The sequence below is a fragment of the Streptomyces sp. NPDC037301 genome (genome assembly GCF_055602785.1).
The window spans coordinates 27,652-84,141 of the sequence record NZ_JBVJWD010000034.1 but is presented as its reverse complement, the minus strand read 5'-3'; the positions used below and the strand labels follow the sequence as shown (position 1 = coordinate 84,141).

Annotated in this window: 50 protein-coding genes and 3 pseudogenes; 33 read left to right on the top strand and 20 right to left on the bottom strand. The window is 68.5% G+C overall.

Features of this window, described 5'->3' with window-relative positions; genetic code table 11:
• The 5 genes and pseudogenes from ACZ7IB_RS35790 to ACZ7IB_RS35770 form a co-directional block, all read left to right on the top strand.
• Positions 1-369 (top strand): ISAzo13-like element transposase-related protein (locus ACZ7IB_RS35790; protein ID WP_470918411.1); only part of this gene is annotated, 369 nt, incomplete at its 5' end.
• Positions 370-405: 36 nt separating this feature from the next.
• Complete coding sequence (locus tag ACZ7IB_RS35785; protein WP_470918409.1) at positions 406-816, top strand: hypothetical protein; 411 nt, start codon at positions 406-408, stop codon at positions 814-816.
• Positions 817-849: 33 nt separating this feature from the next.
• Positions 850-2,886, top strand: a pseudogene (locus tag ACZ7IB_RS35780) (bifunctional aldolase/short-chain dehydrogenase); the annotation flags it as partial.
• 16 nt (positions 2,887-2,902) lie between these two features.
• Positions 2,903-4,381, top strand: coding sequence for a rhamnulokinase (locus ACZ7IB_RS35775; protein ID WP_470918408.1), 1,479 nt, complete (start codon positions 2,903-2,905; stop codon positions 4,379-4,381).
• Positions 4,382-4,462: 81 nt separating this feature from the next.
• A pseudogene (locus ACZ7IB_RS35770) lies at positions 4,463-5,905 on the top strand (arabinose isomerase); the annotation flags it as partial.
• Between the two features lie 76 nt (positions 5,906-5,981).
• Here ACZ7IB_RS35770 and ACZ7IB_RS35765 read toward each other — a convergent pair.
• The gene (locus ACZ7IB_RS35765; RefSeq protein WP_470918406.1) at positions 5,982-7,055 is read right to left on the bottom strand and encodes an enoyl-CoA hydratase/isomerase family protein; all 1,074 of its coding nucleotides are present in this window, start codon (positions 7,053-7,055) and stop codon (positions 5,982-5,984) included.
• A gap of 243 nt (positions 7,056-7,298) precedes the next feature.
• On the opposite strand from ACZ7IB_RS35765, the gene ACZ7IB_RS35760 reads away from it, so the two are divergent.
• The gene (locus tag ACZ7IB_RS35760; RefSeq protein ID WP_470918404.1) at positions 7,299-9,446 is read left to right on the top strand and encodes a SpoIIE family protein phosphatase; all 2,148 of its coding nucleotides are present in this window, start codon (positions 7,299-7,301) and stop codon (positions 9,444-9,446) included.
• 96 nt (positions 9,447-9,542) lie between these two features.
• Here ACZ7IB_RS35760 and ACZ7IB_RS35755 read toward each other — a convergent pair whose 3' ends face one another.
• From ACZ7IB_RS35755 to ACZ7IB_RS35735, 5 genes are all read right to left on the bottom strand, one after another.
• Complete coding sequence (locus tag ACZ7IB_RS35755; protein WP_470918403.1) at positions 9,543-10,163, bottom strand: LAETG motif-containing sortase-dependent surface protein; 621 nt, start codon at positions 10,161-10,163, stop codon at positions 9,543-9,545.
• 161 nt (positions 10,164-10,324) lie between these two features.
• Complete coding sequence (locus tag ACZ7IB_RS35750) at positions 10,325-10,813, bottom strand: GNAT family N-acetyltransferase (protein WP_470918401.1); 489 nt, start codon at positions 10,811-10,813, stop codon at positions 10,325-10,327.
• Positions 10,814-10,854: 41 nt separating this feature from the next.
• Positions 10,855-11,907, bottom strand: coding sequence for a DUF6397 family protein (locus ACZ7IB_RS35745; RefSeq protein ID WP_470918400.1), 1,053 nt, complete (start codon positions 11,905-11,907; stop codon positions 10,855-10,857).
• Between the two features lie 140 nt (positions 11,908-12,047).
• Positions 12,048-12,461 carry a roadblock/LC7 domain-containing protein gene (locus ACZ7IB_RS35740; protein WP_470918398.1) on the bottom strand — a complete coding sequence of 138 codons (414 nt, stop codon included), beginning with the start codon at positions 12,459-12,461 and terminating at the stop codon, positions 12,048-12,050.
• Positions 12,462-12,604: 143 nt separating this feature from the next.
• Complete coding sequence (locus tag ACZ7IB_RS35735) at positions 12,605-13,231, bottom strand: GTP-binding protein (protein ID WP_470918396.1); 627 nt, start codon at positions 13,229-13,231, stop codon at positions 12,605-12,607.
• A gap of 346 nt (positions 13,232-13,577) precedes the next feature.
• On the opposite strand from ACZ7IB_RS35735, the gene ACZ7IB_RS35730 reads away from it, so the two are divergent.
• On the top strand, positions 13,578-13,943 hold the full coding sequence (locus tag ACZ7IB_RS35730) for an ArsR/SmtB family transcription factor (RefSeq protein ID WP_114248576.1): 366 nt from the start codon (positions 13,578-13,580) through the stop codon (positions 13,941-13,943).
• Complete coding sequence (mgtA, locus tag ACZ7IB_RS35725; RefSeq protein ID WP_470918395.1) at positions 13,936-16,635, top strand: magnesium-translocating P-type ATPase; 2,700 nt, start codon at positions 13,936-13,938, stop codon at positions 16,633-16,635. Before ACZ7IB_RS35730 ends, mgtA begins: the two co-directional genes overlap by 8 nt.
• A gap of 17 nt (positions 16,636-16,652) precedes the next feature.
• Here the strand turns inward: mgtA and ACZ7IB_RS35720 are convergent, their stop codons facing one another.
• Both ACZ7IB_RS35720 and ACZ7IB_RS35715 read right to left on the bottom strand, forming a co-directional pair.
• Positions 16,653-16,940: a hypothetical protein gene (locus tag ACZ7IB_RS35720; RefSeq protein ID WP_470918394.1), complete on the bottom strand. Its 288-nt coding sequence runs from the start codon at positions 16,938-16,940 to the stop codon at positions 16,653-16,655.
• Positions 16,941-17,219: 279 nt separating this feature from the next.
• The gene (locus ACZ7IB_RS35715) at positions 17,220-18,710 is read right to left on the bottom strand and encodes an LCP family protein (RefSeq protein WP_470918393.1); all 1,491 of its coding nucleotides are present in this window, start codon (positions 18,708-18,710) and stop codon (positions 17,220-17,222) included.
• A 191-nt stretch (positions 18,711-18,901) separates the two neighbouring features.
• Between ACZ7IB_RS35715 and tatA the strand changes: the two genes are divergently transcribed.
• Complete coding sequence (gene tatA / locus ACZ7IB_RS35710; protein ID WP_470918421.1) at positions 18,902-19,087, top strand: Sec-independent protein translocase subunit TatA; 186 nt, start codon at positions 18,902-18,904, stop codon at positions 19,085-19,087.
• A 167-nt stretch (positions 19,088-19,254) separates the two neighbouring features.
• On the top strand, positions 19,255-19,830 hold the full coding sequence (locus tag ACZ7IB_RS35705; RefSeq protein ID WP_470918391.1) for a TerD family protein: 576 nt from the start codon (positions 19,255-19,257) through the stop codon (positions 19,828-19,830).
• A gap of 112 nt (positions 19,831-19,942) precedes the next feature.
• Here ACZ7IB_RS35705 and ACZ7IB_RS35700 read toward each other — a convergent pair whose 3' ends face one another.
• The 4 genes from ACZ7IB_RS35700 to ACZ7IB_RS35685 all read right to left on the bottom strand — a co-directional run bounded on the left by ACZ7IB_RS35700 (position 19,943) and on the right by ACZ7IB_RS35685 (position 24,339).
• Complete coding sequence (locus tag ACZ7IB_RS35700) at positions 19,943-20,377, bottom strand: DUF742 domain-containing protein (RefSeq protein WP_470918420.1); 435 nt, start codon at positions 20,375-20,377, stop codon at positions 19,943-19,945.
• A gap of 22 nt (positions 20,378-20,399) precedes the next feature.
• Complete coding sequence (locus ACZ7IB_RS35695; RefSeq protein WP_470918390.1) at positions 20,400-20,837, bottom strand: roadblock/LC7 domain-containing protein; 438 nt, start codon at positions 20,835-20,837, stop codon at positions 20,400-20,402.
• On the bottom strand, positions 20,834-23,398 hold the full coding sequence (locus tag ACZ7IB_RS35690; RefSeq protein ID WP_470918388.1) for a sensor histidine kinase: 2,565 nt from the start codon (positions 23,396-23,398) through the stop codon (positions 20,834-20,836). Before ACZ7IB_RS35690 ends, ACZ7IB_RS35695 begins: the two co-directional genes overlap by 4 nt.
• 65 nt (positions 23,399-23,463) lie before the next feature.
• A complete protein-coding gene (locus ACZ7IB_RS35685; protein WP_470918387.1) occupies positions 23,464-24,339 on the bottom strand; it encodes an MHYT domain-containing protein in 876 nt (291 codons plus the stop codon).
• Between the two features lie 106 nt (positions 24,340-24,445).
• On the opposite strand from ACZ7IB_RS35685, the pseudogene ACZ7IB_RS35680 reads away from it, so the two are divergent.
• Positions 24,446-25,033, top strand: a pseudogene (locus tag ACZ7IB_RS35680) (class I SAM-dependent methyltransferase); the annotation flags it as partial.
• Positions 25,034-25,075: 42 nt separating this feature from the next.
• Here the strand turns inward: ACZ7IB_RS35680 and ACZ7IB_RS35675 are convergent.
• Positions 25,076-25,978: an oxygenase MpaB family protein gene (locus tag ACZ7IB_RS35675; RefSeq protein WP_470918386.1), complete on the bottom strand. Its 903-nt coding sequence runs from the start codon at positions 25,976-25,978 to the stop codon at positions 25,076-25,078.
• A gap of 110 nt (positions 25,979-26,088) precedes the next feature.
• Here ACZ7IB_RS35675 and ACZ7IB_RS35670 point away from each other — a divergent pair, with 110 nt between their 5' ends.
• The gene (locus ACZ7IB_RS35670; RefSeq protein ID WP_470918384.1) at positions 26,089-26,397 is read left to right on the top strand and encodes a hypothetical protein; all 309 of its coding nucleotides are present in this window, start codon (positions 26,089-26,091) and stop codon (positions 26,395-26,397) included.
• Positions 26,398-26,515: 118 nt separating this feature from the next.
• Complete coding sequence (locus ACZ7IB_RS35665) at positions 26,516-27,577, top strand: hypothetical protein (RefSeq protein ID WP_470918382.1); 1,062 nt, start codon at positions 26,516-26,518, stop codon at positions 27,575-27,577.
• A 93-nt stretch (positions 27,578-27,670) separates the two neighbouring features.
• Here ACZ7IB_RS35665 and ACZ7IB_RS35660 read toward each other — a convergent pair whose 3' ends face one another.
• The 3 genes from ACZ7IB_RS35660 to ACZ7IB_RS35650 form a co-directional block, all read right to left on the bottom strand.
• On the bottom strand, positions 27,671-28,201 hold the full coding sequence (locus ACZ7IB_RS35660; RefSeq protein WP_470918418.1) for an MOSC domain-containing protein: 531 nt from the start codon (positions 28,199-28,201) through the stop codon (positions 27,671-27,673).
• Between the two features lie 39 nt (positions 28,202-28,240).
• The gene (locus ACZ7IB_RS35655) at positions 28,241-28,423 is read right to left on the bottom strand and encodes a hypothetical protein (RefSeq protein ID WP_114248565.1); all 183 of its coding nucleotides are present in this window, start codon (positions 28,421-28,423) and stop codon (positions 28,241-28,243) included.
• Positions 28,424-28,507: 84 nt separating this feature from the next.
• Entirely contained in the window at positions 28,508-29,587 is a 1,080-nt protein-coding gene (locus tag ACZ7IB_RS35650; protein ID WP_470918380.1) for a fatty acid desaturase family protein, read from the bottom strand.
• A 293-nt stretch (positions 29,588-29,880) separates the two neighbouring features.
• Between ACZ7IB_RS35650 and ACZ7IB_RS35645 the strand changes: the two genes are divergently transcribed.
• From ACZ7IB_RS35645 to exaC, 7 genes are all read left to right on the top strand, one after another.
• Positions 29,881-32,775, top strand: coding sequence for a DEAD/DEAH box helicase (locus tag ACZ7IB_RS35645; RefSeq protein WP_470918378.1), 2,895 nt, complete (start codon positions 29,881-29,883; stop codon positions 32,773-32,775).
• Positions 32,772-34,142, top strand: coding sequence for an SWIM zinc finger family protein (locus ACZ7IB_RS35640; RefSeq protein WP_470918376.1), 1,371 nt, complete (start codon positions 32,772-32,774; stop codon positions 34,140-34,142). Before ACZ7IB_RS35645 ends, ACZ7IB_RS35640 begins: the two co-directional genes overlap by 4 nt.
• A 552-nt stretch (positions 34,143-34,694) precedes the next feature.
• Positions 34,695-36,182, top strand: a complete 1,488-nt coding sequence (locus tag ACZ7IB_RS35635; protein ID WP_470918375.1) for an APC family permease — start codon at positions 34,695-34,697, stop codon at positions 36,180-36,182.
• Positions 36,179-37,195, top strand: coding sequence for an acetamidase/formamidase family protein (locus ACZ7IB_RS35630; protein WP_399434777.1), 1,017 nt, complete (start codon positions 36,179-36,181; stop codon positions 37,193-37,195). The genes ACZ7IB_RS35635 and ACZ7IB_RS35630 overlap by 4 nt, the downstream gene beginning before the upstream one ends.
• 24 nt (positions 37,196-37,219) lie before the next feature.
• A complete protein-coding gene (locus ACZ7IB_RS35625; protein ID WP_470918373.1) occupies positions 37,220-37,813 on the top strand; it encodes an N-acetylmuramoyl-L-alanine amidase in 594 nt (197 codons plus the stop codon).
• A 105-nt stretch (positions 37,814-37,918) separates the two neighbouring features.
• Positions 37,919-39,169, top strand: a complete 1,251-nt coding sequence (locus ACZ7IB_RS35620) for a winged helix-turn-helix domain-containing protein (protein ID WP_470918371.1) — start codon at positions 37,919-37,921, stop codon at positions 39,167-39,169.
• Positions 39,170-39,273: 104 nt separating this feature from the next.
• The gene (gene exaC / locus ACZ7IB_RS35615) at positions 39,274-40,797 is read left to right on the top strand and encodes an acetaldehyde dehydrogenase ExaC (protein WP_470918369.1); all 1,524 of its coding nucleotides are present in this window, start codon (positions 39,274-39,276) and stop codon (positions 40,795-40,797) included.
• Positions 40,798-40,968: 171 nt separating this feature from the next.
• On the opposite strand, the gene ACZ7IB_RS35610 is transcribed toward exaC, so the two are convergent.
• Both ACZ7IB_RS35610 and ACZ7IB_RS35605 read right to left on the bottom strand, forming a co-directional pair.
• The gene (locus ACZ7IB_RS35610) at positions 40,969-42,363 is read right to left on the bottom strand and encodes a site-specific integrase (protein WP_470918367.1); all 1,395 of its coding nucleotides are present in this window, start codon (positions 42,361-42,363) and stop codon (positions 40,969-40,971) included.
• Complete coding sequence (locus tag ACZ7IB_RS35605; protein WP_351082864.1) at positions 42,354-42,551, bottom strand: helix-turn-helix transcriptional regulator; 198 nt, start codon at positions 42,549-42,551, stop codon at positions 42,354-42,356. The genes ACZ7IB_RS35610 and ACZ7IB_RS35605 overlap by 10 nt, the downstream gene beginning before the upstream one ends.
• A 1,001-nt stretch (positions 42,552-43,552) precedes the next feature.
• On the opposite strand from ACZ7IB_RS35605, the gene ACZ7IB_RS35600 reads away from it, so the two are divergent.
• Positions 43,553-43,846 (top strand): toxin Doc, encoded by a 294-nt coding sequence (locus tag ACZ7IB_RS35600; RefSeq protein WP_470918365.1) that lies wholly within the window; start codon positions 43,553-43,555, stop codon positions 43,844-43,846.
• A gap of 187 nt (positions 43,847-44,033) precedes the next feature.
• Positions 44,034-45,050, top strand: coding sequence for an NAD-dependent epimerase/dehydratase family protein (locus ACZ7IB_RS35595; protein WP_470918364.1), 1,017 nt, complete (start codon positions 44,034-44,036; stop codon positions 45,048-45,050).
• Here the strand turns inward: ACZ7IB_RS35595 and ACZ7IB_RS35590 are convergent, their stop codons facing one another.
• The gene (locus tag ACZ7IB_RS35590; protein WP_470918362.1) at positions 45,051-46,406 is read right to left on the bottom strand and encodes a DNA-binding protein; all 1,356 of its coding nucleotides are present in this window, start codon (positions 46,404-46,406) and stop codon (positions 45,051-45,053) included.
• Positions 46,407-46,642: 236 nt separating this feature from the next.
• Here ACZ7IB_RS35590 and ACZ7IB_RS35585 point away from each other — a divergent pair, with 236 nt between their 5' ends.
• The 5 genes from ACZ7IB_RS35585 (at position 46,643) to ACZ7IB_RS35565 (ending at position 50,654) form a co-directional block, all read left to right on the top strand.
• Positions 46,643-47,110, top strand: coding sequence for an ATP-binding protein (locus ACZ7IB_RS35585; protein ID WP_470918361.1), 468 nt, complete (start codon positions 46,643-46,645; stop codon positions 47,108-47,110).
• Positions 47,107-47,565 (top strand): hypothetical protein, encoded by a 459-nt coding sequence (locus tag ACZ7IB_RS35580; protein WP_470918359.1) that lies wholly within the window; start codon positions 47,107-47,109, stop codon positions 47,563-47,565. The genes ACZ7IB_RS35585 and ACZ7IB_RS35580 overlap by 4 nt, the downstream gene beginning before the upstream one ends.
• A 358-nt stretch (positions 47,566-47,923) precedes the next feature.
• Positions 47,924-48,124, top strand: a complete 201-nt coding sequence (locus tag ACZ7IB_RS35575; protein ID WP_470918357.1) for a DUF5999 family protein — start codon at positions 47,924-47,926, stop codon at positions 48,122-48,124.
• Positions 48,121-48,777 carry a hypothetical protein gene (locus ACZ7IB_RS35570; RefSeq protein WP_470918355.1) on the top strand — a complete coding sequence of 219 codons (657 nt, stop codon included), beginning with the start codon at positions 48,121-48,123 and terminating at the stop codon, positions 48,775-48,777. Before ACZ7IB_RS35575 ends, ACZ7IB_RS35570 begins: the two co-directional genes overlap by 4 nt.
• A 344-nt stretch (positions 48,778-49,121) precedes the next feature.
• Positions 49,122-50,654 carry an SUMF1/EgtB/PvdO family nonheme iron enzyme gene (locus ACZ7IB_RS35565; RefSeq protein WP_470918353.1) on the top strand — a complete coding sequence of 511 codons (1,533 nt, stop codon included), beginning with the start codon at positions 49,122-49,124 and terminating at the stop codon, positions 50,652-50,654.
• Here the strand turns inward: ACZ7IB_RS35565 and ACZ7IB_RS35560 are convergent.
• Positions 50,649-51,080, bottom strand: a complete 432-nt coding sequence (locus ACZ7IB_RS35560) for an NUDIX hydrolase (protein ID WP_470918351.1) — start codon at positions 51,078-51,080, stop codon at positions 50,649-50,651. The genes ACZ7IB_RS35565 and ACZ7IB_RS35560 overlap by 6 nt on opposite strands.
• A 44-nt stretch (positions 51,081-51,124) precedes the next feature.
• Between ACZ7IB_RS35560 and ACZ7IB_RS35555 the strand changes: the two genes are divergently transcribed.
• The 6 genes from ACZ7IB_RS35555 to ACZ7IB_RS35530 all read left to right on the top strand — a co-directional run bounded on the left by ACZ7IB_RS35555 (position 51,125) and on the right by ACZ7IB_RS35530 (position 55,866).
• On the top strand, positions 51,125-51,949 hold the full coding sequence (locus tag ACZ7IB_RS35555; protein WP_470918349.1) for a sugar phosphate nucleotidyltransferase: 825 nt from the start codon (positions 51,125-51,127) through the stop codon (positions 51,947-51,949).
• Positions 51,950-52,062: 113 nt separating this feature from the next.
• Positions 52,063-52,863: a DNA glycosylase family protein gene (locus tag ACZ7IB_RS35550; protein ID WP_470918347.1), complete on the top strand. Its 801-nt coding sequence runs from the start codon at positions 52,063-52,065 to the stop codon at positions 52,861-52,863.
• 12 nt (positions 52,864-52,875) lie between these two features.
• Positions 52,876-54,417, top strand: coding sequence for a B12-binding domain-containing radical SAM protein (locus ACZ7IB_RS35545; RefSeq protein WP_470918345.1), 1,542 nt, complete (start codon positions 52,876-52,878; stop codon positions 54,415-54,417).
• The gene (gene tmk / locus ACZ7IB_RS35540; protein WP_470918344.1) at positions 54,414-55,067 is read left to right on the top strand and encodes a dTMP kinase; all 654 of its coding nucleotides are present in this window, start codon (positions 54,414-54,416) and stop codon (positions 55,065-55,067) included. Before ACZ7IB_RS35545 ends, tmk begins: the two co-directional genes overlap by 4 nt.
• Positions 55,064-55,510, top strand: a complete 447-nt coding sequence (locus ACZ7IB_RS35535) for an NUDIX hydrolase (protein WP_189279000.1) — start codon at positions 55,064-55,066, stop codon at positions 55,508-55,510. The genes tmk and ACZ7IB_RS35535 overlap by 4 nt, the downstream gene beginning before the upstream one ends.
• A gap of 113 nt (positions 55,511-55,623) precedes the next feature.
• Positions 55,624-55,866: an NUDIX hydrolase gene (locus ACZ7IB_RS35530; RefSeq protein WP_470918342.1), complete on the top strand. Its 243-nt coding sequence runs from the start codon at positions 55,624-55,626 to the stop codon at positions 55,864-55,866.
• Positions 55,867-56,490: the final 624 nt, after the last annotated feature.

Here is a 56,490-nt window from a genome sequence, read left to right as displayed (position 1 = left end):
GCACACAGACTCCTGATCACCGCGGACGGCGGGGGCTCGAACAGCTCCCGCGCCCGCGCCTGGAAGGCCAACCTCGCCGCCCTGGCCACCGAGACAGGTCTGGAGATCAGCGTGTGCCACCTGCCCCCAGGCACATCGAAATGGAACAAGGTCGAACATCGCCTGTTCTCCTTCATCTCCATAAACTGGCGCGCCCGCCCGCTGACCAGCTACGAAGTCGCTCTCAACCTGATCGCCTCCACCACGACCACGACCGGCCTGCGTGTCAGCGCCCGCCTGGACGAGGGCGCCTATCCCACCGGTATCGAGATTGACGCCCAGCACCTTGCGGCGCTGCGTATCGACCCCGACGACTTCCACGGCGAGTGAAACTACACCATTCCGCCGCAGCCCGGCGTCCCGGCCGTGCCGCTGCAGCCGCAAGGGCGCCGAGCCCATCCCCGCCAGGCCCACACCTTCGACGCGGCGCTGGCCACCCACCCGGTGCTGACCGGTCTCACCCGGCAAGCCCTCGACCAACTCGTCAGCAGAGTTCGTGAGTTGATCGACCAACTCGCACCGGGCCAGCGACCCCGCCACCGCAAACTCGCGGTCGAAAACATCATCTGGGCCTCCGTCCTGGACCAGCGCGGGCTGCCCGCCTCGCTGATCGCCCACCTCTTCCGCGTCGGCGAGAACCAGATGCGCACCCTCCTCCAGCAGACCCGCCCCCTGCTACAGCGACACGGCCACCACAGCGACCCGCTCCCGGTCCGTCTTATCGACCCCAGCGAACTCGCCCGCTACGTCATACACGCAACGACAACAGACGATTGACCCGACATGCACCAGTAATTTCTCGACGGACCCGCGACCCACAGCGAAGTCGCCGCGCTCCTGGAGCGTGCCCACCGGATCGGCTCCGACGCCCGCAACACCAACTACGCAGGTGGCAATACATCGGTCAAGGCCACCGCCACCGACCCGGTCACCGGCGGCGAGACCGAGCTGCTGTGGGTCAAGGGGTCCGGTGGTGATCTCGGCACGCTGACCGAGGCCGGTCTCGCCGTGCTGCGCCTGGACCGGGTGCGCGCGCTCAAGAACGTGTATCCGGGGATAAAGCGCGAGGACGAGATGGTGTCGGCGTTCGACTACTGCCTGCACGGCAAGGGCGGCGCCGCTCCGTCCATCGACACGGCGATGCACGCACTGGTCGAGGCCGCGCATGTCGATCATCTGCATCCGGACTCGGGGATCGCGCTGGCGTGCTCCGCCGACGGTGAGAAACTCACGGCGGAGTGTTTCGGCGACAGGGTGGCCTGGGTGGGCTGGCGCAGGCCCGGGTTCCAACTCGGTCTGGACATCGCCGCGGTCAAGGAGGCCAACCCACAGGCCGTCGGTGTGATTCTCGGCGGCCATGGCATCACGGCCTGGGGCGAGACGTCCGAGGAGTGCGAGCACCACGCGCTATGGATGATCCGCACCGCTGAGGCATTCTTTCAGGAGCAGGGCAAGGCGGAGCCGTTCGGCCCCGTGTGGGCCGGCCGGGAGGCGCTCTCCGAGGAGCGGCGCCGGGAGCGAGCCGCCGCGCTCGCCCCGCTGATCCGCGGTCTGGCGTCAACCGACCGTCCGCTGGTGGGCCACTTCACCGACACGGAGCCCGTGCTGGACTTCCTCTCCCGCACCGAACACCCGCGGCTCGCCTCGCTCGGTACCTCGTGCCCCGACCATTTCCTCCGTACGAAGGTCAGCCCACTGGTCCTCGACCTGCCCGCGGACTCCCCGCTGGACGAGGCTGCGACACGCCTGAAGGAACTGCACAGGGAATACCGGGAGGCGTATCGCGCCTACTACGAGCGTCACGCAAGCCCCGACTCCCCCGCGATGCGCGGCGCGGACCCGGCAATCGTGCTGGTGCCCGGAGTCGGCATGTTCTCCTTCGGCAAGGACAAGCAGACTGCCCGGGTCGCCGGGGAGTTCTACCTCAATGCCATCAATGTGATGCGCGGCGCCGAGGCCGTCTCCTCATACGCGCCGATCGAGGAGTCCGAGAAGTTCCGGATCGAGTACTGGGAGCTGGAGGAGGCCAAGCTGCGCCGGATGCCGAAGCCCAAGCCACTGGCCACCCGGGTGGCGCTGGTCACGGGTGCGGGGTCCGGTATCGGCAAGGCCATCGCGCACCGGCTGGTCGCGGAGGGGGCGTGTGTCGTCGCCGCGGACCTCAATGCGGAAAACGCCTCCTCGGTGGCGCAGGAGCTCGGCGGGCCCGACAAGGCTGTCGCGGTGACGGTCGACGTGACCAGTGAGGAGCAGATCGCCGGGGCGCTCAAGGCGGCGGTGCTCGCGTTCGGCGGTGTGGATCTCGTCGTGAACAATGCCGGGATCTCGATCTCGAAGCCGCTGCTCGAAACCACGGCCCGGGACTGGGATCGTCAGCACGACATCATGGCGCGCGGCTCGTTCCTGGTCTCGCGTGAGGCCGCCAGGGTGATGCGGGCGCAGAACCTCGGCGGCGACATCGTCTACATCGCGTCGAAGAACGCGGTGTTCGCGGGCCCGAACAACATCGCCTACTCGGCGACCAAGGCCGATCAGGCTCACCAGGTGCGGCTGCTGGCGGCCGAGTTGGGCGAGCACCGGATCCGGGTGAACGGCATCAACCCCGACGGTGTGGTGCGCGGTTCGGGGATCTTCGCGGCCGGCTGGGGTGCCCAGCGTGCGGCGACGTACGGCATCGAGGAGGAGAAGCTCGGCGAGTTCTACGCCCAGCGGACCCTCCTCAAGCGCGAGGTGCTCCCGGAGCACGTCGCGAACGCCGTCTTCGCACTGACCGGCGGGGACCTCACGCACACGACCGGTCTTCACATTCCCGTCGACGCCGGTGTGGCGGCGGCGTTCCTGCGATGACCCGGATGAGAGTCCCATGTCTGCGACGTCACTAAGCGACGCGGTCTTCGCGGCCGTGGACCTCGGTGCCACCAGCGGCCGGGTGATCACCGGTCGGGCCGGTCCAGGGCAGCTCGTGCTGACCGAGGCGCATCGCTTCCCCAATACCCCGGTCCGGCTGCCGGACGGGCTGCGGTGGGACGTGCTCGCCCTGTACCAAAGGATGCTGGACGGTCTGCGGACCGCTGCGCGCAGCGGTCCGATCGCCTCGGTCGGCATCGATACCTGGGCGGTCGACTACGGCCTTCTCGATGCCGACGGAGCACTGCTCGGGCTGCCGTTCCACTACCGCGACAGCCGTAACGGCCAGGCAGTCGAACAAGTGCTGGCCGAATGCGGGGCGCAGGAACTGTACTCCGTCAGCGGCTTGCAGCATCTGCCGTTCAATACGGTGTTCCAGCTCGCCGCGCATCATGCGAGCGCCCACTGGGGTGCGGCACGGACGATGCTGTTGATCCCCGATCTGCTGGTGCACTGGCTGACCGGAACGGTGGGCGCGGAAATCACCAACGCGTCGACGACCGGCCTGTTCGATGCATCTGCCGGGACCTGGTCCGATGCGCTGATCGGCCGACTGGGTCTGGAGCGTTCCCGGTTTCCGCCACTGCGTGAGCCGGGTGACCCGGCGGGGACACTGTTGCCGCATGTTGCCGAGTACACCGGGCTGCCGGCAGGTACACCGGTGACGACCGTCGCTTCGCACGACACGGCGTCGGCGGTCGCCTCGGTGCCCGCGACCGAGCCCGGATTCGCGTATGTGTCCTGTGGCACCTGGTCGTTGGCAGGTCTGGAACTGGCGGCCCCAGTGCTGACGGAGGAGTCCCGGGCGGCAAACTTCACCAACGAGCGGGGGGTGGACGGCACCATCCGCTATCTCCGCAACATCATGGGCATGTGGCTGCTGGAGGAGTGCCGCCGTGCCTGGGACCGGCAGGGTACGGCTCCGGGCCTGGCCGAACTGCTCGCAGAGGCGGCCCGTGCCCGGCCGTTCGCCGCGTTGATCGACCCCGACGACGAGACGTTCCTCGCTCCGGGTGACATGCCGTCGCGCATCGACGCCCATCTCGTACGAACCGGACAGAAACCGCCCGGCACTCCCGGCGGGTATGTGCGGTGTGTGCTGGAGAGCCTGGCGCTGGCGCATCGCAGGACGCTGGGGCAGGCCGCCGGTCTCGCGGGGCGGGAGCTGACCCGGATCCATCTCGTCGGCGGGGGTTCACGCAACGAGCTGTTGTGCCAGTGGACCGCGGATGCCACCGGCCTCCCGGTCACGGCCGGTCCCGCCGAAGCGACCGCGCTCGGGAACGTACTGCTGCAGGCACGCGCACATGGTCTGGTCGGCGACCTCATGGACATGCGACGACTCGTCGCGCAGACGCAGGAATTGCGCCACTACGCCCCTCAGGGAGATCAACGGGCCTGGGACCGGGCTGCCGCAAGGCTGGAGCCGGCCTGAGTCCTGGACACCTCGACCGGGAGCCCGGGCCTTTCTCCGTGGAAGCCCGGGCACTCGATGGATGACGGAGGAAGGAAAATCATGACTGATGTATCTCCCGCCGCGCTCGACGGCGTGCTCGCCCGCACCACGCGTCGTCGTACCCGTGTCGGTCTGGTCTCGGGTGGACTCGGTGCGTACTGGCCGCAGTTCCCCGGCCTCCTCGACCAGCTGCAGGAATCGGCGCGCTTCGTGACCGGGCGGTTCGAGGAAATGAGCTGCGAGGTCGCCGACGCCGGCTTCATCTCCGACCCGCAGGAGGCCGCCAGGGCGGCGGAACAGCTGCGCAGGGCCGACTGCGATATCGTCGTGATGTTCCTGCCGACGTATCTCACGGCCTCGATGGTCCTGCCGATCGCCCAGCGCACCCACACTCCGGTATTGGTCATCGACCTCCAGCCGACCGAGGCGATGGACCACCCGAACACCGACACGGGCAAGTGGCTGGCGTACTGCGGACAGTGCCCGCTGCCGGAGGTAGCCAATGTGTTCCGGCGAAGTGGAATCCCCTTCCGCTCCGTCTCCGGCTATCTGCACGACGAGAACGCCTGGAACCGGATCCGCCGCTGGATCTCGGCCGCGCAGGTGCGCGGCGCGATGCGCCACGGCCGTCACGGGCTGATGGGCCACCTCTACCCCGGGATGCTCGATGTCTCCACCGACATCACGCTGGTCTCCACCCAGTTCGGCGGACACGTCGAAGTCCTCGAATTCGACGACCTGCGGGTCCGGGTCGCCGCCGTGACGGACGAGGAGGCCGCCGAACGCGTTGCGCTCGCGCGTACGGTCTTCACCCTCGACGACTCCGTCGACGAGGACGATCTCGCCTGGGCCGCCCGGGTGTCGGTCGGACTCGACCGGCTCGTCGAGGACTTCGAGCTCGACAGCCTCGCCTACTACCACCGCGGACTCGAGGGCGAGATCCACGAGCGGCTCGGCGCGGGCATGATCCTCGGGGCATCGCTGCTGACCGCCCGAGGCGTCCCTATGGCCGGTGAGTACGAGCTGCGCACCAGCCTCGCCATGCTGATCGCCGACACCATCGGCGCCGGCGGCTCCTTCACCGAGCTCCAGGCCCTCAACTTCCGCGACCGGGTCGTCGAGATGGGCCACGACGGCCCCGCCCACCTCGCGATCAGTGCCAAGGATCCGCTGCTGCGCGGGCTGGGCGTGTACCACGGCAAACACGGGTGGGGCGTCAGCGTGGAGTTCGACGTCAAACACGGTCCGGTCACCACGTTCGGTATCGGTCAGGAGGCGGACGGCACCTTTGCGTTCATCGCCTCCGAGGGCGAAGTCGTCCCGGGTCCCCTGCTGGAGATCGGCAACACCACCTCCCGCGTCGACTTCGGCCTCGACCCCGGCGAGTGGACCGACGCCTGGTCCTCGACCGGCATCGGCCATCACTGGACTCTCTGCACCGGCCACCGTGCCAAGGACCTCAAGGCCGCGGCAGACCTGCTCGGCATCCCGTTCCGCACCGTGACCGGCCTCCACGGTCCCGGTCCGTCTCAGTTCCGTCTCCGTCCGCCCCGGCCTGCCTCAGTCCGTATTCGTCAGATCAGTCCGTCGTCCGGGAGTCGGAGTCCAGGCCGAGCTCTCGGTCGCCCAGCGTGGCGAAGAAGAGCGCCACGTCGGCCTCGGAGACCTCGGCCAGATCCGCCGGGCGCCACCGGGGATTGCGGTCCTTGTCAATGATCTGGGCACGCACGCCTTCCACCAGGTCGGGCCTGGTGAAGGCGGTGCACGAAGTCCGGTACTCCTGGTCGAGCACCGCCTCCAGGCTGTCGAGCGTGCGCGCCCTGCGCAGCGCGGAGAGTGTCACCTTGAGCGCGGTGGGCGACTTGGCCAGGATCGTCTCGGCAGCCTGCTTGGCGGCGGGGACACCGCTGTTGTCGAGGCGATCGAGGATCTCCTCGACGGAGTCGGCCCGGTAGCACGAATCGATCCACTCGCGGTGCGCCACCAGTTCACCGCCCGGCGCGGGCGAGGCGAACCGCCGCACCGTCACCTCGATCTCGGCAGCCGTACCGCAGGCGGCGAAGGCCCTGGTGAGCTCGGCGAGGCGCTGCGACGGTACGAAGTGGTCGGCGAGCCCGCAGAGCAGCGCATCACCCGCGCCGACCGCATCCGCGGTGAGCGCCAGATGGGTGCCGAGCTCGCCGGGCGCGGCACCGAGCAGGTGTGTCCCGCCCACATCGGGGACGAAGCCGATGCCGGTCTCGGGCATGGCGATGCGCGAGCGTTCGGTGACGATCCGGACGTCGCCGTGGGCCGAGACACCGACGCCGCCGCCCATCACGATGCCGTCCATGATCGCGACATACGGCTTGGGGAATCGGGCGATACGGGCGTTGAGCCGGTACTCGTCACGCCAGAACTCCATCGATGTGCCGCCGCCCACGCGGGCGTCCTCATGGATCGAGCGGATGTCGCCGCCGGCGCAGAGGCCGCGCTCCCCCGCCCCGGTGATCAGGACCGCGGTGACGGTGTCGTCGAGCTCGGCTTCGGCGAGTGCTCCGTCGATGCGCGCCACCATGGCGTGGTTCAGCGCGTTGAGCGCGCGCGGGCGGTTGAGCGTGATGTGCCGGATGCGTCCTTCGGTGTGCAGCAGGACGGGATCGTCGTAGTTCATGAATCCGCTCCGGTCAGCCCCTGTGCCGTATCGCCCGCCGATCGCGGACGATCTTCCGCTGCCATTCTGCGGGGCGGGTCCCGGGCTCGGGCAGCAGGGGTGCGGAGGCCGCCCGGAACGGCCCTCAGCCCGGTTTTTGCCAGGTGTCCGCTGTGGCAGCCTGCCGGAACCAGTTCGACAATTGAGACACCTCGTACGGGCCGTGCCGCCCGGCTGCCCCGCCGGAAGACGTCCGGAGCAGGAATGACCGATTACGACCGGCAACCGACCACATCCGTCCCGCCCCGCCTCCTGATCGAGAAGACGCACAACGGCGAGACCGCGACGGCGCAGCGGCTTGCCATGAATCGGACGGGTAGTTTCGAGTGGGACATGGATGCCCACTCGCTCGACATCGACGAAGCGGGCCTGCTGGCCTTCGGGCTGGACCCACTGGCCTTCGACTCACGGCCCGAGTCCCTGGTGGAACGGCTCGATCCTTCGGAGCGGACCAGACTCAATGCGGCGATCGACGAGGCGATCAGGGGTGGGCGCAGTTCGTACAGCGTTCACTTCCGGGTACCGCTCGACGACGGCAGGGACCAGTGGACCCATGTCCAGGCGCGGATACTGCGCAGCGATGACGGCCGGGCGCATCGAGTCGTCGGAGTGGTACGGGACGCGACGGCGGAGGTAACCCATTCGGCCTTCGTGCGGGACCTGGAAAAGCGGCGACAGCGCCAGACCAGCATTGTTGAACGCACGACGAGCGCGTTGTCACATGCGGTGACCGTGGATGATGTGACCGCCGCGCTCACCGGACCGGGCGGGCTGGACCGGCTCGGCGCGGACGGTCTCGCACTCGGTCTGGTCGAGAACGCCACACTGAACGTCATCGCCCTGAGCGGCGACCCACTGGAGGCGATCGACGAGCTCGGATCCACGGGTCTGGACCGGAGGTACCCCCTGGCCGACGCAATTCTCAGCGGCCGCCCCCGGTTCCTGACCTCGGTCCCGGGACTCATCCACCGCTATCCCGTGCTGACTCCCTACGCGGGGCGGCTGGAATTCCGCGCGGCCGCCTATCTGCCGCTCGTCGCCCAGGCGCGTTCCCTCGGCACCCTGGCGCTCTTCTACCACGAAAACACGACTTTCAACGCTGATGAGCGCAATCTGTGTCTGGGGCTGGCTGCCATCGTGGCCCAGTCTCTGCAGCGGGCGAAGCTCTTCGACGAGGAGCGCGAATTCGCCACCGGCCTCCAGTCGGCCATGCTGCCGCGGCGGGTCCAGGAGATCGAGGGTGGCGAGATAGCCGTGCGCTATCACGCGGCCTGGAGCGGACGCCAGGTCGGCGGTGACTGGTACGACGTGATCGCGCTGCCGATGAACCGCTTCGGTATCGTCGTGGGTGACGTGCAGGGCCATGACACGCATGCCGCCGCCATCATGGGCCAGTTGCGTATCGCCCTTCGCGCCTACGCCGGCGAGGGACACCATCCGTCGACGGTGCTGGCCCGGGCCTCGCGCTTCCTCGCCGAGCTGGACACGGAACGCTTCGCGACGTGTACGTACGCCCAGGTCGATCTCGCCTCGGGGACCGTGCGTGTGGTGCGCGCCGGCCACTTCGGACCGCTGATCCGGCACATGGACGGCCGGGTCAGCAGCCCACAGGTGCGGGGCGGTCTGCCCCTGGGCATTTCGACCGACTTCGAGGACGAGGAGTTTCCGGAGACCCGTCTCGACCTGGTGCCGGGCGAAACCCTTGTCCTGTACACCGATGGACTCGTGGAAGAGCCGGGGGTCGATGTCGACACGGGCGTGCAGGCTCTGATCAGCGAGGTCAGCGCGGGGCCCGCGGGCGCTCAGGCGCTGGCCGATCATCTGTCGGACCGGCTGTGGGAACGTTGGGGTTCGGGGGACGATGTCGCCCTGCTGGTGCTGCGGCGCAGCCCGGACCCTGGGTCGCCTCGGGCTCCGCGGTTGCACCAGTACATCCACCAGGCGGACCCGGAGGGGCTGTCCGACGCCCGCACCATCGTGCGCCAGGCCCTGGCCGACTGGGACATGGCCGAATTCGCCGACGATGCCGAGCTGGTGACCGGGGAATTGCTGGTGAATGTACTTCTGCACACGGAAGGTGGCGCGGTACTCACTCTGGAGGTGCTGCCGGAGCCCGTCCGGCGGGTCCGGCTGTCGGTTCAGGACCGTTCAAGCGTGTGGCCGAGACGTCGCAGCCCTGGCGAGACCGCGACATCGGGTCGAGGCCTGCTGCTCCTGGATGCCGTCGCCGCCCGTTGGGGCATCGAGCCTCGCGGCGAAGGAAAGGCCGTCTGGTGCGAGATCGGTCCGTCGGCGCCGCCCACCTCCACTCCCCCGCTGCCGCCCGCGGAGCAGGAGCAGGAGCAGGTGTGACGAAAGCGCAGAAGGGTGTGTCGTCCCACGCGCGGGACGACACACCCCTCGCCTTGCGGTCCTGATGCGGTCCTGCGCCAGGACCACCGGTCTACGTCACTGCTGTGCGGTACGACGCTTGCGCACGGACCACATGATGCCGCCACCGGCCAGCAGGACGGCCACAGCCGCTCCACCGATGATCGGAGTGGCGGACGAGGAACCCGTCTCGGCCAAGTCCGGCGAGCTGGGGCTCGGAGAGGCCGCGGCAGGGGCGGACTCCGAAGCCGCCTCGCTGGGCGTGGCGCTCCCGACGGGTGCCTCCGGGGAGGGCGCCTGCGTCGGCGTGGCCTCGGGCGGCGCGGGCGACGGGGTGGTGCCCTCGCACACCGGTGCCAGCTTGGTCTCGTCGCGCGAGAAGTTGTCGCTGTCGCCGGCCTTGACGACGAGGTGAACCGTCAGTTCCTTGTCGTGCTTGGGCAGCTCGAGCTTCTTGTGGATCTCCCTGCCGAAAGTCTCGGTGGGCAGGAGGTCCTTGCCGCCGACGGTCACGGTCACCTGGTTGGTGACGTTGCCGTTGTAGGCAGTCAGGTCAAGGCTCACCTCGGTGCAGGTCACGGCCCAGGTGGGAGTGTGGGCTGCGGCCGGGCCGGCGGAGAGGACCGTGCCGGTCAGGCCGACCGCCGTTGCGGCCGCGAGTGTCCCCGCCGCACGCAACGATCTCCTGGGTATGGTCATGAATTCTTCCTCCGCATGATTTCAGCGCCCGAATGGCGGGTGGGGCGCACAGTACTGCCCCCGATAACTGCGCGCGCACCCGCCCCACGAAGCCTGCGAAGTCACAACTGACACCACATCACCACCGCTCGGGACATGACGGCCAAGGAGGCTGTCAGCCATCACAGAGGGCGGAACATGATGTGCAGTCCGACGAATCCCTGTTTCGGATGGTTGAACCCTTCGGGCAGGGTTCCCAGGATTTCGAAGCCGAGCGAGCGGTAGAGCCGGACAGCGTAGATGTTCGTCTCCACCACGGCGTTGAACTGCATGGCGCGGAACCCCGATGAGCGAGCCCATTCCAGCGTGTGCACGCACAGGGCCCGGCCCACACCCTGTCCGGAACACTTGGGGTCGACCATGTAACTGGCGCTGGCGATGTGCGCGCCGTTGCCCATGTGGTTGTTGTTCATCTTTGCCGTGCCGAGCACGGTCCCGTCGTCGTCGACTGCGACGACTGTGCGGTTCGGTGACTCGAGGAGCCACCAGGAGCGGGCGTCGTCCTCACCGAGATCGAGCGGGTAGGTGAAGGTCTCGCCGGCGGCGACGATTTCGCGGAAGAACGGCCAGATGGCGGGCCAGTCCTGGGCAGTGGCTTCCCTGATCAGCATGTGGGCCAGGATGCCGGTTCCATTCTCCCTGCGCGAGTTGTTTACCGGCAAGGAGGGCGGGATGCGCGCCTGCGCAGACCGAGCCGGGCAAGCAGCCCAAGTGCGGATTCTGGAGCCGCTGTCGGCGCAGGTGCGGGATCGGGCGCCGGAACACGTACCGGATCGCAATCGCGTACAGGAACGAAGGTTGGTGCGGGCTCGGACGCCGGGACGGGACCGAATGCCGGGTCGGGGTTGAAGACCTGGACGGGTTCGGAGACCGAGGCAGGTTCTGGCTCAGCGGCGGGTTCGGGCTCAGCTTCCTGCCCCCTCTCGAGCCCGAGCCCGGGGCCGGGGCCGTGGCGCCAATCGTCGCCCGGACGCGGAGCCGGGCGGGCCTCCCTGGCGTTGTCCAGCTCCGTGATCAGGCCGACCCGCCGCAACAGCATCTCGTCCGGTTCGTCGGCCTGCATCAGGCACCCCATGGCCTCCCTCGCAGAAGGCGACCCCGTTGGCCCGAAGACCGGTTCGGGCCGGATCCTGGCGAGGTAGGCGCGCTCGTACGGATCGTCGACCACCTCTGCCAACTGCACCGGGTCCAGCGTGCCCGCGAGCACGGCCGCGCGGGCCCAGGGGTCCTCCGTGAGGCTCAGCAGCCGTTCGATGTGGCGCGAGCGCCAGTTGCGCGCACGGAAGTCGGCACCTCCCTCCAACCGGCTACGCACCCAGGCCGGGCTGTTCCCCACCAGGAGCTGAGGCTCCCTGGCGGCGAACTCCGCAAGCTCCTGGGCGAGATAGAGCCAGACCACCGCCCGGTACCGGTTGAGATAGAACGTGATCGGCGTGAGGCATCCCGCACGGGCCAGCTTGGTGAAGCGGTCCGGACTGATCCCGAGCACTTGGGCGCCTTCCGCCGTCCCGACGGTGTGCCCCCTCTCCCGCAGCGCCTCCGGGAACCCGTCCTGCGACCGCAGCCGGTCGACCTCCTCCCTGCGGACCCTCGGCCTTCCGCCGCCCTGCTGCACCAGCACGCGGACCAGACCCACATGTACGGCGATGGCGAACTCGCCACGCTTCAGCTGAAGTTCCTGGGCTGCTGTGCCGACAGCCATCATGCTTGCGGTATCCGCACACACAGAAACAGCTTCGGTAACAGTCATGATGCTCTCCCCCGCGAGACTCACTTACTCTCTGTGAGCACCGTAACCCGGAAGGTCATCGCTTGCCCGGCCTGTGGATAACTCCCACGGCCGGGTCAGGTCCGCTTGTTCCCTTCGCTTTCCGCCTGCCGCGCGGCAACACCGAGATGCTCTCCGACTCTGTTCACGAGCAGCGTCATCTCGTACGCGACCTGACCGACGTCGGCCTCGGCCGCACTCAGCACGCACAGACAGCTGCCGTCCCCTGCGGCCGTCACAAAGAGCAGTGCCTCGTCGAATTCCACCATGGTCTGCCGGGCCCTCCCTGCGCGGAAGTGGCGTCCCGATCCGCGGGCGAGGCTCTGCAGCCCGGACGAGACCGCTGCGAGATGCTCCGCGTCCTCACGCGCCAGGCCTGTGCTCGCTCCGGTCACCAGCCCGTCGTTCGACAGCACCAACGCGTGCCGTATGTGCTCGACCCTGCTCGTGAGATCGTCAAGGAGCCAGTCGAGTTCCCTGTCCAGCGCCATTTCCCCGCTCCTCCCCGCTCATGCGTTCCCCGTGCCCCACGTTTCGCGTAAGCCTCGCGCACTGGTCACGTACGGGCAAGCACTCCTCGGTCATGTGGCTGGGTCCTGGCCCCTTGACGCGCAACCGATGTGCGCCGGGAGGGTCAGCTCACCGAGTCGAGGAGCCGGGCAGTGTGCATCCGGCCAGCGTATTCGACCATGCGGATCAGTACTTCCTTGCCGGAGTCCCGGTCGCGCGCATCACACAGCACGACGGGCGTGCCGAGGTCGAGATCCAGGGCACGGGACACTTCGCGTTCGCCGTAGGCGCGGGCGCCCGTGAAGCAGTTGACCGCTACGACGAAGGGGATGCCGCGGTGCTCGAAGTAGTCGACGGCCGGGAAACAGTCCTCCAGGCGCCGGGTGTCGGCGAGGACGACGGCCCCGAGCGCCCCTTGGGAGAGTTCGTCCCACAGGAACCAGAAACGGTCCTGTCCCGGCGTGCCGAACAGATAGAGCGAGAGACCGGACCGGATGGTGATGCGTCCAAAATCCATGGCGACGGTCGTCGTGGTCTTGTGATCGACCCCGTCGGTGTCATCGACCGACTGTCCGGCCTCGCTGAGGAGTTCCTCCGTCCGCAGCGGCCGGATCTCGCTGACCGCGCCGACCAGCGTCGTCTTCCCGACCCCGAAGCCTCCGGCGACCAATATCTTCAGTGCGAGGGCGTCGGTCTCCGCGGCCTCCCCGGCCGTCTCCCCGGGGGTGTTGTCAGCGTGCTCGGAAGGCATCGATCACTTCTCTCACCAGTGAGTCCCAAGACGCTGAATACGCAGGTCAGAGCTGTCTTGAAGGGCTCGGATTCCGTGGACCGTCAGCATGAGTACGGCGACAGCATGGCAAACGAGAACCTGTCCCGTGGGACGGAATCGCTTTTTTAGCGATGTGACCGTTCCCGCTCACTGACTACCCGGATGAGTCCACAATTCGATACGTCTAGCGGAGTGCGCCTGCCGTTCCCGGTCGTGAGCGCACGGGCCGCTCACAGACGCATGGGCCCGCGGACGGCGGCAGTCCGGCGCCTACACTGGGTGTTTCGGGTGCGAGGAATGGCCCACGCGTACAGGGAGAGCAAGAGTGTCGACAGCTGCCGACGGCGGTTTCGAGGATCCGCCCGCGGAGGTACTGGTGGAGGCGGCTGCCGCCTTCGGCCTGCTGGCGACGCCTGCGCGCCTGCACATCGTGTGGGCCCTCTCCCAGGGCGAGAGCGATGTGACCGGTCTCGCGGACCGGGTGGGCGGCACCCTTCCTTCGGTGAGCCAGCATCTGACGAAGCTGAAACTGGCCGGTCTCGTACGGTCACGCCGCGAAGGCCGCCGGCAGGTGTACCTGGTCGACGACCCCGACGTGGTGACGGTCGTCCGGCTGATGGTCGGCCAGCTCGCCGAACGCGCCGGACACGCGCCCGCGCACCCCGTACGCCTCCGCGAACTCGGTGCCTGAGCGCAGTGCCGCCGCAGGTCCCGGCAGCACCGATCCCGACCAGTCGTCCGCCGTGATTGTGCCGATAGCGGGCGCGGCGGTCGGCCGGAGCGCCGCCCCTGGCGGCGCGCCGCCCGCTTCGCCGGCTGCCGCACCGACCTCCTTGCAGGTTCTCCGCTCGCTGAACAGCGGGCCGCGCGGGCTGCTGGAGGGACAGGCGGAGGAACGGCTGGCACGGTTCGGCGAGAACACCCTGCCGGCCTGGCGTCCGGTCTCCTGGCCCCGTCGTTTCATAAGCAGCCTGCGGGATCCGTTCACCTCGGTGCTCCTGTGTCTGGGTCTGGTCTCGGCAGCGGTGGCCTCATGGGGCACGGCTGCCGTGACGCTGGCGCTCGTGGTCGTCAGCTGTCTGTTGCGCTCCGCGGAGGAGCATCGGGCCGACCGTTCGACGGCCGCGCTGCGGGAGTTGGTGGCGACCACCGCGACCGTGCTGCGCCGCACCGGCCCGGACGCCGCGCCACAGGCGCGCGAGATGCCGGTCGGGGTGCTGGTGCCGGGCGATGTGATCAGGCTCGGTCCGGGAGATCTCGTTCCTGCCGATGTGCGGCTCCTGCGCGCGAGCGGCCTGGCCGTGCATCAGTCGGCCCTCACGGGCGAGTCGGTGCCGGTCGCCAAACGGCCCGTCGATGCTCCGGACAGGCACCACACCGCCGACGCCGGGTCCGGTGGCGAGGCCGGGCTGTTCGCGCGGCCCGAGCTGTGTTTCCAGGGCAGTAGCGTGGCGTCGGGCAGTGGTACGGCGGTGGTGACGGCGACGGGTGCGGACACCCGGTTCGCCGCCGCGTACGACGGTTCGGCGCGCCGCCGGGGCACGAGCGCCTTCGACCGTTCGGTGCAGGGGATTTCCTGGACGCTGATCCGGTTCATGCTGCTCACCCCGCCCCTGGTACTGATGGCCAACGCGGCACTGCGCGGCCGCGGTCTGGAGACGCTGCCGTTCGCCGTCGCGGTGGCGGTCGGGCTGACTCCCGAGATGCTGCCGGTAATCGTCACGACAGCGCTGGCCAGGGGCGCTTCGCTGCTCGCCCGGAACCACGGGTTGATCGTCAAACGGCTGCCCGCTCTCCATGATCTCGGTGCGATCAATGTGCTGTGTCTGGACAAGACCGGAACACTCACCCAGGACCGGCCGCTCGTCGAACGGTCGCTGAACGGGGCCGGCCGGCCCGATCCCGAAGTGCTGCACTGGGCCGCGGTGAACGCACTTTGGACGCTGCAGCTCGCTGAACTGCCCGCCCCCGACGCACTCGACGAGGCGGTTCTGGACGCCACCGAGGAGCAGGAGGGGGCGCTGTCCGCGTACGACGGGGTGGCCGCGTTGCCGTTCGATCCGGTGCGGCGCCTCGCCACCGCGGTCGTCCGCAGCCCCGGCAGGCTCGGCACCCACACCCTCGTCACGAAGGGGGCAGTGGAGGCAGTACTCGACCGGTGCGCCCTGAACGATGCCGAACGGGACCGGCTGAGAGCCCTGGCCACGCGCGAGGCCGCGGACGGTCTGCGGTTGCTCGCGGTGGCCCGGAGCGAGCGGCCCGCCCGGCTCGGTACGTACACGACGGCCGACGAACGGGAGCTGGCCTTCCTCGGGTTCGTCGCTCTGCGGGACGCGCTCACGCCGAGCGCCGCACAAGCGCTGGACGTGCTTGAACAACGGGGCGTCGCCGTGAAGGTGCTCACCGGCGACGATCCGGGGACCGTCGCCCGCGCCTGCCGGGATCTGGGCCTCGATCCGGGCGAGGTCGTTTCCGCGGAACGGATCGACGCGCTGTCGGACGGGGAGCTCGCGGAGGCCGCGGACCGGGCCACCGTCTTCGCCCGCTGCACGCCCGAGCACAAGGCCCGGATCGTCTCCTCGCTGCGTACCGTCGGGCACACCACCGGTTTCCTCGGCGACGGCGTCAACGACCTGCCCGCGATGCACGCGGCCGATGTCGGCATCTGTCCAAGGAACGCGGTCGACGTGGCGCGGGAGACCGCCGATGTGGTGCTCGCCGAGAAGGACCTCGCGGCCATCGATCACGCGATCGCTGCCGGCCGGCACTGCAGCGGGAACATCGCCACGTATCTGCGCATCACACTCTCGTCGAACCTCGGCAACGTCATCGCGATGCTTGCCGCGGGGCTGATGCTGCCGTTCCTGCCGATGCTTCCGGCACAGGTCCTGGTGCAGAACCTGTGCTTCGACGTGGCACAGCTCGCCTTCGCGTTCGACCGGCCCGCACCTGCGGTGCTGCGGCGGCCCACGGTGCTGCCTCCGCGCGATTTCCTCCGATTCATCACGGGCTTCGGTCTGCTGAACGCCACTGCGGACCTGGCGACGTTCGCAGTACTGGCCTACGCATTGCACGGTTCGGCGACATCGGGCGGGCAGGAGGCGTTCCACTCCGGCTGGTTCACCGAGAACCTGCTCACCCAGGCTCTGGTGATGCTGCTGCTCCGTACGGGCCGCAGCGCAGCCGAGGGCCACAGCGGCGGCCCACTGCGAGCCGCAGCGTCCGGTCTTGCGGTGGTCGGCCTGCTGCTGCCGCTCACTCCGCTCGGTCCGCTGCTGGGCATGAGGGCGCTGCCACCGCTCTATTTCCTTTTGCTCGCAACGGTGCTGGCCCTGTACACATGCGGACTGTGGGCGGCCCGTACCCACTACGAACGGAAGTGAAGATTCTCATGACCCCCTCACGCATCGGTCGCCTGGAGTCCGGCACGAGTACGGGCGGCGGTGGCGGGCAGCCGGTGCGTGCTCGCCGCGCCACGCTCGACGATGTGCCCGCGTTGGTTCGGCTGCGGGGGCTGATGCTGGCCGACATGGGAATGGAGACGGGCGGTGCCGATGCCCCGTGGCGGGCGGCCTCCGCGCAGTGGTTCACCGAGCGGCTGCGTCGGCCCGACACGTTCGCCGCGTTCCTGATCGACGATCCCGAGCTCGGCACCGTCTCCAGCGCCGTCGGGACGTGCGATGCGCATGCCCCCAGCCCGGCGAACCGAGCGGACCGCACGGGCATGTCTCCAATGTCAGCACCGATTTCCGCCGGCGCCGCCGTGGGCATGCCCGTGTCTGCTTCGATGCTCTCCTCGCCTGGTTCCGCGAGGAGGCCCACGTCACGGTGGTCAATCTGAACGCCACAGGGGACGGCGCCGCTCTGTACGAGTCGTGCGGCTTCGCGGCTCCCCGTCACCCGGCGCTGCAGCTCCGGACGGTTCCGGCATCGCTCTGAGCGCCGCCTTCCCACCGTCGCGGGACGGTCAGCCGTACGAGAGATCCGCGCACGGGTCGTCGTCGGCCGACCGCGCCCCGGCGGCGACGGTGGGCGGCACGGCGGAGGGTGCCGGGGTCTCGGGTGCGAACGATGGGTCCTGGGCGTAGGAACTGCCGAGGATCACCTGGATTCCGGCGGTGTCGGACGCGGTCGTCCGGGCTCCGGCGAAGAGCCGTGCGGTGGTCTCTGCATCGTTCCGCAGGCCCGGTCCGTACTCGATGACGGTCGAGGCGTAGTCCTGGCTGCTCGCATTGGCCGTGGTGGTGACGGTGAAGCCTCGGGCGCGCAGAAGTTCGGTGGCCCGGGCCGCGAGTCCCCTGACCGTGGTGCCGTTGTAGACGGCGATGCTGATGCCCGTGCCGGAGACCGGGGTGGTGGCCGCGGGCGACGCCGCGCTGCTCGCTGTCTGTCTGCCCTCGGCCGATCCCTTGCCGCTGGCGTCCTGGCCGTCGACCGTACGGTCGGCCCTCAGCGCTGCCCAGAGCGCGTCGGCGTCCGGTTCGACTATCGCGACGCGTGAGCCCTCGTAACGCCATGGGACAGTGACGAACTTGGTGTTGTGCAGGTCGATGTTCTTCATCGACATGGCGAACGACAGAAGCCGGTCGGCCGACCCGAGCCCGGGGTCGACGGTCATCGCGTCGGTGGCCGCGTCGGCGAGGGGCAGCAGCGCGGTGGGGTTCAGTCCCCGGGACTTGACCTTCTTGATGAGGGAGGCCACAAATGCCTGCTGGCGCTTGATCCGCCCTATGTCCGAGCCGTCGCCGATGCCGTGCCGGAGCCGGACGTAGTCGAGTGCCCGCTGTCCGGAGACTGTCTGCGGACCCTTCGAGAAGATCCGGGCGCCCCGTGTGGGCCGCTTCGGGCTGAGGTCTCGCTGGTAGATGTCCTGGGGCAGACATACCGGAACGCCCCCGACGGCCGATGTCAGTGCGGAGAATCCGGCGAAATCGATGACGACGGTGTGGTCGACGCGCAGGCCGGTGAGCTGCTCGACCGTGTTCTGGGTACAGGCCGGGTTTCCCTCGGCCGTCTCCCCCACCGAGAACGCAGCGTTGAACATCACGTCGTGCTGCGGCGAGGTCCACTCACCGCCCGGCATCTTGCAGGCCGGGATGTCGACCAGGGAGTCACGGGGAATGGACACGGCGACCGCGTGTTTGCGGTCGGCGTACACATGGAGAAGGAACGCGGTGTCGGAGCGCCCCACCGTACCCGTGCCGCCGCCCAGCTTGCTGTTGTCGCCCGCGCGCGAGTCCGATCCGATGACCAGGACGTTCTGCCCGTTCGACGAGCCGGGCGGCCGGTCGCCCGAGATCCCGTCCGCGCTGAAGGTGTCGATGCTGCCGTTCAGTTTGAGGTAGGCCCACCCGACGCCCGCGACAAGCAGCACAAGGAACGACAGCCCGAACATGGCTGTTCGCCGCAGCCGGCTGCCCCTTCGCCTGCCCACTGCTGAATTGTGACTTCCTGTCATCGGCCACCCCGTCCGTCCGGCTTGCATGGTGGAGGACGCGCTCCACCATCCCATGGTTGTACAGTTGCGCAATGTGGCAAGTATCGCTGTTCGAGTGGATCACCGGACCTGCCACGGCCAGCCTGAAGCACTGTCCGCGGACCTCGAGCGGAAACAGCGGCCAAGACACCGAAAGGAAGGGCGGCACATATATGTTGCGCAACGGCCTCGAACCCTGGCACCTGTTGATCGTGGCGATTGTGGCCATCGTGCTGTTCGGCTCGAAAAAGCTGCCGGACACGGCCCGCGCCCTGGGCAAATCCATGCGGATCCTGAAGAGTGAGGCGAAGGCCATGAAGGAGACCGATGTGAGTCCCGGTACCGACCCACGCACATGAGGCATCGGCTCACCAACGTACAGCGCCCCTCCCTGCCAGCCACTTCAAGGATTGCGCAAGCGAGGGAACCACGGGCGGGGCAACGTCGTTGACCCGTATGACGGCCGAAGAAGCGCTGATCACCACATCACCGAATCGCTGGACCACTGGATCAATGGAGGAAGTTCATGGGTGTGACCCTGGCCAAGGGCGGCAACGTCTCCTTGTCGAAGGAGGCGCCCGGCCTGACCGCAGTGACGGTCGGCCTGGGCTGGGACGTGCGGACGACGACGGGGGCGGATCACGACCTGGACGCGAGCGCGCTGCTGTGCTCGGATACCGGCAAGGTCCTCTCCGACCTGCACTTCGTCTTCTACAACAACCTGACGAGCCCGGACGGTTCGGTCCAGCACACCGGCGACAATCTGACCGGTGAGGGCGAGGGCGACGACGAGTCCATCAATGTGGACCTGGCCGCTGTCCCGGCGGATGTCGCGAAGATAGTCTTTCCGGTCTCCATCCATGACGCGCAGAGCCGCGGTCAGAGCTTCGGCCAGGTCCGTAACGCGTTCATCCGCGTGGTGAACCGGGCGAACGGCGTCGAGCTGGCCCGTTACGACCTCAGCGAGGACGCCTCGACCGAGACCGCCATGGTCTTCGGTGAGCTGTACCGGCACGGCGCGGAGTGGAAGTTCCGTGCGGTCGGCCAGGGTTATGCCTCGGGCCTGGCCGGTATCGCATCCGACTACGGGGTCAATGTCTGACCCCGGGGCACCCTACGGTGGACGAGCGCGGCCCCTCTCCCCTCCCTCCGCCGGGGCGAGGAGAGGGGCTCTCCTGCTCCGTGTGCCGCCCGACCGCGTCACCGAAGTGCCCCTACAGAGCCCGCAGACCGTTGATCACCTCGCGAAGAATGTGTTCGTCCGGCAACTGTGCGGGCGGTACGTGTCGGCTGACGCGTACGTAGCCGGCTTCGAGCAGATCGCCGAGGAGTACGCGTACGACTCCGACCGGAAGGTCGGCATCGGCGGAGAGCTCCGCGACGGACCGGGTCTCCGACCGGCAGAGGGTGAGCAGGGCTCGGTGCTCGGGACCGAGCAGGGATTCCTCGGAGCCGTCCGGTGCGTTCTCGTCGAAGGTGACGAGTGCTATCAGATCGAACTTCACGCCGGTGGGGCCCGGTTCGGTCCGGCCGCCCGTCACGGCGTACGGGCGGACCAGTGGGCCGGCTTCGGCGTCGTACCACTGGCTGCCCGGACGTGTGTGCGGGCCCGGGGTGCGCGGGATGCCTCCCGGGCCCTCGTCGGTCATGGACACGGCCGTCTCCGCCCTCTCAGCCGACAGCCGACGGGGGTGCGGTGAACCGCGGCGGGGTACGCAGATGCTCACCCACCCGTTTGACGAGCCGGGCCATCTCGTAGGCGACCAGTCCGATATCGGCGAAGGCCGTGCTGAGCACGGCGAGGCAGGATCCATCGCCCGCTGCCGCGACGAACAGAAAGCCCTCATCCATCTCGACCATGGTCTGGCGTACGTTCCCGGCCCGGAAATGGCGCCCCGCGCCCTTGGCCAGGCTATGGAATCCGGAGGCCACGGCGGCCAGATGCTCGGCGTCCTCGCGGATCAGGGCGCTGGAGGCGCCCGCCGCGAGGCCGTCGCCGGAGAGAACGACGGCGTGGCGGACCTCGCCGACCCGTGTCACCAGATCGTCCAGCAGCCAGTCGAGTTCGCCCGAGGCTTGGCGTACCCCGGTCCTCTCGTTCGCGATCATGCATGGTCTCCTTCGCTGCGTGGACGGGGGCAGGTGGTGCCCGGGCGGGTCGATGATGAGCCGGGGGCGGTGCCGCCACCGCGCACCCAGCCGTTGCGGTAGGCGGTCGCGCGGTCCCGGGCCTGCTCGGGGGTGCACTCCAGGGGGCAGTCCTTGTCGTTCGGGTCGCCGTGTGGCAATTCGTCGCGGCGGGGCTCCTCGCGCAGTTGCGGAACGAGGCTGGCCTGCCGCACACGGCGCGGCAGGGTGCCGTCGTCGGGCTGCTCTTCCGAGTGGGCCTCGGCCTTGTGCTTGTCCGTACCGCCCGGACGCCCGTGCAGCGAGGTGACCGCGGCAGCGGGCTGCATGCGGGACTCGAGCGCGGGTACCGGTACCGGCGCCGGGAAGGCGGTGGTCCGCGGTCTCACCGCACGGGGGCCGGGTCCAGGTCCGAAGGGCGGACGGTCCCGGTCGTCCTGGCGCTCGACCGAGGTGTTCCCCGGCGCGGCGGACGCCTCGGCCGCCGGAAATGCGGTCTGCAGCAGTGCCGTTGGCAGCAGAACCACCGCGGTCGTCCCGCCGTACGCGGAGGTGCGCAGCTGAACCTTGATGTGGTGGCGTACGGAGAGCCGGCTGACGACGAAGAGGCCGAGCCGGTCGCTGTCGAAGAGGTCGAGCGCCTCCGCCTGTTCGATGCGCCGGTTTGCCTCGCCGAGGAGTTCGTTGCCCATGCCCAGGCCGCGGTCCTCGATCTCCAGGGCGTAGCCGTTGCCCACGGGCTCGCCGCTGATGCACACCTTGGTGTGGGGTGGTGAGAACTGTGCCGCGTTCTCGATGAGTTCGGCCAGCAGGTGGGTGAGGTCGGCGATGGCTGTGCCCTTCACCGCGGCGTCGGGCAATTGCCGTACCTCCACGCGGGCGTAGTCCTCGATCTCGGAGACGGCGGCGCGCACGACGTTGGTCAGCGGTACGGGCATCCGCCAGGCCCGTCCCGGCGCCGCCCCGGACAGGATGATCAGACTCTCGGCGTGCCGTCGCATCCGGGTGGTGAGGTGGTCGAGCCGGAAGAGATCGCTCAGCTCGCCGGGGTCGTCGGCGCGGCGTTCCATGCTGTCGAGGAGGTTGAGCTGACGGTGGACCAGCACCTGGCTGCGCCGGGCGAGGTTGACGAAGACTCCGGAGATGCCGTCGGCGAGTTCGGCCCGTTCGACGGCGGCGCTGAGGGCTGCCCGGTGCACTGTGCCGAGTGCCTCGCCGACCTGGCCGATCTCGTCGTGGGTGGTGCAGCCCTGCGGGGCCTCGGCCCCGATGTCGAGTTCCTCGCCCGCACGTAGCCGTTGCATGGCGCGGGGCAGTTTGCGGCGGGCGATCTCCAGGGCGCTGTTGCGGAGGCTGACGAGTTCGACGACGAGTCCGCGGCCGATGCGCACGGAGATCACCAGTGAGGCGGCGACGGCGACGCAGCCGAAGAGCACTGCGGCTCCCGACGGGCTGAACAGTCCTCGGGCGAGCGGATTCGCCCGGTCGGCGGCGCGTTGACCGGCGGTGGTATCGATGGTGCGCAGCTCGCTCCGTACGCGGTCCGCTGCTCGTTCCCAGTCCGTGGCGGGCACTGCCTGCGCGGCATCGCGACCGGCGGGCGCGGCGAGCACCTCGTCCTCAGCTGCCTGGATCTGGCGGTAGGCATCCCCGGCGGTGAACCTTTGCCAGGCGGCCCGCTCGGTGGCGGGCAGATCTGCGCCCGCGGTCTCCGTGAAGTTCCTTCGGGAATCCACCGCTCCGGTGAACAGGCGCAGTTGGCCGCGCTTGAGCGTTCCGGTGCGAGCGGCCGTGGCCAGCAGTGCGTCCTCGCGGGCCAGCATCTCGTCGGCGCGGGAGAGTTCGAGCAGGACGCGGGCGTCGGAGCCGAGTGCGTCGTCCTGGATCCCGGTGAGGCCGCCGCAGACGCCGAAGGCCGCGGAGACGGCCGCAGTGTACTGGTCGTACACGGCGTTCTCGTCGCCCGCATCGCTCCTGTCGGCGCGCAGTCGGTGGGTGAGGCCCAGGAACCGGTCGAGCCGGCCGGCGACGGTGGGCGGGAGGTTGCCGGTGTCGGCGATGGTGTGGCCGCTGTCGAGGCGCAGGGCGGCGAGCGCGGTGTCGGTGCGCTTGCTCCGGCGCTCCAGTTCGGCTGCCTGGGCGCTGCTGGGGGCCGCGGACTGAAGCATGGCCGCCCGGCGCTCGCTCTGGAGTGCCGCGACAGCGGTGGATATGGGGGCCCGGACCTCGTCGTCGACCTGTTGCAACTGGCGCAGCCGTGCCACGTCCTGGGCGGTGGTGACCGTGGCGAAACCCCAGAGGGCGAGCAGCGAGACGACCGGCACCATCAGCAGCGAGATGATCTTGGCGCGCACAGTCCTGGGCCGCAGCGTCCACCGTCCGCGCGGCACGGATGTGTCGGGTGTCAGCAGCGGCCTCACGTCGTGCTCGGCGCTCTCGTCGGCCGGCGGGCCCGCGTGCGCGCGGCGTCCGCGCGTCGGTGGGGCGGTGGGCCGGGCGGTCGCGGTCGCACCGGTTTCCGGGGTCGTGCGGGGTGGGCGCATGGCCTCCTCGTTCCGGGTGTGGAGCTGAATATGTCGCAGGTGCCGGTCGGCCGGGTGCAGGGGCGTCAGGGCGTGGTGGCGGGCGATACGTCGTGGTCACTCACGTCGCCGCGTCGTGCCCGGAAGACTGGCCCGCGCTCCGTGAATCCCTGTTGTGCGACCGCGGATGAGTCCGTTTCGGTGGGTCCGGTGCGTTCGGCGAAGACGTAGGCGGCGCGTTCCCTGGCCGTCGGGGAGAGCGCCACGAACGCCGAGGTAAGAAAGAGGTACGAGCCCAGGCCGACGGCCAGGGGAAAGATGAACTGCATGGTCGTGGCCCCGGAAAGTTCCCTTCCGGAGGGCGCGACGTGCACGGAGACCGCCAGCATTCCGGTGTAGTGCATGCTGCTGACCGCCGCCCCCATGACGAGGGAAGCCAGCGCGACGGCTCGGGGTGACTTGATGTTGAGCGCCGCCCACAGCGCCGCCGTGGCGGCCACGACAGCGATTGCGACGGAGAGTGCGACCCGCAGCGGGTCGTAGTGGATCGTGCCGTGCAGACGGAGTGCCGCCATGCCGAGGTAGTGCATGCTGGCGACACCGAGTCCGGTGGCGAACCCGCCGAGCAGCAGCGCCCTTGTCCGGTCGCGGCTGTAGCCGACGGCAAAGACGCCGCCGCCGACCACCACCATGGCGTCGAGCAAGCTGAGCAGGGTGAGCGGCACGTCGTAGCGGATATCGGTGCCGGTCACGCCGAAGCCGAGCATCGCAACGAAGTGCATCGTCCAGATGCCCGAGCCGATGGCGGATGCGGCCGTGATCAGCCAGTTGCGGCGCGAACGTCCGGCTGTGTCGAGTGCCCGCACGGTGCAGCTCAGTCCGAGTGCCGCGCCGATGCATGCCATCGCGTACGACAGCGCAGGTGTCAGCCAGCCGAAGGTGGCGTGGTCCAGGTGTCCCATGGATCGGGGACGCTAGTCGCGAGGCGGGCGCGCGCCCGGGGCGCATTTCGAAAGCTGCTGAAATATGACAGAGAGATGTTCCCGAACGATCACGCAGTGCTCGAACATGCACCCCATTTCCCGATGTTTCGCTCCGGTGGCAACTACGCGATCATGTCTGTGTGACTCCTCCCCGCCCTGGAGGACGGGGCTTCTCGCTATGCCCCGCAGCGTCGACTCCCTCGCGCTGGGCCCCGGTGACGCAGTACTGGACGCCGACTGCGGTACGGGACGGGCGCTGCCCGCCCTGCGCGCGGCCGTGGGACCGCGGGGCACGGTTCTGGGCGTGGACCTCACAGCGGCGATGCTGGAGTCGGCGGTACAGGCGGGACGCGACCGGAGCGGAGCGCTGCTCCTCGCCGATGTCGCCCGCCTGCCCCTGAGACCGCAGTCGCTCGACGCGGTGTTCGCGGCTGGGCCGATCTCCCATCTCTCGCATCCCGGACCGGACCTGGCGGAGTTGACGCGGGTGGTGCGGCAGGGCGGGCAGCTGGCCCTCTTCCACCCCATCGGTCGGGCCGCCCTGGCCGCGCGCCACGGCCGCCGGATCACGGACGACGACCTGCGTGCCGAGCACAACCTCCGCCCGCTGCTGGCGCGTTCGGGCTGGCGGCTCGAGTCGTACACGGATGAGGACGACCGGTTCCTCGCCCTGCCGTACGGACGCTCTGACCTACGAGCGCTCCCCCGCACCTGCTCACTCGGCCGGAGCGCCGGGGCGTCGCTCGTGCGGGACCGGACAGCCGCGGATACCCGGGGTGGGGAACGTACCGAGCCCGGAAACCTCGTAGCCGTCCGGGTAGCCCTTGATCTCCGGGTTCTGCCGGGCGAAGTGCGGGGTGGTACGGGGCGGCAACAGTCGCACGGCTCGTGCCCTCAGGCGCAGAGCGAGGCGGGTGAGGTTTCGGGCCGCGGAGCCCGGGCGTTCGTAGCGGAATGCCCGCAGCAGCGAATCATCGAGCAGCGCGAGGGCGGCCTTCCGCGCGACGGGAGCGAAGGGGCGCGGATACCAGGAGCCCATCAGGTCCAGCGTGGCGTCGGAGACGCGGCGTCCCCCTTCGTCCCAGCCGAAGTGCTCGGCCTCATAGGTGTCGAGGGTGCGCTCGAAGTCCTCGTACGTCTCCGGCAGGTCCTTGATGCCCATATGGGCACCCAGGGTCCGGTAATAGGCGGCGCACGCCCGGAGTTCGTGGTCGGACAGCCGGCGCCAGCCGTAGCTGTCCAGCCACCGCTTCGGGGTGACGACGAAGGTGCACAGCACATAGCGCATGTCGTCGTTGCTGATGTCGTAGCTGCGGTGCATCTGATTGATCCGGCGGATGGCCGTGCGCCCCGGGTCGCTCTCGAAGCCGTGCTCCACGACCGTGTCGAGGAGCAGTGCGGTGTCGTCGTAGCGCTTCTGCGAACGGTCCGCCAGTTCAGCTGTCTCTGCGAGGAGTCGACCAATGCTGGGGACTGCATAGGTGCGATACAGGGCCAGTTCGAGAGCGCGGGTCATGTCCCAGGGAAACTCGTAGGTTGCCGTGATCCGGTAGATTCGGAGGAAGTCCCGTTCCGGATCGAGACGCTGAATCTCCTTCAGCCGTTCGTACCGCTTCACCGCGCTGCCCCCCTTTTCTCGGTCGAAGGTCCAACTCTACGTCGACGGGGAAGACCGTCAGTGTGGACGAGCACGTCATGCGTTCACGGTTCCTCGGAAGGACGGTTTCCATGATCGACATAATCGGCAGCCTGCGGAAAGTTGTCTCCTCCGACCGGAAGGGCGCACGGTCAGCAGCACCTCTCAGGGAAGACCGGCACAAGCAGCACAATCTGTTCGAGGCGGCAGCCACCTATGTCTCGGCATCCGTGGAGGACGATCAGGCGCGGATCGACGAGGTGAGCGGCTGGGTGTCGCCCGAGGCGCTCTCCTTCGGTGTCAGCGAGCTGGCCTGCCGGGCCGTCATCGCACTGGCCCGCGAGCGCGGCGAGTCGCCGCAGACAGTGGCCCGCACGCTGCTCGGCCTGCCCGCCGACTGAGGCCCGCCGTCCGCCGGACCACGGCCCACGTCTTCCCCCTCGTCCGGGACCACGTCTTCCCTTGTCAGGGCCTCGACGAGCGGGTTACCGACTCGTTAAGGTGCGCCGACGGACAACCATGACGGACGAGGAGGGTGCCGTGGCCGGGACGAGCGACACAGTCGCCGACGACGACGCACTGTATGTGCTCACCGCGGTGCTGCTGACACCTGCGCAGTTCCCGAGCGTGCTCGGTGACGACTACCCTGCCGCGTGTGCGGCGCTCGCCCTCGAACCGTACGACGAGGGATACGGGCTGGTCCTCGGCCAGGACGGCGGTGGTGCGCGCTGGACCGTCGTCGTCGAGGACGTGTCGCTGGTCGCTGTCGCGATCGCGGCCTGGGACTGCGGAATGGAGTACGACCTCTCTCCCGACGACCGTTCGGTGGTCTGCGCGCTGCCCGGCTGGCCCCTCGCGGTGGGGGTCGCCGCTCCGGGAGTGTCCGCCCCGCACGATCCGCTGCCGGACCCGGAGGCCGAGGGCACCGATCCGGCGCCGCTGGCCCCGCCCGACACGGATTCGTGGGGCCCGGCCCAGCGGCGCATGGGTGCGGACGAGATAGCACACCAGTGGGCGGTTTGGCGCGAGCAGATCGACGACGAGACGGCCCTCATCACTCCGGGCGGGGCGGACGGTGCCGGGGGCGACGACGTCGACGTCGAGAAGGACGGTGCCGTTGCCGAGCCCGGGGGCGAGGACCAGCACGACGACGAGCTCAACGCTGCAGCCAAGGTTGAACCTAAAGCTGAGGTAGACGTCGAGGCCGACTCTGCGGCTGGAGGTGCGGGCGACGCCGAGACGGGAGCCGAGGCCGAGAGCGACGGGTCCGACGCCACCGCCGAGAACCCCGTGAAGGACACACCGTCCGGAGTGCACCCCGGTGTGCGGCGGGCGCTCGCGGAGGCACGTGCCTATGTGGACACCCCGCCGCCGCCCGGCCGCGTCCGGTCCTCCTTCGCCACGGGCGACGCTCGAATGCTGCGCGCCGACGGCCCCGGCTGGTCGCTGGTCGCCAGGACCGACGACATCGCCTTCATCCTGCTGGACGAGGAACCGGGCGAGGTGCTGCCGGTCGGGCGCGGCACGCGACTGCCCGGCCTGTTGAAGGCACTGGACGCGCTCGCAGTACGGCCTAGCTGAGCGCGGCTGTCGGTACTCGGCAGCAGACCGACGGTCGACCACCGACCACCCGGCCGAAGTCGCGGTCCAGCCACGTCTCAGACGCGATCCGGACTACACGCGCTCCAGCGCCCGATGCGGCCCGACGGGCAGCTCGACCTCGATCGGGTCGCCCGGCCGGACGGCTCCGCCGACCGTGACGATGCCCGTGATCCCGGCCTTGCGCACGATCCGGCCCGCCTCGTCCCGGCCGACGACCCGCTTGAGGAGCCCGTCCTGGAAGTTGTCGATCTGGAGGCATGGGTTGCGCAGGCCGGTGACCTCGACAACCGCCTCGCCGCCGAGGTACAGCAGAGTGCCGACGGGCAGGGCGAGGAGATCGACACCGTTGGTGGTGACGTTCTCTCCGAGATCGCCCGGGGCGACCTCGAACCCCGCTGCCCGCAATTCGCCGAACAGTTCCTCGTGTATGAGGTGGACCTGGCGCAGATTCGGCTGGGTGGGATCCTGTGCGACGCGGGACCGGTGCTTGACCGTGACTCCCGCGTGCACATCTCCCTCCACACCGAGCCCGGCCAGCAGGGTGACACTCCGGCGGTTCGGCTTGGTGAAGGAATACTCCTCGTTACTGCTCACCACGGTCACTGTCCCGCTCACTGCGGAGCCCCCTGTTTCAGCATGTGGTCAGCGGCCTATTTCCTTGCGGGTGATCCTGCGGAGCCTGCGTCGCTGACTGGGATCCAGCAGCAGATACGCGACCGCCGGAACTCCGATCAGGACCAGCAGCGACAGCCAGAATCCGATGAACGGCATCAGGATGACTGCCGCAACGACTCCCCCGATGGCGATCTTTGCGCTGTTCGACATCGTCCACGCCTCCTTCGCGGCCCGAGGCCGCTCCTGCTGTGAGAACGCCTGTGCCCGCCCATCGGTTCCAGCCCGCCGAAATCCTCACCTGAGGGGTTCACCGACCTCGTGCATGTGCTGGAGTGCCTGCCGGTAGGACTCGATCAGTCCGGTCTCCGTGTACGGCATGCCGAGCGCCTCGCAGTGGGCGCGCACCATGGGCTGTGCCAGTCGCAGATGCGGTCGGGGCATGCTCGGGAAGAGGTGGTGCTCGATCTGGTAGTTGAGCCCGCCCAGGAACCAGTCGGTGAGGACGCCGCCGCGTACGTTGCGCGAGGTGAGTACCTGACGCTGGAGGTGGCCCCAGCGGTCGCCGTCGGGATCGGGCATCTCCATGCCCTTGTGGTTCGGTGCGAAGGCCATGCCCAGGTGGAGCCCGAACAGCGCATGGTGCAACAGCGCGAAGACGACTGCCTTCCCCGGGGACATGACAGTGAGCAGCAGTGTTGCGTAGAGACCGAGGTGAGCGACCAGGAGCAGTGCCGAGAGGGTGCGTTCCCGGGCGGGCTGCTGCCGCAGGTACTGGAAGCCGGAGATCTTGAGCGCGATGCCTTCGAGGAGCAGCATCGGGAAGAACAGCCGGGCCTGGTTACGGGTGAGCCAGCGGGCGAAGCCTTCGCGCTGGGCAGCCTGCTTCTGGGTCCAGACCAGGGCGCCGACGCCGACGTCCGGGTCCTTGTCGATGTGATTGGGGTTGGCGTGGTGGCGTACGTGCTTGTCGTTCCACCATGCCTCGTTCATGCCGAGCAGCAGGTTGGCGTGCACCAGGCCGATGGCCCGGCTCGCCCTGCGGTCGCCGGTTATCTGGGCGTGTCCGGCGTCGTGTCCGACGAACGCGGTGCGGGACCAGAAGATCGCCAGTGGCAATGCGAGCAGCAGGGTCCACCAGGTGTTGCCGAGGAGGAACATGCCGGTCAGCACGGCACCCAGTGCGACCAGGTTGGTGGCGATGCCCATCGCGTACCAGCCGGTGCGCCGCTCCAGGAGTCCCTGCTCCTTGACCGCGCGCAGGAGGGGCGCGAAGTCGCTTCCCTGGCTCTGGGCGATTCCGGCACTGTCGGCACTTACAGCAGTTCCCGCACCGTCACGGGTGCCTTCCACGACGGTGGCTACGGCCTGGGGCATTGGGACTCCGGTCTCTGGAAAGCTGCACTGACCTGTAGAAACGTACGGTGACCAGAGGTGTGGCAACCATGGCGCCACCACCCGGGACTTCCGGGGGTAAACCCCCTTCCCCCAGGGGGGTGCTGGCTACACCCCCGGGCGCGACGCGCAGTCGTGCCCGGCGGCCGAGCGGGGCGGCCGAGCCATCCGAAAGTGGGATAGATCACAGCGATTCCGCTCACGGGGGTGCGCATCGGTGGAGTACCCTCGGCGACCCGACCCAACTAGTCAAATTTGAGGAATTCGGCATCGCTGTGCACAGGCTCCCTGCGGCAACGCTCTCCGAGATCTCCGCACTCTCCAGCTGCTCCGTGGTCTTCCTGCCCGCGGATCCCTCCCGTGCCGGCCGTATCGCCTTCTGGCGTCCGGACGGCAGCAGTCCGCCCGATGGTCCCGGTTCCGTCGAGGAGCTGACCGTCGTCGGCGCCGACGCGCGAACGTACGCCGTACCGGCGCTGCTGCTTCCGGTCCGGGACGCGTTGCCCGTGCTGACGCGGGCACGGGCCTCGGCGCATGCCTCCGGCGCCGCCGCGTTCTGGGGTGCCGCCGCGCTCCTCGCTCTGCAACTCGCCGCCCGTGGCTTGCTGTTGCCAGGGCTGAGTGCGACGGATCACGATGCCTGGCGGGCCGGGCCGCTGACCGCCGACGATCAGTCGCGGATCCGTACGCTCGCGGCCTCGATGCCGCCGCTGGCCCACGCGGTGCCGCTCGACGCAACCGCGCAGCCCGTGCTGCTGCCCGATCCCGAGCTGCTGCTGCGCGCGTTCCTCGACGCGGTGGCGGACGGCCTGCCACGCACCCCCGCCGCGGCCTTCGCCACCGGCGGCCCGGCGTTCGCCGTCGACGCACCACAGCATCTGCCCGGTCAACGGGCCTGGGCCACCGATGTCGCGGCCGGGCACGATGCGGGCGTCCGGCTCTCGCTGCGGGTGGAGGTGTCCGGGCTGACAGCCCCGGGCGAGGACGACGAGACGACCGCCGGGCCGTCCTTCCGTGCTGTTCTGCAGATCCACAGCGTCAGCGATCCGGCGCTGGTGGCCGATGCCGCCGAGGTCTGGGCGGGGTCCGCGCCGACCGCTGCCGCCTTCGGCCCCCGGGCCCGGATGGATGTCCTTCTGGCGCTGCGCCGAGCCGCCCGTGCCTGGCCACCACTGACTCCGCTGTTGTCGGCCGCAGTGCCCGACTCCATCGAACCGGCCGACGAAGAGCTGGGCGAACTCCTCGGTCCCGCCGGACGGGCACTCGCCGCGACCGGGGTCCAGGTCCACTGGCCCAGGGCTCTGGCCCGCAAGCTCACCGCACGTGCGGTGATCGGTCCGCCCGACGACGGGGACAGTCAGGAACACCAGGGGTTCGTCCGCACCGGCTCGGACACGCCGCCGCTCCTGTCGGCCGATGCGCTGCTGACGTTCAACTGGTGGTTCGCGCTGGGCGACCAGAAGCTCAGCCGCGCCGAGCTGGACCGCCTGGCCGAGGCCAACAGGCCGGTGGTGCGGCTGCGCGACCAGTGGGTGCTGATCGACCCCGAGGAGGCACAGCGCGCCCGCGAGACCCAGGACCGCAAGGTCACTCCGATCGATGCGCTCGGAGCCGTACTGACCGGTTCCACCGAGGTCGACGGCCGTCGGGTCGGCGTCCGGGCCACCGGCTGGCTGGAGCAACTGCGCCGCCGGTTGGCCGACCCGGAGTCCGGCGGGCAGCAGGGTGGGCAGCAGACGGTCGGTCAGCCCCCTGCGCTCACCGCCACACTGCGCGACTACCAGCTGCGCGGCCTGAACTGGCTGCACACCATGACTTCGCTCGGCCTCGGTGGATGTCTCGCCGACGACATGGGGCTCGGCAAGACCATCACACTCATCGCTCTGCATCTGCACCGTCAGAGCATCGAATCGGCCGCAGGGCCGACGCTCGTGGTCTGCCCGACCTCGCTCATGGGGAACTGGCAGCGGGAGATCGAGAAGTTCGCGCCCGGTACGCCGGTACGCCGCTTCCACGGCGGATCGCGCAGCCTGGCCGACCTGGTGGACGGAGAGTTCGTCCTCACCACGTACGGCACGATGCGGCTGGACGCGGCGAAGCTCGCGGAAATCCGGTGGGGCATGGTGGTCGCTGACGAGGCGCAGCACGTCAAGAACCCGTACTCGGCAACGGCCAAGCAGCTGCGGACAATCGGCGCACAGGCACGTGTAGCGCTCACCGGCACCCCTGTGGAGAACAACCTGTCCGAGCTGTGGGCGATCCTCGACTGGACGACGCCCGGCCTGCTGGGCCGGCTCGGCACCTTCCGCACCCGCTATGCGCGCACCGCGGAGGGTGGCGACCCGGCGGCGGCCGAGCGGCTCGCCGCGCTGGTGCGGCCGTTCCTGCTGCGACGTCGCAAATCGGATCCGGGCATCGCCCCCGAGCTGCCGCCGAAGACCGAGACCGACCGCACGGTGTCCCTGACGGCGGAACAGACGGGGCTGTACGAAGCGGTGGTGCGGGAGACGCTGGCCGCGATCTCCGGCGCCGACGGCTTCGCCCGGCGCGGCCTTGTCGTGAAGCTGCTGACGGCCCTGAAGCAGATCTGCAACCATCCGGCGCAGTACCTCAAGGAGAAGGAGCCTCGGACCGAGGACCGCTCGGGAAAGGTGGAGCTGCTGGACGAGTTGCTCGACACGATCCTGACGGAGGACGCGAGTGTGCTCGTGTTCACCCAGTACGTGCAGATGGCCCGGCTGCTCGAACAGCATCTGGCGGCGCGCGGGGTGCGCACGCAGTTCCTGCACGGCGGTACACCGGTCGCGGAGCGGGAGGCGATGGTGAACCGCTTCCAGGCGGGCGAGGCCCCGGTCTTCCTGCTCTCACTGAAGGCGGCGGGCACCGGACTCAATCTCACCCGGGCGGGCCATGTCGTGCACTTCGACCGGTGGTGGAACCCGGCGGTGGAGGCACAGGCCACTGACCGCGCGTACCGGATCGGGCAGACCCAGCCGGTACAGGTGCACCGGCTGATCGCGGAGGGCACCATCGAGGACCGGATCGCCGACATGCTGGCCCGCAAGCAGGGGCTGGCGGACGCGGTGCTCGGCTCGGGCGAGGCGGCACTGACCGAACTGACGGATGCGGAACTGGCCGATCTGGTAGAGCTGCGAGGGGGCACGCGATGAGCGACGAGTACGACAGCGGGAGATACGACCGTGAAGGTTACGAAGGCGACGGGAGCGATGCCCCGGCGCCGGTACAGGAACGTACCTTCGCCGCGCTGCCGCCCGCGCATGGCCGCGGCTTCGCGGAGTCCTGGTGGGGCCGGGCGTGGCTGAAGGCTCTGGAGGACACCGCGTTGGACGGCGAACAGCTCAAGAAGGGGCGGAGGTTCGCCCGCGAGGGCCGGGTCGGTGCGGTTTCCGTGCGGCCCGGCCGGATCACCGCGGTCGTCCGGGACCGGGACTCGTCCACGTACCGAAGTGATGTGCTCCTCCAGGAGCTGAACGAGGCGGAGTGGGAACGGTTCCTGGACATGGCCGTCGACAGAGCGGGGCACATTGCGGCGCTTCTCGACCGCGAGATGCCGCCGCACCTGGTGGAGGACGCTGCGGCGGCAGGTGTGGAACTGCTGCCGGGGATCGGCGATCTGGACCCGGAGTGCACCTGCGAAGCGTGGGACCACTGCCCGCACACCGCTGCCCTGTGCTACCAGGTGGCGCGGCTCCTGGATCAGGATCCGTTCGTCCTGCTGCTCATGCGCGGGCGCGGCAAGAGGCGGCTCCTGGACGAACTCCAGGTGCGCATCGCGGCCCGCGCCAAGGGGCACGGGCCGTCCGGCCCTGCCGCCCTCTCCGACGGGCACGATGCCGTCGGCACCAAGGCGAAGGACCGCGGCGTACGGGCGGACGAGGCGTTCGCCTCGCGCGACATCCTGCCCCCGCTGCCCGCTCCCCCGCCGCTGCCCGCGGAGCCCGGTCCTGCGCCGTCGCTGGACACGGAGACCCAACCGCAATCCGGCGTCGATCCGGCGGTACTGGAGTTGCTGGCGACGGACAGTGCGGCGCGCGCCCACCGGATGCTGGCGGACGCTCTCTCCCCCGGCCATGAACAGCATCCGCTGCCGACCGGTCTGACCCCGCAGCAGGATGCCGTGCGGCTGGTCGCGAACACCCGGCCCGAACCCTGGATCGCGACGCGGCTGGCAGCCGGATCGGGGCGGCCGCGAGCCGAACTCGACGCGGCGGTGCGTGCCTGGCAGTACGGCGGGGCGGCTGCGCTCACCGTGCTGGATCAGGACTGGACGCCGGATCCGGAGTCTCTGGCCAGGGCCCGGGCCCGGCTCGCCGAGGCGTGGGAGGAGGGAGAGCAGCCCTGGCTGCGGTGGGCGGGCAATCGCTGGACAGCTGTCGAAGACGGTGTACAGCTGCGGTACGGGCGGGACGGGCGCTGGTGGCCGTACCGCAAGGAGAGCGGGCGCTGGGTTCCGGCAGGTCCGGCGGATGACGATCCGGCGGCGGCGCTGGCAGGCTCAAGCGTGTCGGACGACTGAGGTCATCATCGGGGCCGATCGGCGGCGAACGGGCGGGGGCCGGGCAGGACGTCCGGCCCCCGCCCGTCGTCACGTTCCGCCCTTGCGTTCAATTCGATGTGACTGTGTATCGAGGGAGAGGTCGGAGCCTGGTGGCCGCACGGGCTGTTTGCCCCTCAGGATGCCTCATGGCCAAGCGTGTTGTCCGCCGTCATCCTGCCGTCGGCCTGCCGCTCGCCCTGCTCGAAGACGCCCCTCCTGGAGCCTCCCCGCAGCCTGTCGAGCCCGACGGCCGGCGGTCGGCGCCGACGGCGGCGACACCGTCCAGGCTCTCCCGGTCGTTGAGCCCGCGTTCCCCGCTCGCCATCCCCGCACCCGGTTTCTCTCGGCAACCCGGGCCCTGTGCCGGGGTCGTCCGCGTCCGTGATCCGGCGGCTTACCCCGCGCACACACCCGGATTCGGCCTCCTGCCATCTTCCGCCACTCACGCGACGCCCGTACGGTAGGGCGCGCGAGACGCTCGGCCGTACATCGGCGAACACCTTCCGGTCATCGGACAAAGGGAGCCACGGGGTGTCGGGGGATTCGAGCAGCGGTCTGTTACGCGATGCCATCGGGCTGCGCGAAGTCCTCTTCCAGAGCATCACGGCGATGGCGCCGGCCGCCGCCATCGCCGCGTCCATTCCGGCCGGAGCCGCGTTCGCGGGCGGCAGTCTGCCGCTGTCCGTGGTGGTGGCACTGGTTGCCTGCCTGTTCACCGCGTCGTGCGTCGCGGAGCTGGCGCGCCATCTGCCGGCTGCCGGTTCGGTAGCCACCTACTCGGCGCAGGGGCTGCATCCGGCCATCGGCTTTCTCGTCGGGTGGGGCTATGTCTTCGTCGAAGCGCTGGTGCCCGCGCTGTTGCTTCTTCAGCTCGGCTTCACCACGGCGGGCACCCTGCACCAGGAGTGGTCGTCCTACCCGGCGGACCTGTGGTGGCCGTGGTCGCTGCTGGGCGCGGTGATCATCGCGCTCGCCGGGTATTTCGGAGTACGGGCCTCCGCCCGGTTCGGAACCGTGCTCGGCATCTTCGAGGTGCTCGTCTTCGTCGCCTTCGCCGTACTGCTCATCGGGCACGCAGGCTCGGGCAACACCCTGTCGGTGTTCGGCACTTCGCACACCGCGGACGGCTTCGGCGGCATCAGCGGTATTTTCGCCGGTTCGGTCTACACCGTGCTGGCCTTCGCGGGCTTCGAGGCCGCGGCGCCACTCGCCGAGGAGACGAAGAACCCGCGGCGCACGATGCGGCGTGCGGTGCTCGGCGCGGCACTCTCCATCGGCCTGGTGTACGTCCTCACCACCTATGCGATGTCCGTGTACTTCGGGCCCGACAGGTTCGCCGGATTCGGCGCTTCGGGCGCGGCGTCGTGGGAAGGCGTGGCTCGCGCCTCGTTCGGGCTGTTCTGGGTGCTGCTCTTCCTCGCGGTGGTCAACTCGACCGTGGCCAACGCCAATGCGTGCGCCAGTGTGTCGACCCGGACGGCGTTCGCCCTCGGCCGCATCGGGGTGTTCCCGCAGGCCTTCGCGCGGCTTCATCCACGGCGCCGCTCCCCCGTCACCGGAGTGGCCGTGCAGTTCCTGATCGCGGTCGGCGCGGCGCTCGGGCTGGGTTTCGCCTACGACCCGGTGACCGCGTTCGTGCTGCTGGCAACCGTGATCGTGACGGTGATCACCGGTGTGTACATCGTCGTGAATCTGGCCTGCGCCGGGTACTTCCTGCGCCGGCGGTGCGACGCGTTCAACCCCGTGCTCCATCTGCTCTTCCCGGGACTCGGCATCGCGGCGTTCGTCCCCGCGCTGCTGACGGCCGCCGGGATTCCGGCCTTCGACTTCGTCTCCGAGCTGAGTGCGCCCGCCTCGTACGCCGGCCCGGTCGTCGGTGTCTGGATGCTGATCGGGATCGTTGTACTGGCGGTGCTGCTGCGCAGACATCCGGAGCGGGTGGCACAGACCGGACGGATCCATCTTGACGACGCCCCGGAGCCGGCCGGGGAACCCGAGACAGGAGCAGTGCAGCGATGAACGACCCCCGAATCCTGACCGTCCGCCCCAAGGAGGGCGAGTACGCCTGGACCTTCGGCGGAGCGGCGCCGGTCGCCCGTATCGAGCCGGGGACGTTCCTCGATGTGTACACGGAGGACTGCTTCGCCGGCCGGGTGCGCTCCGAGAAGGACCTGGTCTCCGAGGTCTGCGAATTCCCCTTCCTCAACCCGCAGACCGGCCCCTTCCATGTGGTGGGTGCGGAGCCCGGCGACACCGTCGCGGTGCATTTCGTGTCCGTCGAACCGGCCAGGGACTGGGCCGCCTCGACTACCGTGCCTCTTTTCGGGGCGCTCACCTCCACGCACACCACGGCGTCACTGCAGGCTCCGCTGCCCGAGGTGGTGTGGATGTGGCAGCTCGACCGGGCGCGCCGCACCTGTCTGTTCAGCGCCCGGGACAGTGACATCCAGGTGGAGCTGCCGATGGATCCGATGCACGGCACGGTCGGGGTGGCGCCGGCCAATCTGGAGGTACGCTCCGCGCTGGTTCCCGACGCGCACGGCGGGAACATGGACACACCCGAGATGAGGGCGGGCGTCACCTGTTATCTGGGCGTCAACGTCGAGGGTGCACTGCTGAGCCTCGGGGACGGTCATGCCCGTCAGGGCGAGGGCGAGACCTGCGGGGTCGCCGTGGAGTGCGCGATGAACACGGTGGTGCTGGTCGAGCTGCTGAAGGGTGTCACGACACCGTGGCCGCGGATCGAGTCCGACACTCATCTGATGTCGACCGGCTCCGCCCGTCCGCTCGAAGACGCCTTCCGTATCTCGCAGTTGGACCTGGTGCAGTGGCTGGCGCGCGATTACGGCCTGTCCGAACTCGATGCCTATCAGCTGGTCAGCCAGGCCGGTGAGGCGCCGTTGGCCAATGTGTGCGACACCAACTACACCTGTGTGGCGAAGATCCGCAAAAAGTGGCTGCCCGCAGGCGATCCCCATCGCGGACTCCACCGTCATCTGCGGGAGACTGCGACACTGCTGTCCAGCCCCTGACCACCTTCCCCCACTGGAGTGTTCATGCACCGCAGAAGGATCCTTCAGGGCGCCGCCGCGACGGCGGCCGCCGCGCTGATCCCGGCCTCCGCCCGCGCCGCGGCTTCCACGGCGGCAGGCGACACCGACTATCCGCTCGCCCACTGGACACCCGCGTCCACGTCCAACTACACCGCGTCGACCCGCCCTTCGGCCTATCCCATCCAGTACGTGATCATCCATGTCACCCAGGAGACGTTTCCGAACACGATCGGGATCTTCCAGAATCCGGCGAAACAGGTCTCCGCGCACTATGTGGTGCGCTCGGCGGACGGCTATGTCGCCCAGTGCGTCCGGGAGCAGAACATCGCCTGGCATGCGGGCAACTGGGACTACAACACGCGCAGCATCGGCATCGAGCACGAGGGCTGGGTGGACCAGCCCGCGTACTTCACCAACGCCATGTACGAGAGGTCGGCGCTGCTGACCGCCTCGGTCTGCGACCGTTACAGCATCCCCAAGGACCGTGCGCACATCCTCGGCCATGCCCAGGTCCCGGGCACCGACCACACCGATCCCGGCCCGAACTGGGACTGGGTGCGCTACATCCGTCTCGTAAATCTCTACTCAGCCGGCTGACGCCCCTTCGCCGCCGCGTCCGATTGCTCTCCGCACCATGGTTGTCGCAGACGTCGACTGCGGCCACGATGGGGTGTGCACGACGCCCCTGAACGGGAGGGTGAGTTGACGGATCCCTGGGTGGCCCTGGCAGCCGATACGGACCCCGGTGAACGGCTCGGCCAACTGCGGTACGCACACGAGGTGTTCACCACGGCCGGACGGCTGGAGCGGCCGGTGCGTCCGGTGGTCGGCGAGTCGTGGCGGCGCTCGGCCCGGGCCCGGGTCAGCCCGGACGGTACGGCCCTGGTCGAGCTGGGCGCGGACGACCTCGGGCCGTACCGGGACGGCCACCCCCTGGCCCCCGCCATGCCGCTGATCCGCGAGCTGATGAGCGCGTATGCGACGGACGGCGAACATCTTCTCGCGGTGTGCGACGCGCACGGCAGACTGCTGTGGGTCGAAGGACACGCGTTGACCCGACGGGCCGCGGGCCGGATGAACTTCGTGGAGGGCGCCCGCTGGGCCGAGTCCGTGGCCGGGACGAACGCGCCGGGCACTGCCATCGCCGTCGACCGGCCGGTGCAGGTCTTCGCCGCCGAGCACTTCCTGCGGCCGGTCCAGCAGTGGACGTGCGCGGCGGCGCCGCTCCACGACCCGCACACGGGACGGGTCCTGGGCGCCGTGGACATCACCGGTGGGGACCGGCTCGCGCATCCGCACAGCCTGGCGTTCGTGCAGGCGGTGGCACGCGCCGCCGAGTCGCAGCTGGCACTCCTCGCGCCCTCGCCGGCCGGGGAGACCGTACAGCTCAGTGCGCTCGGCCGGGACGAGGCCCTGCTCGTCGCGGGAGGTCGCAAGATCCCGCTCAGCAGGCGGCACAGCGAGATCCTGGTGACGCTGGCCCGCCACCCCGAGGGCCTCGGCGGCGACGAACTCCTTGTCGAGCTGTACGAGGACGAGTCGGTGACCCCGGTAACGCTGCGGGCCGAACTCTCGCGACTGCGGCGACTGCTCGGCCCCGAACTCCTCCTTTCCCGCCCCTACCGTCTTTCCGCGCCGGTCGACGCCGATTTCGACACGGTGGCGCGAAGACTGGCGTCCGGAGCGGTGGCAGCGGCACTCAGCGCCTACGCGGGTCCGCTGCTGCCGGGCTCGCAGGCACCATCTGTGATCCGTCTGCGGCGCCGACTCGACGAGCAGCTGCGGGCAGCGCTCATCGCTCGCGGTGACCCGGGGCTGCTGGCCGACTGGGCGTACAGCCCATGGGGCGAGGACGATCTCCCGGTCTGGCAGGCGTTCGCCGCGGCCGTACCCGCGGGACAGCGGCCCGCGCTCCTCGCCAGGGCCCGGGCGCTGGACGCCGAGCAGCGGTAGCTGCTCCCCGCCGCCCTCGCAACGGGGTTGCAACGTCGTGCTGCCTACCCTCACGCCGAGGGCCGTCCAACGGCGGGCGGCACCGGATCCGGGAGGCCACAGAGATGACCCGTTACGCTGCGCCGGGCACCGAGGGCGCCATCGTCTCGTACGAGTCCCGCTACGACCACTGGATCGGCGGCGCGTACGTCCCGCCCGCCCGTGGCCAGTACTTCGAGAACCCCAGCCCCGTCAACGGCCGCCCCTTCACCGAGATCGCCCGCGGCAGCGCCGAGGACGTCGAACGGGCCCTGGACGCGGCACACGCCGCGGCCCCCGCATGGGGAGCCACCGCGGTAGGCGACCGCGCCTCGGTCCTCAACAGGATCGCCGACCGGATGGAGGCGCACCTGCAGGAACTGGCGGTCGCCGAAAGCTGGGACAACGGCAAGCCGGTACGCGAAACCCTGGCCGCCGACATCCCCCTGGCCATCGACCACTTCCGCTACTTCGCCGGTGCGCTGCGCGCTCAGGAGGGATCGCTCAGCGAGATCGACGACGATACGATCGCGTACCACTTCCACGAGCCGCTGGGCGTTGTCGCGCAGATCATTCCGTGGAACTTCCCCATCCTGATGGCGACCTGGAAACTGGCCCCGGCGCTCGCGGCGGGCAACGCGGTGGTCCTCAAACCGGCCGAACAGACCCCGGCCTCCATCCACGTATGGCTGAAGCTGGTGGCCGACCTCCTTCCGCCCGGCGTCGTCAACATCGTCAACGGCTTCGGCGCGGAGGCCGGCAAACCTCTCGCCTCCAGCCCCCGTGTCGCGAAGATCGCCTTCACCGGTGAGACCACCACGGGGCGGCTGATCATGCAGTACGCGTCCGAGAACATCAAGCCGGTGACGCTCGAACTGGGCGGCAAGTCGCCGAACATCTTCTTCGACGACGTGTGGAACGCGGACGACGAATTCCGCGACAAGGCCCTTGAGGGCTTCACCATGTTCGCCCTCAACCAGGGCGAGGTCTGCACCTGTCCGTCGCGCGCACTGATCCAGCGCGGGCACTACAGCGAATTCCTGGAGGCGGGCATCGCCCGCACCGAAAAGATCGTGCCCGGACACCCGCTGGACACGAACACGATGATCGGCGCCCAGGCCTCCAACGACCAGTTGCAGAAGATCCTTTCGTACCTGGACATCGGCCAGCAGGAGGGAGCGAAGGTCCTCACGGGCGGTCAGAGGATCGAGTACGACGGGGAGCTGGCGGGTGGCTACTACGTCCAGCCGACCATCTTCGAGGGCGACAACCGGATGCGAGTCTTCCAGGAGGAGATCTTCGGCCCGGTCGTGGCGGTCACGTCCTTCTCCGACTTCGACGACGCGATCGGAACGGCGAACGACACGCTGTACGGCCTCGGGGCGGGCGTATGGACCCGCGACATCAACACCGCGTACCGGGCAGGCCGTGCCATCCAGGCAGGCAGGGTCTGGACGAACTGCTACCACGCGTACCCGGCCCATGCCGCCTTCGGCGGCTACAAGCAGTCGGGGATCGGCCGCGAGAACCACAAGATGATGCTGGAGCACTACCAGCAGACGAAGAATCTACTGGTGAGCTACTCGCCGAAGAAGCTGGGATTCTTCTAACGGCACGAAAGAAGGCGCCTGACCTGGGGCTTTACCCAGATCAAGCGCCTTCTGGGAGCGCCCGGTACTCCAATCAGAGTGGCGTCGAAATACGCCCCTTCTCCCAGTTTCTCCCGCCCGTATCCCAGTCCTGACCAGCAGTTCCGGGCCATACACGGGCCAGATTGCGGATCAGCCCGTAGGACTGCCGTCCTCACTGCGCCGACTCCACTCCTGCATCGACTCCTCGATGAGCCGGTTGGAATGCTCCTGCAGACCATCCAGGAACTTGGCGTAGTACTGGAAGAGCACTTGGATGCTCTGGCCTGCCCGGCGCGCACATTCGGCAGGGTCCACGCCGGAGTGCAGCCAGAACGAAATCCCGGCGTGCCGGAGGTCGTAGGGCCTCTTGGCGAGCACTGTCGACTGCTCATTGGGAGCCAGGGCCTTCTTACGGGCCCGCTCCCACGTCTTGCCGTAGGCCGCTGCATCGACGTATCCGTCAGCCGCATTGCGGAACACTCGACCATCGGGCGCCGCACCGAAGCGATCGACGTGATCTCGCAGCGTGCGCACGAACGACGGCGGTATCGGCACGGGACGCGTCGCCTTGACGGCTCGCCGCTTCAAGGAGTGCACTTCGTGGACCGAGCCATCGTTCGTCCACTCCTTGCCTGCCGTGACGACACCTCCATTCAGGTTGAGCATGCCCCAGCCGGTCTTCGGCAGATGGCACTGTGAGATCTGCAGGTGGATGACCTCCGCCGGACGCATGGCCGCGTAGTACATGCAGCCGAAAAACGCCTCAAGGTGCGGGCCGCGTCCCTGTAGTTTCCCTACAACGCTCAGCAAGCGAGCAACCTGGTTGGGGTTCGGCACGCAGGCCGGATCCACTTCCTCGCTCACCCCAGGAGCCTGCCACTTGACCCTGGCGAGCGGGTTCTCCGCGAAGTACCCCTTGTCGACGGCGGCTCCGAGGACCTCGCTGAAGACCGATCGTTTCCGCAGGGCGGTCTTCGCCGCGGCGGACTTGCCGTCGATCTTACGACCAAGCGCGTCCAACGCCCTTCGCACGACGTCTGGTTCCATCAGCTCACCGACGGGCAGGGAGTGCCGCTGCATCCAGTCGAGGGCACGCTGCCATTCGGCGGACGGCTCGCTCTCCCAGGCTCGCTTGTTGAACGCCCATGAATACAGCGCGCGCCTGAGAACCCTCGGCTCCGAGTAGCGGGCTTCGGGCCGCACCAGCGCGGGCGTGATGGTGGCGAGTGCATCAGCGAGAGTACGGCGGGTGTTGCCCGGCGTTCGGTCCCATCGCTCGTTGATGTAGGCATGGGCCAGGTCGTACCAGGTGGTGCGCTGCCTGATGTCGCGGATCTCGGAAGCCGGCAGACCGGTCTGCTCGTCGAACGCCTCCCCTTCACGGGCAGCCGTCATGAGCTTCGCGCGCCGGCTCTCGGCCAGCCCCTTGGTAATGAAGGACTCCGACCGTTCACGGCCGTTGACCGTCCAACGGACCTCGAACGGCTTGCGACGCTGGGGCCGCTCGCGGATGTCCCAGAAGCGGACCTTGTAACTCATCGCCATTCAGGCGTATCCCTTTCGCACGCCTGCCACCAGGCATCCAGGTCGGACCGACGGCAACGGAGCTCGCCGTTCGGAAGTTTGATCATGCGGGGTGCCTGGTTCCGGGCACGTAGGCGATAGAAGGCTGACGGACTCATACGGACTTCCGCGAGAACCTCGGAGAGTTTGAGGGCGGGGGGACGAGCCATGCGGTACTGCTTTCGGGTTGGTGGGCCAACTGACGCTGCGCCCAGAGTCGGCACGAACTCACAAAACGGTCGTCCGCATCGATCCACCGCCAAGCAGCCAGTGCGGACGACATCAACGATCCGGAGAATCCCCGGTTTCGCTAACCGGGGATCGTCGGCTACATTTCGCACCGCCGCGAGGGTGCACCGCCACTGGTACGCCCGCTGGGCTCGTAGCAGGAGTACAGCCAGCCCGAGCGGTGGACCGGTGTCGCCCCGTCCGTCACCAGGACAAGAAGGACTTCATCGGTGAGTCTTTCAGGGTTGTGGGCCCCGACGTACTTGCAAACGCCGATGACCCGCTCAACATGCCGGGATCGGCGGCGCGAAGCGCAACGAGCAGGGACAGGCGTTGGACAGATGGACTCCTCGGGTTGAGCCTCGGGGGGCAGTGCGGCAAAGGGGGTCGGCGCGTGCGCGGGAGGACGGGTCGCCTCTGCAGTGCTGGAGAGTCCGGTCCCACCCGTGTGCTGACCTGGTGTTTCGGTGATGTTGTACGTTGACATGATCCTGAAGGACGATCCAGCCCTTTGAGGCTCTTTCGTGTCTGCCGTGGGCGAATGCGCCGGCGCAAGAGGCGCGGGCTTCCCCCTGAGATCACGAGGCCCGAGAGAGTAACCCGATCACGAGATGCCGCAGACGCTGGAAGCCGAAGTACGTCTACACGTCGTGAGTTGCATCCTGCTTCCGGTCTGCGACCGGAAGCTCGGTGTCCGGCCGCAGTTTGCCGGTTCTCAGTGATCGTGCAATTCACCGTCGACCGACCCGAAACCGGTGATCAACGCATCTCGTCCCGCGCCCAGGCCATCGCCCGTGTCGGTGAGACTCCGGACGGCCGATCACTCTTTTCCAACCTCAGGTTGACGTGGCCAGGGGCAATGACGGGGTCTAGCACGAGCAGCGCGGTGCTGGCCGGCCCCCTCCAGAGGCCGCGCACGAGATCCCGCAGGCAGCCTGAACCTGTGGAACCGCTCACCGACTACCGATGGCTCCTGGCCCGCCAGGAAGACATCCTCCGCACCGACTTCACCGTCAACGACTTGTCCGTACTCGTCGGCATGGCGGCCCGTCACCGGGTGAACACCCCACGCCTGGATCAGGCAGACCCGGATGCCTTCTGGCGGGCCGCTGTGTTCCTGGAGGAATGCGCATTGCTGCACCCCCTCCCCGCTGACAACGAGGCTTACGGGTACGGCATCGCCATCGCCTACCTACAGGCCTCCGGCGAACCCGTCGACACCACGTACGAGCCATAGCGCGAACTGATCAACGACATCCGGGCCCTGCGCCTGGACTCATGGCGCATCGTCGATCGTCCGAGGTCCTGGCGCGCTCCCTGACCATCCGCCGATCTGGGAGCCGCCCCTCACCAGCGTGTGCAGGATCTGCAAAATGAGAGTTTCTCTTTCGTTCAGCGGCGTCCACCGGGCAAGATCTCTGAGCATGAGACTCCTCGTGATGGGTGGTACCTGGTTCCTGGGCAGGCATATCGCCGAAGCCGCCCTGACCAAAGGGTGGGACGTTACAACCTTCAACCGGGGCCGCTCCGGGAAGGACGTGCCCGGGGTCAAGCCTGTTCATGGGGACCGAACCGTCATCGAAGACGTGCAGAGACTCGCAGCGCACGGCCCATGGGATGCAGTCATCGACACATCGAGTTCCGACCTGCCGCCACGGGATGTGCTGCTGACGGCCTCCACATTGAAGGACTGCGCTGCCCGCTGGGTTCACGTCTCCACTGTGTCTGTCTACCAGGGATGGCCCCACCGCCACTTGACGGACGACTCCGAGTTGCTGGAGTGCCCGGCGGATGCGGATGAGAACTACGGCTTTACCGGCGAGGACGGCAGCCCGACGATGTATGGCTTCCAGAAAGCGGGCGGCGAGCGCGCCGTGACCGAGTCGTTCGCCGACCGAGCCGTGTTCCTCCGCCCTGGCGTGATCCTCGGCCCCGGCGAGTACGTGGGACGCCTTCCGTGGTGGCTGCGCCGTGCGCACCAGGGAGGCCCCTTTGTCGCGCCAGCGCCGGCCCAGCGGCTGATCCAGCCCGTGGATGTTCGCGACGTTGCTGCGTTCGCTCTGGACCAGGCCGCCGGCGAATTCGAATCTGGGAGCTACAACGTCGCGCACCCGGACGGCATCACGTTCGATGACTTTCTGGGCGCATGCCTGGAAGTCACGGGCGGAGCCGGGCGCCCCGTATGGGTGGACCCCGCGGTCCTCATCGAAAACGGCGTGAAGCAGTGGACCGAACTCCCCCTGTGGCGCACCCACGGCGGTGTCTGGTCAGTGGATTCGAGCCGGGCCGTTGCCGCAGGACTCCGCTGCCGACCGTTGCACGAGACCGTTCGCGACACCTGGAATTGGCTGCAGAACGACGGCCGCCCCGTGGACCACCCGCGGTGGGCGGAACACGGGATCAACCCTAAGAAAGAGGAGAAGATTATCGCTTCGCTCTGATCAGGCGTTCAGCGCCGGCATTTCGTACGGGGGGAGGAGCTGATGCTGGCCTGGAAGGCGGGTGAACTCCTCCAGCCGCTCGCCGAGATCGGCGGCGAGGGGCGTCCCCTGCAGGTGCTGCTGGGTGAGTGCACGCCGCAGGCTCATGGCCCTGGTCACGAGCCCGGTCCCCCGATGCTTGCTGGTGATCGACAGCATCGTCTCAAGGGCCTCTGCTGCCCCGTCCAGATCATTCGTCATCAGCCGGGCCATAGCGAGGTCGGCCGATGCCTTTCCGAAAACGACGGGGGAACGGTGCTTAGGCGGCCTGGCCGCTGCAAGTTCAAGTGCGCGCAGGGCTGACGCTTCTGCGGTGCGCCCGTCGCCCAGGAGCAACGCGGTCGAGGCATTCGACATGGCCAACCGGTCGTCGGTGAAACCGAACTCGCCGCCAACGGTGTCGTGCAGGTCGTCTGTAGCGTCGGTGTCCACCTCTTCCGACATTCTCAGTGCGCGTCGGGCTGCCGCAGCGTCTCCAAGGTGCCCATGGGCTCGAGCCTCGATCGAGTGGAGACGCCGCGCCGCTACGTCTCCAAGACCTCCATAGGTGAGTGCGTGTCGGGCGTGGACAGGGGCCAGGGACAGATCGCCGGAGTAGTAGGCGATGTAAGCCAGGCTGCCTGCCGCATAGGCACGTAGCGGCTCGTACCGCGCGGTCTCCCCGTACAGCGCAGCCGTGCGCGCCAGGCGCTTGGCGGCGTCCAGAGAGCCCAGGTCAAACGCAGCGGTAGCCAGCAGCGCGGATGCCTCGCCCGCGAGAATCAGCAGTGCCTGCTGCTGGGCGGGGACGGCGGTGAGGTCGCGTTTGTTCTGCACCTCCTCCCGCAGATCCTTGGCTTCCCGCCAGACATCGCGAGCCGCCAAGCTGCCATAGTTTCTGGCCAGCGCGTGCACGTCGTCACGCAGTTGGTCGACGGTCAGTTCTGAGACGGAGGATGCGGCAGCGGCGCCAGCATCGTCCTGTGCTTCACGTGCGGTCATTGCGATCTCGTCTTCCAGGTCGAACGTCGGTACATCGGGGTCCGTCGACTCAGGCGGAGGCGCGAAGAGTTTTGACGCCTCGACATGGAACATCTCTTCCAGCACCCGGCAGACATCGGAGCTGGGGAGCCCCTTGAGCTGGCCACTCGTCCACCGGCGGAATTGCGTCTCGCCGACCGTGGGGTTATTCGGCCCTCGGCCGATCACCTTGTCCGCGGCCTTCGCGAACTCGACCTCGAAGATCGTCCACGTCCACCTGCGCTGATCAATCAGGACTTTGAGTAGCGTCCTCGGCTTGACCACTTCGGCCCCCAGGTCTCTGAGCGTCGTCCTCAACCAGTCTTCGGCGGAACCCTCATGAGAAGGGGATACCGCGCGCCGTCGACAAGACAACAGGTCGTGTGCAAAAGGCACTTAGAAGCTACCCCGAGGCCACGTCTGTCGCCCAGAAGTATCCCGAGAAGCCACCCGCAGGCCATGGCGAAGCCACCCCGGCCGGGAGGACTCTGATCGCCCACCACCACTACTGAGTGCGCTGATCCGAACCCATCCCGAGGTCAGGAGTGAGAGTCGTGCATCCGAGACACGCCGAGCCGGCGACGCCGGTCTCTTCCCTCACGGGGAATTTTCCGGTCGCCGTGGAGTGGTCGAGGACGTTTGATCTCTTACCCCCGGCGTCTCAGTTGGCCCGTCTGCACACGCGGACGCTGCTCACGATGTTCAAGTGGGCGGGGAATGTGGAGGGCGCAACGACCGTCGTGGGAATCCTCGTTAACAACGCGAGGATCCACGCCGACCCGGGCCCGACGGCACAGGACCGACAGGTGCAGCTCAGACTCGCCGTCACTGAGGACCACGAGCTGACTATCGACGTACGTGATCCGATCCCGCAGTTCCGGGACTTCGAGCAAGCCGCAGCCGGCCACGAGGGGCGCGGCCTCTGGACGCTCCGTCGGCTTGGCGGTGAGCTCAGCTGGTTCCTGTGCGACGAGGGCAAGGCCGTCCGCGCACGGATGGAACCGAGGCTGGTGCCAGCATGATTGTGTTCGACTCCAGCACCGAAACTCTGGGCCGCCTACTTGACCGCTTGAAGACGCTGCGGGTGACCGTGGACGAGGCGGCCGTCGACCGCATGTGCGACATCTTGAACACCGTCATCGACGAAGGCGCACTTCTCACCGACAAGAAAGTCCAGGCCCTCAGCCTGCAGATGCGAGTATCACTCGGGGAACTCGTTGAGGGAATCGAGGGCCTTCCCAAACTGCCGAGCCCGGGGACCCGCCTGGCCGCTGCAGTGAGCAGAGTGCGGACAGAAATGCGGCTACCTCACCCGTTGCGCGAATCATGCCGATGTACCCGGCGCGGTCGCAAATGCCGGTGTGACCTCTCCTCCCGGCCGCGGGCGGCGCTCATCCGGATGGCAAATGCCGGCAGCGCCTTGCTGGACGAGATCGCGGAGCAAGATCTCGTCGCTCCTGTGGCGTCGCCTCCCTGACCTGTGGCGCCCCAACCGCACCACACCACAAGCCGGTCATCTCCGCGGAGCTGCATCCCGCTCCCCGGAGATGACCACCCATCGGGGTCCTCCGGTTCCAGCCTTGATCGCCCCGCCCACCACAGGCCGGGCGCCGATCGGCGGAACAGCACAAACGGAGGACTGGCTCACACTCCCCCGCCGATCACGGGTGTGAGCCCCGGTCGCCCTCTCCCACTCCAAACGAGGGCGCCCGGCCTGCCCAACAGTTCCTCCCCGAGAACTCCCTCTCCGGCGATCCAACTCCGCTCCCCCGCGGTTCGTAGGTTCAGCCGGAGAGGGCCCCCACAGCAGCACGTCCGAGAGGAATGCGACGCACATGTGCCAGCACAAGACTCCCTGCCCCAGCGCGGGCGCGTCGGATCGCGAGGCGGCCAGGACCGTGGCACGAGACGACGTTTTGGGTTGGGCCTTGCTTTGCAACGGCGTATTGCTCTTTGACGACACTGGTGAATTGCTGCCCGACGGCAGGATCATTCCCCCGCGCCGCCCCGTCGCCCTGGCAGGAGCAGCCGCATGAGCACCGCGAGTCGCGTGGTCCCGTACATCACAGCCCGCGAAGGCGAGGAGCCCGAATCGATCCTGGCCCTGCGCGCTACCTTCGACAGTGCCGGCCGGTCAGCCCTGGGCTACTGGGACGAGACGCAAGAGGACCGCGATCCGCGGGGTGTGCTGTGGGGCCGGTGCTCGCAGCTGATCGGTCTGGACGGGGTGCCGTCCGGGCGGCCTCAGTGGCGGCTGATCCACCCCGCGAGGCAGCGCGAGACGATGACACGGCTTCACTGTCAGATCTGCGCAGGCCCTACCAGAACACCGGAGGGCTACCCGTTCCTGGCACGCGCCACCAAGGGCGTTCCACGGCCTGGGGACATCCTCCGCACCGCGCAGCCCCCGGTCTGCCTGGCGCACCTGCGCGTCGCAGTTGAGCAGTGTCCGCACCTTCAGAAGGGCTACACCACCCTGATGGTGCGCAGCGCCCCTCTCTACGGGGTCATCGGCACGCCCTACCAGTGGACCCGTGACGGGATCCAGGCACTGGCCGGGAACGACACGCCCATTCCCTACCGAACGTCAGAGCTGCGTTGGTTTTTGGCCTCACAGCTCGTCCGCTGCTTGCAGGACTTCACGGTCGTCGACCTGGACGACCTCGCGACGCTCGACTCGATTGCCTGAATGTCCTGGAGGGCCCATGTCCCGTCGCGCACGCCAGGCAGCAGTCTTCCTGACGGCCATCGCCTTCATCATCACCGCAGCGTCCATCAAGCCCAAGTAGCTCAGAACGGAACTTCGAGTCTCCTGGAGAATGAATGCTCACAGCTGGTCTTAAGGACATTGCGGCGCGGGTGGCTGCGCTCCACGGACAGGACGAAGGAAAGGGTCTGGCGCTCTCGACAGCGCCGGTGCTGGCTCTGGGGATCTTCGAGCGCGTGGGGTCGAATTGGCTGTCCGACTCGTTACGTGGAGAGATGCCCCAGCACAACGAGCCGTTCCGACAGCAGCTCAGCAGGAAGCATCCGATGTCCCCGCGCGACCGAGTCCCGCTCGACTTGACCGGTGGCGCATGGCTCGGGGATCTGGAGCGGCATCAGCTGGCCTGTGCACTCAGCGATCTCTATGGGCATCCGCGACACCTGGTCAAGGAGACCAACCTCTTCTTCTCCACGGATACCGTGCTGACGCTCCTGCCATACTCTCCGGTTCTGGTCCTCACGCGCGCTCCGGTCGGCATAGCCTCCAGTTTTGCCCGCAGCCGCCTGTGGAAGCGCTGGCGGTACGGCGAGCGGTACTCCCAGGTGGCGTGTACCGCCCACACTGCGCGCTGGCGCAGCGAGTTCGAACCTCTGCTGCCCCAGGACGATCCCGAGGAGCCAATCGCGCTGGGGCGCCTCATCGCCGTCAATGCGTTGCTGCTGGCCCGTGCGCTGGCTGGGCGCGACCGCACCATCGTTTCGTACGAGGAGCACGTCAAGGACCCTGCAGCGACGCTGGCCCGGATCGCTGCCCGTCTGGACGTCGCCCTGCCTGCCAGCCCACGACCGCGGCCCACCACCCTCGAGACCGCGGACGCCACGTTCGCGACCAACGGGCACAAGAACGAACTCGTCGCCGGACTCGACCGTCGCACGGCGGAACTGGTGAGCGAACACGCCAACGCCACCTTGATCCGCGCTGCGCAAACGCTCGATCCGCAGGTCACCTCAACTGCTGCCGAATGGTTGGCCGGCGACGACCTGTACGAGCTGTGCGAGCCAATCGCACGCAGTCGCCCCGCCACACCGTCGACAGCAGTCGTGCAGAAGGTGCTGCTCCCCGCCTACTGCCCGGTGACCCATACGTCCTGGCGCAACACGCTGGTCACCAACGGTGAAATGGCCGACCTGCTCACCATGCTACACACGGCCGGGATGCCGAACACTCAGTCCGGCACGAACCTCCTGTTGTGCCCGATGCCCCACGAGCGTGGCGGACGACTGCACTTCGACCCAAAGCGGCAACGCTGGCTGATCAGCACCGGCTTCGAGGCGCACCCCGCATACTGGGTCACCTGGCTGGGAGCAGCTGCCATGGCTGCATGGTCTGGGGCGCGCCTGCCCACACGAGCCGAAGCGATGGAAGCCACCGTGGGCGCACCGCCGGCATACAACTGCGACTACGCAGTGGGCGACGCATCCTCCGTCGTCGAACCCGGCCGGGGCGCCGGGCAAGTCCACCACTTGGTCGGGAATCTTCAGATCTGGTGCGGTGATGGCCCCGCCCTGAGCGAGGCGGAGCCCGAGCAGCGCTTTCTGTTCGGCGCGGCGTGGAACACCCCTGGAACCGGGGAGGCAATCGGAGCGATGCGATCCCGGTACCTGCTGGGCTCCTCGCGCGGTGTCGGTGTCCGCCTCGTACGCGACCCCGACACCACTCAGGCGACCGGACTCGGCGCGTGGGAGCTGGCGCACCTGATCAACGGATGGATCGACGAACTTGGTTGCCATACCTGCTCACTGGGCGAGCTGGACCGCCGTTTGGTCACCGCGTTGACCGGGGCCGCAGCCAGTTCATAGGCCGATAGCGGACTTGGGGCCCATGTACGAGCCGGCCCCAGGAAAGTCCTCCTGACACAGCTTCACGAACGTCTCGTTGAAGCCCAGGGCGGGCAGGTCGTCGAGCTTGACGAACGCGACCTGCCGGATCGGGCGTGTGTCCGCGCCCTCGGTGACGGCCCCGATCTGCCCACCGATACGGCGAGCCTCGAAAGTGACGTGAACAACATGAGCCTTGACGTTGTCGCACAGGTACAGCAACCGCCCGACCTCGACCTCGACGCCGGTCTCTTCCCGCATCTCCCGGACCAAGGCCTCGGCCAGAGTCTCGCCCTCTTCAACTTTGCCTCCCGGCAGGCTCCACGACCGTGTGGTGCTATCCGTGTCCTGGTCCAGGAGCAGGATCTCGTTGTCCTCGATGACGATGCCGGTCACACGTGTATGCATCCCCAGACGGTATCGCCCACCCACGCGGGCAAGGGGGAACACCAATGAATGTGCGTCCCACCGCGGTTGTCATCGCTGCAGGAGGACTCGGCACCCGCGTCGCAGGCTGGTCACCGTTTCTGCCCAAGGAACTACGCCCGGTCCAGGGACGCCCCGGCCTAGTTCACGTTCTGGAGGAGGCGGCCACCCTCGGAGCCGATCGCGCCGTGGTGGTTCACCATCCGTACTACGCCCCGCTCATCGACTGGACCCGCCAGGTTCTCGCCCCCGGAGCCCTGGCCCGATACCAGCAACTGGCTCACCAACCGGTCGGCCAGTACCCGCTCACCGAACGCATCCAGGTGGACTTCATTGCCCAGCACGGCCGCTACGCCGACATCACCTCCGCGCTCAACGGTGCCGAACACCTGCACACCGGGGATGTCTGCCTCGCCTTTGCTGACAACGTCGACCCGAGCCACACGGCCCTCTCCGAACTCATGGCCATCGCTTCCCCGCGCACCCCGGCGGTTCTCGCGGGACCGTTCAACCTTCAGGCCGCCAGCAACCACGGGGTGATCATCTGCGCCGGCACCGGACCGGAACGCACCATGGCGGGGCTGGTCGAGAAACCTGACCCCGCCCACGCCGCACAACTGGCCGCCGAGCACGGAACGGACAGCCTCCGCCTGCTCCAGGGTCGTGCTCGACTGACACCTGAGCTGCTGCACTACCTGACCGCAATCGCGCGCCACACGGCCTCGGAGCCGAAACTGTCCCTTGCTCTCGCCGCCTACGCCCGCCATCACTCCGTGGGCATCGTCACCAACACAAAAACCATGATCGATCTCGGCACCCCGGGCACCGTCGAAATGGTGCGTTGCGAGTAAGTCGGAGGTCCGGGCATTGAGTGATGCCGCTCCGCTTTCCGTAGACGCGCACGCTGAACCCACGTGACGCGAGAGGCTACGGCGCAACAACCGCACAAGATGAGGAGCACCCCATGAGCGTCCTGACGACTGATCACCCCGCCTGGATCGAGACCGAGGCCAGTGGTCGCGCGCGAGCCGTACGCACAGCCACCGGGGTCTGGGTCCTGTCGTGGGACCGAAACGGCCTGCACATGAACTGCGTGGACGGTACCGAGGACGTGAAGCCGACGTTCGTCACCACCGATCCCGCTTGCCTGCCCAGCAGCGTCCCCACCGAACTCAAGGCGGGGCTCGATGACCTCGGTCTCACGCGGCGACTCGCCAACCCGTGGCTGTGGGACGCGATCACCACGGCGATCCTGCGTCAGGTCGTGCGAGCCGGGCAGGCCCGCAAGCTCTACCGGGCTTGGTGCAAGACCTACGGAACCACTGTCGCCAGCCCCTTCCGTGAGCTTGCCGTCGCTCCCACGCCCATGCAGGTGCTGGCGCTGGGTGATGAACAGTTCGCAGCCGTCGGAGCCAAGTTCCACCGCAGCGTGTTGCAGGCCGCCGCCCAGCACTACGAGCTGCACGCCGTCGACTGGCTCTGTATGGACGCCCCCGAATTGGCAGCCGCCCTGACGAGCGTTCCCCGGATCGGCCCGTGGACTGCTGCGGCAGCCGCGGCCGACGTCACCGGGGACTTCAGTGTCTACCCGCACGACGACCTCGCCGTGCGTACTTGGGCCGCGCAGATCGCGCCCGCCTACCCCTGGCCGGACAAGAAGGACAAGGCGTTCGGCCCGATGTGGACCGGCATGGCCGGCCCCGACCGCACCACCCTGCACACCCTGACCCTCTCCACCCTCACCTGGGGCTCCCATGCCCGCTGACCTGGAGGATCGATGCAGCAGTTACCTCCCATCTCGGGTGCTGACCCGGCGCACGCACTCGACGCGCTGTTCGTGAACGCGCCGCTGCGCGACTACGACCAGCGCCCGCGGACCAACGACTACACCCTGCCGGTACTGGGCATGGCGTACATCGCCACGTACGCACAGAAGGCCGGCTTCAACGTAGGGGTGCTCGACGCCGAGGCGCACGGGCTGGGCATAGTCGAGACCGCCGAACTCGTCAACGCAGCACGGCCCCGGTGGGCGGCCATGAACCTCCTCGCCCCCACCTACGAAATGTCCGCGCGCATCGCGGCCAACCTCGACCCCGATGTTGCCCTGATGGTCGGCGGGCACCACGCCAAGGCCATGCCCGACCGGGTCCTGGCCGACCCGCGTATGGCCAACCTGCGGGCCCTCGTCCTTGGTGAGGGAGAACTACGCGTCGCCGCGCTGCTGGAGCACGAGCAGCGCCGCCGTGAACTTCCCGGGGTACTCTGGCGCGACCCGCTGCTCGGCACCCGGGCCACTGGCATCCCGGTCGGCAAGCCCAATCCGCAGATGCTCGGTCCGGACATCAACGGCCTCCCGTACGTGAACCGGGCCTTCCTGCCCCAGGACCCCTACCAGGCCGCGCCCACGCAGACGGACCGGCGCCTCGCGGTGAGCCGCGGCACCGGCCTGCTGAAGGCGGCCGCCCGTAGCGGCCACATGGAAGCGAACATCGTCGGGAGCCGCGGCTGCCCCTACAACTGCACGTTCTGCGGTGCCGCCGTCAGCGCCAATCCCGACCTCACCATCCGGGTGCGCAACCCCGAAAACATCATCGGCGAGCTGGACGAGCTGCACGACGAGTACGGGGTGACCGCGTTCCGGTTCGTCGACGACCTCTTCCTCGGCCTGCGCCGGGTCATCGAGGAACAGATGGAGGCCTTCACCCGGCACCGGATCGGTGAGCGCTACGTGTGGGATGCCACCGGACGCATCAACGTCCTGGACCGGCTCGACGACCGCGAGCTCGACCGCCTCGTGCAGAACGGGCTGCGCGAAGTCGCGCTCGGTATCGAGTCCGGCAGTGACCGCATTCTCAAGGCGATGGACAAACGGATCGACGCCGAGATGACCGAACGCGTCGCCCGCCGTCTGGTCAAGCACGGCATCGGCGTGAAGGGGTACTTCATTCTCGGATTCCCCGGCGAGTCCCACGACGACATCGAGGCGACCGTCCGCCACATCCGCAGCCTCTGGGCCATCGCCGACAGCAACCCCGGCGACGTACGGGCGAGTGTGTTCGAGTTCCGCCCCTACCCCGGAACGCCTGTCTGGACGACCCTCACCGACGCTGGCCACCACCCCGACGACCTCCTCGCCTACGGCGATGTCGACCTCACCGAAGACGGCGCCGACGAGTCCATGCGTCAGCGCGACGAGTTCAACTTCTCCGTCGGCATCCAGTTCGGTGACGTCCCCCTGGCCAAGGTCCGCTCCGCCCTTGCCACGCTCACCCGTGAGCAGCACCAGCGCAACCAGGACGCTCAGGGGGCTGCGGCATGACGCCGGGACGCGGACAGCTCATCACGCTCGACGGCCCCAGCGGCGTCGGAAAGTCCACCACCATCCAGGCCCTGCGCGACGAACTGGCCAGACGGAACATCGTCGTCCGCCAGACCCTGGAACCCACCACCAGCGACCTCGGTCGCTTCATCAGCGCACACTTCAGCCACATCCGCGGGCACGCCCTGGCCTGCCTCGTTACCGCGGATCGGTACGAACACGTCGAGCACGAGATCGAGCCGTGGCTGAGCGCCGGCGACACCGTGGTCACCGACCGGTACCTCGCCTCGACGCTCGTCATGCAGCAGCTCGACGGCGTGCCGCTGAAGTTCCTGCTCGACCTGAACGCGCACGTCCTGATGCCGGACCTGGCAGTCATCCTGACCGCGGACCCCGGCCTCATCGCCGAACGGATAGCCGCGCGCGGCCCCAACAACCGCTTCCACCGCGACCCAACCGCACCCGGCCGCGAAGTCATCCTCTACGACCAGACCGCTCAGACCCTCCGGTCGGCCGACGTGCCGGTACTCGTCGTGAACACCGGCACCGCCACCCCCACGGAGGTTGCGGCCACAATCGCCGACGCGATCCCTGATCCGCCGGTAGCGTCGACTGCCCCATCACCGTCAACAACCTCTCAGGGACCATGACACCGCAACTCGCACAACCCGTCATCGATACCCACGTCATCCTCCGCACGGGCGACAAGCTGCTGCTCTCCCAACGCGGCGGCCCATACGGATACGGCCGCTGGCACCTGCCGTCCGGCAAGCTCGATCAGGGCGAGCCCCTGCCGGACGGGGCCGCCCGTGAGCTGATGGAGGAAACCGGGGTATCGGTCGACCCCGCACACCTGCGCCTGGTGCACGTCGTGCACCACAAGCAGAGCGACACCGTCGAACGCATCGGGTTCTTCTTCCTGGCCACCGAGTGGACCGGAGAGCCCGTCAACCGGGAACCGGACAAGTGCCTGGCCCTGGAGTGGCACACCGTGCACGACCTACCCGAAGACATCATCGAATACCCCAGGGAAGGGCTCCTCGGGTACCTGGACGGCGACGGCAGAGCAATGACGGAACACGGCTGGACCTGACCCTCAGCAGAAAGGCCGAACTCCCCTATGGGAGGAGTTCGGCCTGTTCTTCGGCGGTCGAAGTCTCTTGCGCTCGCTCCAGAGCGAACCCGGACAGAAAGAGGAGTCCCCCTGTGCTGAACCAGAAGCCCAGCGGCGCGACGGAATCAACCGACGCCCCGAGCGAGCCCGCCAAGACGACCTGGATGCCCCGCGAGGAGTGGGTCAAGACCCAGCCCCAGGCACTCATCGCGTCCTGCGTCGTACTCCTCGACCAGCAGGGCCGGATGCTCATGTTGCGCTACGCCCCCGGACAGCCGAGCGCCGGAAGCTGGTGGTTGCCGGGCGGGATGCTCGATCACGGCGAAGATCCTTGACAGCGGCATGTCGGGAGATGCACGAGGAGACCGGCATCGAGATGAGTTCGGTCCCAAGGCTGACCGGCTCGACCACCGCGTCAATGTTGGCGGTACCGGTCCGGTGCTCGACTGCTTCTTCCACGGAGGGACCGTCGCGGATGGACTCCCGATCCGCCTGAGCCCTGAGCACGACCAGCATGCCCTTCTCGGGCTGGACGAACTGAATGACACGCCACTCGCCGAGCACGTGCGCACCCTGGAAGCACTTCACACTGCCGCCACAACCGGGACCATCGTCTGTCTGCGGGAAAGGCAGCCGCTCGGACCTGACGGTTCATCGCTGTAGCGTCAAACCAAGGCACAACTGAAGCAAGGCCACCAATGAGAACTATTCGGATCTCCCGCCAGTAGCACCCGGACCACGGTCACGGTTCTTACCGGAGACCCCGTCTCCGAAGCGGGAGTTCGCACACACCTGCGGAAACGCCCCGAGATCGACCTCGTAGTAGACGACGATCCCTCCGATGACCCGCAGGTGACAGTCATGGTGGCCGACACCGTCAGCGACGACGTGCTGGTGGGGGTGTTGTCTGCCCCGCGCGGGAAGACCACCCGCACCCCCCCTCCCTGCGGGTCCCCCCC

Bases quoted from the DNA above. Each gene is read 5' to 3' on its own strand.
- ACZ7IB_RS35685 (WP_470918387.1), bottom strand. From the start codon at position 24,339: ATGGGACACCTGGACCACGCCACCTTCGGCTGGCTGACACCTGCGCTG.
- ACZ7IB_RS35630 (WP_399434777.1), top strand. From the start codon at position 36,179: ATGAACGACCCCCGAATCCTGACCGTCCGCCCCAAGGAGGGCGAGTAC.
- ACZ7IB_RS35640 (WP_470918376.1), top strand. From the start codon at position 32,772: ATGAGCGACGAGTACGACAGCGGGAGATACGACCGTGAAGGTTACGAA.
- ACZ7IB_RS35550 (WP_470918347.1), top strand. From the start codon at position 52,063: ATGAGCGTCCTGACGACTGATCACCCCGCCTGGATCGAGACCGAGGCC.
- ACZ7IB_RS35625 (WP_470918373.1), top strand. From the start codon at position 37,220: ATGCACCGCAGAAGGATCCTTCAGGGCGCCGCCGCGACGGCGGCCGCC.
- ACZ7IB_RS35575 (WP_470918357.1), top strand. From the start codon at position 47,924: ATGTGCCAGCACAAGACTCCCTGCCCCAGCGCGGGCGCGTCGGATCGC.
- ACZ7IB_RS35715 (WP_470918393.1), bottom strand. From the start codon at position 18,710: ATGACAGGAAGTCACAATTCAGCAGTGGGCAGGCGAAGGGGCAGCCGG.
- ACZ7IB_RS35760 (WP_470918404.1), top strand. From the start codon at position 7,299: ATGACCGATTACGACCGGCAACCGACCACATCCGTCCCGCCCCGCCTC.
- ACZ7IB_RS35610 (WP_470918367.1), bottom strand. From the start codon at position 42,363: ATGGCGATGAGTTACAAGGTCCGCTTCTGGGACATCCGCGAGCGGCCC.
- ACZ7IB_RS35705 (WP_470918391.1), top strand. From the start codon at position 19,255: ATGGGTGTGACCCTGGCCAAGGGCGGCAACGTCTCCTTGTCGAAGGAG.
- ACZ7IB_RS35720 (WP_470918394.1), bottom strand. From the start codon at position 16,940: ATGCGCATCGCACGTCCCGACGGCGCTGGAGACGGTGCCGAGCTCGGG.
- ACZ7IB_RS35740 (WP_470918398.1), bottom strand. From the start codon at position 12,461: ATGGCGCTGGACAGGGAACTCGACTGGCTCCTTGACGATCTCACGAGC.
- ACZ7IB_RS35750 (WP_470918401.1), bottom strand. From the start codon at position 10,813: ATGCTGATCAGGGAAGCCACTGCCCAGGACTGGCCCGCCATCTGGCCG.
- ACZ7IB_RS35735 (WP_470918396.1), bottom strand. From the start codon at position 13,231: ATGCCTTCCGAGCACGCTGACAACACCCCCGGGGAGACGGCCGGGGAG.
- exaC (WP_470918369.1), top strand. From the start codon at position 39,274: ATGACCCGTTACGCTGCGCCGGGCACCGAGGGCGCCATCGTCTCGTAC.
- ACZ7IB_RS35765 (WP_470918406.1), bottom strand. From the start codon at position 7,055: ATGAACTACGACGATCCCGTCCTGCTGCACACCGAAGGACGCATCCGG.
- ACZ7IB_RS35545 (WP_470918345.1), top strand. From the start codon at position 52,876: ATGCAGCAGTTACCTCCCATCTCGGGTGCTGACCCGGCGCACGCACTC.
- ACZ7IB_RS35595 (WP_470918364.1), top strand. From the start codon at position 44,034: ATGAGACTCCTCGTGATGGGTGGTACCTGGTTCCTGGGCAGGCATATC.
- ACZ7IB_RS35605 (WP_351082864.1), bottom strand. From the start codon at position 42,551: ATGGCTCGTCCCCCCGCCCTCAAACTCTCCGAGGTTCTCGCGGAAGTC.
- ACZ7IB_RS35555 (WP_470918349.1), top strand. From the start codon at position 51,125: ATGAATGTGCGTCCCACCGCGGTTGTCATCGCTGCAGGAGGACTCGGC.
- ACZ7IB_RS35700 (WP_470918420.1), bottom strand. From the start codon at position 20,377: ATGACCGACGAGGGCCCGGGAGGCATCCCGCGCACCCCGGGCCCGCAC.
- ACZ7IB_RS35745 (WP_470918400.1), bottom strand. From the start codon at position 11,907: ATGATGGCTGTCGGCACAGCAGCCCAGGAACTTCAGCTGAAGCGTGGC.
- ACZ7IB_RS35695 (WP_470918390.1), bottom strand. From the start codon at position 20,837: ATGATCGCGAACGAGAGGACCGGGGTACGCCAAGCCTCGGGCGAACTC.
- tatA (WP_470918421.1), top strand. From the start codon at position 18,902: ATGTTGCGCAACGGCCTCGAACCCTGGCACCTGTTGATCGTGGCGATT.
- ACZ7IB_RS35560 (WP_470918351.1), bottom strand. From the start codon at position 51,080: ATGCATACACGTGTGACCGGCATCGTCATCGAGGACAACGAGATCCTG.
- ACZ7IB_RS35655 (WP_114248565.1), bottom strand. From the start codon at position 28,423: ATGTCGAACAGCGCAAAGATCGCCATCGGGGGAGTCGTTGCGGCAGTC.
- ACZ7IB_RS35690 (WP_470918388.1), bottom strand. From the start codon at position 23,398: ATGCGCCCACCCCGCACGACCCCGGAAACCGGTGCGACCGCGACCGCC.
- ACZ7IB_RS35650 (WP_470918380.1), bottom strand. From the start codon at position 29,587: ATGCCCCAGGCCGTAGCCACCGTCGTGGAAGGCACCCGTGACGGTGCG.
- ACZ7IB_RS35670 (WP_470918384.1), top strand. From the start codon at position 26,089: ATGATCGACATAATCGGCAGCCTGCGGAAAGTTGTCTCCTCCGACCGG.
- ACZ7IB_RS35570 (WP_470918355.1), top strand. From the start codon at position 48,121: ATGAGCACCGCGAGTCGCGTGGTCCCGTACATCACAGCCCGCGAAGGC.
- ACZ7IB_RS35665 (WP_470918382.1), top strand. From the start codon at position 26,516: ATGACGGACGAGGAGGGTGCCGTGGCCGGGACGAGCGACACAGTCGCC.
- ACZ7IB_RS35775 (WP_470918408.1), top strand. From the start codon at position 2,903: ATGTCTGCGACGTCACTAAGCGACGCGGTCTTCGCGGCCGTGGACCTC.
- tmk (WP_470918344.1), top strand. From the start codon at position 54,414: ATGACGCCGGGACGCGGACAGCTCATCACGCTCGACGGCCCCAGCGGC.
- ACZ7IB_RS35580 (WP_470918359.1), top strand. From the start codon at position 47,107: ATGATTGTGTTCGACTCCAGCACCGAAACTCTGGGCCGCCTACTTGAC.
- ACZ7IB_RS35755 (WP_470918403.1), bottom strand. From the start codon at position 10,163: ATGACCATACCCAGGAGATCGTTGCGTGCGGCGGGGACACTCGCGGCC.
- ACZ7IB_RS35565 (WP_470918353.1), top strand. From the start codon at position 49,122: ATGTCCCCGCGCGACCGAGTCCCGCTCGACTTGACCGGTGGCGCATGG.
- ACZ7IB_RS35535 (WP_189279000.1), top strand. From the start codon at position 55,064: ATGACACCGCAACTCGCACAACCCGTCATCGATACCCACGTCATCCTC.